The organism is Microbacterium sp. PI-1, assembly GCF_004337555.1.
Lineage (GTDB): Bacteria > Actinomycetota > Actinomycetes > Actinomycetales > Microbacteriaceae > Microbacterium > Microbacterium aurugineum.
This window is the reverse complement of record NZ_SJYZ01000024.1, coordinates 1-49,550: the sequence shown is the minus strand read 5'-3', so window position 1 is coordinate 49,550 and position 49,550 is coordinate 1. Positions and strand designations below refer to the sequence as shown.

45 protein-coding genes are annotated in these 49,550 nt (G+C 68.5%); 17 read left to right on the top strand and 28 right to left on the bottom strand.

Annotated features, from left to right (window positions below; genetic code table 11):
* Positions 1-166 precede the first annotated feature (166 nt).
* The 7 genes from E0W80_RS16045 to E0W80_RS16015 form a co-directional block, all read right to left on the bottom strand.
* On the bottom strand, positions 167-1,174 hold the full coding sequence (locus E0W80_RS16045) for an NAD(P)-dependent alcohol dehydrogenase (RefSeq protein ID WP_131493996.1): 1,008 nt from the start codon (positions 1,172-1,174) through the stop codon (positions 167-169).
* On the bottom strand, positions 1,171-1,401 hold the full coding sequence (locus E0W80_RS16040; RefSeq protein ID WP_047520335.1) for a helix-turn-helix transcriptional regulator: 231 nt from the start codon (positions 1,399-1,401) through the stop codon (positions 1,171-1,173). The genes E0W80_RS16045 and E0W80_RS16040 overlap by 4 nt, the downstream gene beginning before the upstream one ends.
* Positions 1,401-1,835: a hypothetical protein gene (locus tag E0W80_RS16035; protein ID WP_047520337.1), complete on the bottom strand. Its 435-nt coding sequence runs from the start codon at positions 1,833-1,835 to the stop codon at positions 1,401-1,403. The genes E0W80_RS16040 and E0W80_RS16035 overlap by 1 nt, the downstream gene beginning before the upstream one ends.
* Before the next feature lie 218 nt (positions 1,836-2,053).
* The gene (locus E0W80_RS16030) at positions 2,054-5,704 is read right to left on the bottom strand and encodes a proline dehydrogenase family protein (RefSeq protein ID WP_131493994.1); all 3,651 of its coding nucleotides are present in this window, start codon (positions 5,702-5,704) and stop codon (positions 2,054-2,056) included.
* A gap of 104 nt (positions 5,705-5,808) precedes the next feature.
* Positions 5,809-7,206, bottom strand: coding sequence for a Re/Si-specific NAD(P)(+) transhydrogenase subunit beta (pntB, locus tag E0W80_RS16025; protein WP_131493992.1), 1,398 nt, complete (start codon positions 7,204-7,206; stop codon positions 5,809-5,811).
* Positions 7,203-8,756, bottom strand: coding sequence for a Re/Si-specific NAD(P)(+) transhydrogenase subunit alpha (locus E0W80_RS16020; protein WP_131493990.1), 1,554 nt, complete (start codon positions 8,754-8,756; stop codon positions 7,203-7,205). Before E0W80_RS16020 ends, pntB begins: the two co-directional genes overlap by 4 nt.
* Before the next feature lie 172 nt (positions 8,757-8,928).
* Complete coding sequence (locus E0W80_RS16015; protein WP_047523568.1) at positions 8,929-9,489, bottom strand: acyl-CoA thioesterase; 561 nt, start codon at positions 9,487-9,489, stop codon at positions 8,929-8,931.
* A gap of 131 nt (positions 9,490-9,620) precedes the next feature.
* Between E0W80_RS16015 and E0W80_RS16010 the strand changes: the two genes are divergently transcribed.
* Positions 9,621-10,130, top strand: coding sequence for a GNAT family N-acetyltransferase (locus E0W80_RS16010; protein ID WP_165875492.1), 510 nt, complete (start codon positions 9,621-9,623; stop codon positions 10,128-10,130).
* Positions 10,131-10,208: 78 nt separating this feature from the next.
* Here the strand turns inward: E0W80_RS16010 and E0W80_RS16005 are convergent, their stop codons facing one another.
* The 4 genes from E0W80_RS16005 to E0W80_RS15990 are packed head-to-tail and all read right to left on the bottom strand — an operon-like array spanning position 10,209 to position 14,867.
* The gene (locus tag E0W80_RS16005) at positions 10,209-11,360 is read right to left on the bottom strand and encodes an acetyl-CoA C-acetyltransferase (protein WP_131493986.1); all 1,152 of its coding nucleotides are present in this window, start codon (positions 11,358-11,360) and stop codon (positions 10,209-10,211) included.
* A gap of 48 nt (positions 11,361-11,408) precedes the next feature.
* Positions 11,409-13,115: a cytochrome b/b6 domain-containing protein gene (locus E0W80_RS16000; protein WP_205802382.1), complete on the bottom strand. Its 1,707-nt coding sequence runs from the start codon at positions 13,113-13,115 to the stop codon at positions 11,409-11,411.
* A gap of 2 nt (positions 13,116-13,117) precedes the next feature.
* Positions 13,118-14,089: an electron transfer flavoprotein subunit alpha/FixB family protein gene (locus E0W80_RS15995; protein WP_131493985.1), complete on the bottom strand. Its 972-nt coding sequence runs from the start codon at positions 14,087-14,089 to the stop codon at positions 13,118-13,120.
* Position 14,090: 1 nt separating this feature from the next.
* The gene (locus E0W80_RS15990; protein WP_131493983.1) at positions 14,091-14,867 is read right to left on the bottom strand and encodes an electron transfer flavoprotein subunit beta/FixA family protein; all 777 of its coding nucleotides are present in this window, start codon (positions 14,865-14,867) and stop codon (positions 14,091-14,093) included.
* A gap of 176 nt (positions 14,868-15,043) precedes the next feature.
* On the opposite strand from E0W80_RS15990, the gene E0W80_RS15985 reads away from it, so the two are divergent.
* From E0W80_RS15985 to E0W80_RS15975, 3 genes are read left to right on the top strand one after another with little or no spacing between them, the layout of a single operon-like run.
* Entirely contained in the window at positions 15,044-15,580 is a 537-nt protein-coding gene (locus E0W80_RS15985) for a MarR family transcriptional regulator (RefSeq protein WP_047522251.1), read from the top strand.
* A gap of 1 nt (position 15,581) precedes the next feature.
* The gene (locus tag E0W80_RS15980) at positions 15,582-16,052 is read left to right on the top strand and encodes an SRPBCC family protein (RefSeq protein WP_131493981.1); all 471 of its coding nucleotides are present in this window, start codon (positions 15,582-15,584) and stop codon (positions 16,050-16,052) included.
* Complete coding sequence (locus tag E0W80_RS15975; protein ID WP_131493979.1) at positions 16,049-16,492, top strand: YdeI/OmpD-associated family protein; 444 nt, start codon at positions 16,049-16,051, stop codon at positions 16,490-16,492. Before E0W80_RS15980 ends, E0W80_RS15975 begins: the two co-directional genes overlap by 4 nt.
* Positions 16,493-16,642: 150 nt before the next feature.
* Here the strand turns inward: E0W80_RS15975 and E0W80_RS15970 are convergent, their stop codons facing one another.
* The 5 genes from E0W80_RS15970 to E0W80_RS15950 form a co-directional block, all read right to left on the bottom strand.
* Entirely contained in the window at positions 16,643-16,879 is a 237-nt protein-coding gene (locus E0W80_RS15970; RefSeq protein WP_131493977.1) for a hypothetical protein, read from the bottom strand.
* Positions 16,880-17,110: 231 nt separating this feature from the next.
* Positions 17,111-17,887 carry an enoyl-CoA hydratase-related protein gene (locus E0W80_RS15965; protein ID WP_131493975.1) on the bottom strand — a complete coding sequence of 259 codons (777 nt, stop codon included), beginning with the start codon at positions 17,885-17,887 and terminating at the stop codon, positions 17,111-17,113.
* Between the two features lie 108 nt (positions 17,888-17,995).
* Entirely contained in the window at positions 17,996-18,883 is an 888-nt protein-coding gene (gene mmsB, locus E0W80_RS15960; protein WP_131493973.1) for a 3-hydroxyisobutyrate dehydrogenase, read from the bottom strand.
* On the bottom strand, positions 18,880-20,085 hold the full coding sequence (locus E0W80_RS15955) for an acyl-CoA dehydrogenase family protein (protein ID WP_131493971.1): 1,206 nt from the start codon (positions 20,083-20,085) through the stop codon (positions 18,880-18,882). Before E0W80_RS15955 ends, mmsB begins: the two co-directional genes overlap by 4 nt.
* A 39-nt stretch (positions 20,086-20,124) precedes the next feature.
* Entirely contained in the window at positions 20,125-21,627 is a 1,503-nt protein-coding gene (locus E0W80_RS15950) for a CoA-acylating methylmalonate-semialdehyde dehydrogenase (RefSeq protein ID WP_131493969.1), read from the bottom strand.
* Between the two features lie 406 nt (positions 21,628-22,033).
* On the opposite strand from E0W80_RS15950, the gene E0W80_RS15945 reads away from it, so the two are divergent.
* A complete protein-coding gene (locus tag E0W80_RS15945; protein ID WP_131493967.1) occupies positions 22,034-22,618 on the top strand; it encodes an antibiotic biosynthesis monooxygenase in 585 nt (194 codons plus the stop codon).
* Positions 22,619-22,676: 58 nt separating this feature from the next.
* Here the strand turns inward: E0W80_RS15945 and E0W80_RS15940 are convergent, their stop codons facing one another.
* Entirely contained in the window at positions 22,677-24,188 is a 1,512-nt protein-coding gene (locus E0W80_RS15940) for an alpha-N-arabinofuranosidase (protein WP_131493965.1), read from the bottom strand.
* 328 nt (positions 24,189-24,516) lie between these two features.
* Between E0W80_RS15940 and E0W80_RS15935 the strand changes: the two genes are divergently transcribed.
* From E0W80_RS15935 to E0W80_RS15920, 4 genes are all read left to right on the top strand, one after another.
* Positions 24,517-25,416 (top strand): sugar ABC transporter permease, encoded by a 900-nt coding sequence (locus E0W80_RS15935; RefSeq protein WP_131493963.1) that lies wholly within the window; start codon positions 24,517-24,519, stop codon positions 25,414-25,416.
* Entirely contained in the window at positions 25,413-26,294 is an 882-nt protein-coding gene (locus E0W80_RS15930) for a carbohydrate ABC transporter permease (RefSeq protein WP_131493961.1), read from the top strand. The genes E0W80_RS15935 and E0W80_RS15930 overlap by 4 nt, the downstream gene beginning before the upstream one ends.
* A 44-nt stretch (positions 26,295-26,338) precedes the next feature.
* Complete coding sequence (locus E0W80_RS15925; RefSeq protein ID WP_240740571.1) at positions 26,339-27,679, top strand: extracellular solute-binding protein; 1,341 nt, start codon at positions 26,339-26,341, stop codon at positions 27,677-27,679.
* Between the two features lie 126 nt (positions 27,680-27,805).
* On the top strand, positions 27,806-28,846 hold the full coding sequence (locus E0W80_RS15920) for a LacI family DNA-binding transcriptional regulator (RefSeq protein ID WP_240740570.1): 1,041 nt from the start codon (positions 27,806-27,808) through the stop codon (positions 28,844-28,846).
* Positions 28,847-28,859: 13 nt separating this feature from the next.
* Here E0W80_RS15920 and E0W80_RS15915 read toward each other — a convergent pair whose 3' ends face one another.
* The 5 genes from E0W80_RS15915 to E0W80_RS15895 all read right to left on the bottom strand — a co-directional run bounded on the left by E0W80_RS15915 (position 28,860) and on the right by E0W80_RS15895 (position 34,154).
* Entirely contained in the window at positions 28,860-29,993 is a 1,134-nt protein-coding gene (locus E0W80_RS15915) for a bifunctional 2-methylcitrate synthase/citrate synthase (protein WP_047521627.1), read from the bottom strand.
* Between the two features lie 2 nt (positions 29,994-29,995).
* Positions 29,996-30,898 carry a methylisocitrate lyase gene (prpB, locus tag E0W80_RS15910; protein ID WP_131493957.1) on the bottom strand — a complete coding sequence of 301 codons (903 nt, stop codon included), beginning with the start codon at positions 30,896-30,898 and terminating at the stop codon, positions 29,996-29,998.
* Positions 30,898-32,424, bottom strand: coding sequence for an MmgE/PrpD family protein (locus E0W80_RS15905; protein WP_131493955.1), 1,527 nt, complete (start codon positions 32,422-32,424; stop codon positions 30,898-30,900). The genes prpB and E0W80_RS15905 overlap by 1 nt, the downstream gene beginning before the upstream one ends.
* Entirely contained in the window at positions 32,421-33,107 is a 687-nt protein-coding gene (locus tag E0W80_RS15900; protein WP_047521621.1) for a GntR family transcriptional regulator, read from the bottom strand. Before E0W80_RS15900 ends, E0W80_RS15905 begins: the two co-directional genes overlap by 4 nt.
* Before the next feature lie 81 nt (positions 33,108-33,188).
* On the bottom strand, positions 33,189-34,154 hold the full coding sequence (locus tag E0W80_RS15895; RefSeq protein WP_131493954.1) for a DMT family transporter: 966 nt from the start codon (positions 34,152-34,154) through the stop codon (positions 33,189-33,191).
* Positions 34,155-34,340: 186 nt separating this feature from the next.
* On the opposite strand from E0W80_RS15895, the gene E0W80_RS15890 reads away from it, so the two are divergent.
* The 5 genes from E0W80_RS15890 to E0W80_RS15870 are packed head-to-tail and all read left to right on the top strand — an operon-like array spanning position 34,341 to position 39,320.
* Positions 34,341-34,916, top strand: a complete 576-nt coding sequence (locus E0W80_RS15890; protein ID WP_131493952.1) for a glucose-6-phosphate isomerase family protein — start codon at positions 34,341-34,343, stop codon at positions 34,914-34,916.
* Between the two features lie 9 nt (positions 34,917-34,925).
* Positions 34,926-36,416, top strand: a complete 1,491-nt coding sequence (gene xylB / locus E0W80_RS15885; RefSeq protein ID WP_131493950.1) for a xylulokinase — start codon at positions 34,926-34,928, stop codon at positions 36,414-36,416.
* The gene (locus E0W80_RS15880) at positions 36,392-37,387 is read left to right on the top strand and encodes a phosphoglycerate dehydrogenase (protein WP_131493948.1); all 996 of its coding nucleotides are present in this window, start codon (positions 36,392-36,394) and stop codon (positions 37,385-37,387) included. Before xylB ends, E0W80_RS15880 begins: the two co-directional genes overlap by 25 nt.
* A complete protein-coding gene (locus E0W80_RS15875; protein WP_131493946.1) occupies positions 37,384-38,349 on the top strand; it encodes a shikimate dehydrogenase in 966 nt (321 codons plus the stop codon). Before E0W80_RS15880 ends, E0W80_RS15875 begins: the two co-directional genes overlap by 4 nt.
* Positions 38,349-39,320 carry an aryldialkylphosphatase gene (locus tag E0W80_RS15870; protein ID WP_131493945.1) on the top strand — a complete coding sequence of 324 codons (972 nt, stop codon included), beginning with the start codon at positions 38,349-38,351 and terminating at the stop codon, positions 39,318-39,320. The genes E0W80_RS15875 and E0W80_RS15870 overlap by 1 nt, the downstream gene beginning before the upstream one ends.
* Before the next feature lie 171 nt (positions 39,321-39,491).
* On the opposite strand, the gene E0W80_RS15865 is transcribed toward E0W80_RS15870, so the two are convergent.
* From E0W80_RS15865 to E0W80_RS15850, 4 genes are all read right to left on the bottom strand, one after another.
* Complete coding sequence (locus E0W80_RS15865; RefSeq protein WP_047521608.1) at positions 39,492-40,493, bottom strand: ABC transporter substrate-binding protein; 1,002 nt, start codon at positions 40,491-40,493, stop codon at positions 39,492-39,494.
* Between the two features lie 46 nt (positions 40,494-40,539).
* On the bottom strand, positions 40,540-41,574 hold the full coding sequence (locus tag E0W80_RS15860; RefSeq protein ID WP_194239293.1) for an ABC transporter permease: 1,035 nt from the start codon (positions 41,572-41,574) through the stop codon (positions 40,540-40,542).
* Positions 41,574-43,076 carry a sugar ABC transporter ATP-binding protein gene (locus E0W80_RS15855; protein ID WP_131493943.1) on the bottom strand — a complete coding sequence of 501 codons (1,503 nt, stop codon included), beginning with the start codon at positions 43,074-43,076 and terminating at the stop codon, positions 41,574-41,576. The genes E0W80_RS15860 and E0W80_RS15855 overlap by 1 nt, the downstream gene beginning before the upstream one ends.
* Positions 43,077-43,265: 189 nt before the next feature.
* Positions 43,266-44,135 carry a sugar phosphate isomerase/epimerase family protein gene (locus E0W80_RS15850; protein ID WP_131493941.1) on the bottom strand — a complete coding sequence of 290 codons (870 nt, stop codon included), beginning with the start codon at positions 44,133-44,135 and terminating at the stop codon, positions 43,266-43,268.
* 195 nt (positions 44,136-44,330) lie between these two features.
* Here E0W80_RS15850 and E0W80_RS15845 point away from each other — a divergent pair, with 195 nt between their 5' ends.
* Positions 44,331-45,332, top strand: coding sequence for a LacI family DNA-binding transcriptional regulator (locus tag E0W80_RS15845; protein WP_131493939.1), 1,002 nt, complete (start codon positions 44,331-44,333; stop codon positions 45,330-45,332).
* 118 nt (positions 45,333-45,450) lie between these two features.
* Here the strand turns inward: E0W80_RS15845 and E0W80_RS15840 are convergent, their stop codons facing one another.
* Positions 45,451-46,437 carry an aldo/keto reductase gene (locus E0W80_RS15840; protein WP_131493937.1) on the bottom strand — a complete coding sequence of 329 codons (987 nt, stop codon included), beginning with the start codon at positions 46,435-46,437 and terminating at the stop codon, positions 45,451-45,453.
* Positions 46,424-47,719, bottom strand: coding sequence for an L-fuconate dehydratase (locus E0W80_RS15835; protein WP_131493935.1), 1,296 nt, complete (start codon positions 47,717-47,719; stop codon positions 46,424-46,426). The genes E0W80_RS15840 and E0W80_RS15835 overlap by 14 nt, the downstream gene beginning before the upstream one ends.
* Before the next feature lie 124 nt (positions 47,720-47,843).
* Here E0W80_RS15835 and E0W80_RS15830 point away from each other — a divergent pair, with 124 nt between their 5' ends.
* Positions 47,844-48,704 (top strand): fumarylacetoacetate hydrolase family protein, encoded by an 861-nt coding sequence (locus E0W80_RS15830; RefSeq protein ID WP_131493933.1) that lies wholly within the window; start codon positions 47,844-47,846, stop codon positions 48,702-48,704.
* A complete protein-coding gene (locus E0W80_RS15825; RefSeq protein WP_131493931.1) occupies positions 48,701-49,450 on the top strand; it encodes an SDR family oxidoreductase in 750 nt (249 codons plus the stop codon). The genes E0W80_RS15830 and E0W80_RS15825 overlap by 4 nt, the downstream gene beginning before the upstream one ends.
* The last annotated feature ends 100 nt before the right edge of the window (positions 49,451-49,550 follow it).

Below are 49,550 nucleotides of genomic sequence, written 5' to 3'. Positions count from 1 at the left end.
GTGCTCTCCTCGGAGGACGGGCGCGGCGGACGCTGTCCAGGGGCCCGGCGGTCCTTCGACCCTTCGCTCGTTCAGAGCGGGCGTCGGGGAAGATGCGACTCGGGCACGCCGGGGTCCATTGTGTCACCCGCCGCCTGTATGCCGCCAGAGCACCGCGCGGGTCGGATCAGGAGCCGGAGCCGGAGCCGGTGACGACAAGCTTGCCGACCGCATGACCGGCCGCGATGCGAGACAGGGCGGTAGCGGCCTCCGAGAAGGGGTACTCCTGTTCGACCACGGGAACCACACGTCCGTCGGCCACGAGTTCGAGGAGCTTCGCGAGCACTTCCGGACGCGGAGTCGCGGCGAGGGGACGGATGCTCCGCGATCCGATCGACAGGAACACCGCGCGCAGCATCCGGGGGATCGGGCCCAGCACGTGTCCGCCGTCTCCCGTGACCAGCACCACGGTGCCGCCGGGAGCGACGAGGCGCTTCAGCTCCCGCAGCGGCATCCCCCCGGCGATGTCGACGATCGCGTCGAACCGTCCTGCGGGGAGGTCGGCCAGCGGAGACTCCCGGTGATCGAAGGTGCGAACGGCGCCCAGCCGCTCGACCAGCGGTGCGTTGCGGGCACGGCAGGTCGCCCAGACCTCGGCCCCACGGAGCGCCGCGAGCTGCACGGCGAAGGTACCGACACCACCCGAGGCGCCGATGATGAGGACGCGCGGCGTCCCGGCATGCGCGAGCCCCACCCCGGCGAGGTCGAGCGCCTGCCACGCAGTCCCCCCGGCCACCGGAAGGCACGCGGCGGACTCGGGCGCGATGTCGGGCGGGATCGGCACGAGCCGTGAGGCCGGGACGCTCACGTATTCGCCGAGGCCTCCGCCGCCGACGAGCTCTCCGACGACGTCCTCCCCCAGCTCCGCGCCCACGACGTCGGGCCCGAGTGCGACCACGGTGCCGGCGACCTCCATACCGCGCACCGGATGCTTCGGACGGGTCAGGCCGTACACCGGCCGGACGAGCAGCGGATCACCGAGGAGGAGACGCACATCGCCCGCGTTCAGGGCCGTGGCGCGCACCCGCAGCAGCACCTCCCCCCGACCGGGCGTCGGGACGGGGATGCTCTGCAGCGTCACGCCGTCGGCCGCCCCGTAGGTCTCCCGGGACCATGCCTGCATCGACCGGTTCATGCGGATGCTCCTGACGTGTCGGGATACTCGAAGATGTCGTCGAGGCCCACACCGAACGCGCGGGCGATCTGGAAGGCGAGCTCGAGCGTCGGCGAGTACTTCTGCTGCTCGATCGCGATGAGCGTCTGGCGCGTCACACCGACCGTGCGTGCGAGTTCGGCCTGGGTGAGTCCTGCCTGTTCGCGGTGCACACGGATGGTGTTCGAGACGCGGGTGGGCTTGACCATCAGACGAGTCCTCGCCGGTAGGCGATCACCCGCGCGATGCCGCCGACGAGCGCCGACACCGCGAAGCCCGCGAACATGGTGTTCGCGATCCAGAAGACGTCGGCTCCGACGGCGCACAGCGCGATGACTCCGAGTCCCGCGACCACGACGAAGGCCTGCTCGACCCGTCCGCCCATGCGGCTGATGTCGCGGTCGCGGATGTCCGAGCGACCCACCCCGTCCGGATCCGTCATCCCGGCGATGATCCCCCAGACGATGCTGAGGACGATGGTCGCGACGATGCCGCCACCGATCACCCACAGCATGAGCGGGAACCAGTCGACGTCGGTGAGCGGTCCTCCCCCGGCCTGCTGAAGCACCAGCACGACGTACACGACCATCACGATCGGGCTGACGATGAGCCCCGACCAGGCATTGCGTTCTTCGTAGACCATGACGCCTCCGATGTAAAAGATTCTTGACACACTCAGCGTACGTCCGCGGTATGCGTGTGTCAAGAATTCTTTACATCCGGAGTGTTCTCCCCCGTTCCGGTCGCGATATGGCGCCCTATTCGAGGGAAACGGGTGCCATATCGCGACCGGAACGGAGGGACGCCACGGGAACGGAGGGACGCCACGGGACCGGAGGGACGGATGGGGCGTGAGACGCGTCAGATCACGTCGCTGCTCCACGGGTCGAGGTTGCCGTAGCGGTGTGCCGTGATCGAGATCGACTGCTCGTGCACGAACGGCAGCAGCTCGATGCGGGCCGCGCCCGTCACCTCGCCGTCGTACACCGCGAGGTCGGGATCGCCGGCGGAGGCCGTGGCGAGCTTCGCGCGCAGCGCGGCCAGCCCTTCACGACCGCCGACCAGCCGCACGCGGTCGGCCACCGGAAGCGCGACGCCCTCGGGACCAGCGTCCTGCCGCTGCAGGCGCTGCAGCCACTCGTCGTCGCTCTCCAGGAACACGGGGGCGTCGAGATCGCCGAGCGCGCGACGCACATCGGCGGGCAGCCCGACCGGAGTCGAGAGGACGAACGCCGCTCCGGCGCGCACACCGGCGATGACGACGCGCAGCAGCTCCTGCAGTCCCGCATCCGCCGTCGCACGGACCTCGACCGGCACCGGACGGTAGCGGAACAGGTTCCGCTCGACATCGAGGTGCGACACGTCGCGCACCTGCCCGAACTCGCGGTCCCAGGCCAGCGCATCGGACAGCGCCGATCGACGCAGCCACTCGAACAACTCGTAGGCGAGCGAGGACTGCGCCGACTCGATCAGAGCCGTGATGCGGGAGTCGAGTCCGCGCAGGTGCAGCGTGCTGGACGCCGGGCCGCCCGCCTGCGAGCGCCACGACCCCAGTCCGATCAGGTAGTTCGGCCCGCCCGCTTTCGCGCCGGGACCGACCGAAGACCGTTTCCACCCACCGAACGGCTGCCGTTGCACGATCGCGCCCGTGATGCCGCGGTTCACGTACAGGTTCCCGGCCTCGACCCGATCGAGCCACAGGGCGAGATCGTCCGGGTCCTGCGTGTACAGCCCGGCGGTGAGGCCGTAGGCGACCGCGTTCTGCATCTCGATGGCCTTCGCGAGGGTGGGGGCATGCATGACCCCCAGCACCGGGCCGAAGAACTCCTCCGTGTGGAAGCGCGACCCCGGCTGTACTCCGACGCGGATACCGGGCCGCCACAGTCGTCCGCTGCCGTCATCGCCCTCGGCGAGCGCAGGCTCGATCAGCCACTGCTCCTCCCCCTCGAGCTCGCTCAGCGCCCAGGCGAGCTTGCCGTGGGGTCGCTCGATCACCGGCCCGACCTCGGCCAGCGGATCGGTCGGCGGACCGATGTGCAACGAGCGCACGGCATCCGCGAGCTGGCGCGCGAACCGCGGGGACCGGCCGACCGGGCCCACCAGGATCGCCAGCGAGGCAGCGGAGCACTTCTGGCCGGCGTGGCCGAAGGCACTCTTGACGAGATCGGCGACCGCGAGATCGAGGTCGGCGGACGGGGTGATGATCATCGCGTTCTTGCCGCTGGTCTCCGCGAGCAGCGGGAGGTCCGGACGCCAGGAACGGAACAGCGCCGCCGTGTCCCACGCCCCCGTGAGGATCACGCGATCGACCGCCTCGTGCGTGATGAGGTCGCGACCGAGATCGCCCTCTTCGATGTCGACCAGCGCGAGCAGATCACGAGGGATGCCGGCCTGCCACAGCGTCTCCGCGATGACGGCGGCGCAACGACGTGCCTGCGGGGCGGGCTTGAAGACCACGCCGGAACCGGCGGCGAGCGCGGCGAGCACCCCGCCCGCCGGGATCGCGAGGGGGAAGTTCCACGGCGGGGTGACCACGGTCACGGATGACGGCACGAAGACGGCCCCGGCGATCGCGTCGAGTTCGCGTGCCTTCGCGGCATAGTAGCGGGCGAAGTCGACCGCCTCGCTCACCTCCACGTCGGCCTCCGCGAAGACCTTTCCGGTCTCCGAGGCAGCGACCTCGATGAGATCCGCCCGCCGCCCTTCGAGCGCTGCCGCCGCGCGGAGCAGCACCTCGGCCCGCTCCGCAGCGGGTCGTCCGCCCCAGGCGGGAGCGGCGCGGCGGACGCCCTGCACGATCCGGTCCAACGCCGCGGCATCGTCGACCCGCCCGGCAGCGACCGTCGCGGTGCCGAGATCGGACCCGGGGATGCGCTCGCGCACCTCGCGCGCCCAGTCGCGGTTCGCGGGGAGGGCGGGGTCGGTGTCGGCCGTGTTGACGAACCCCGGAGCGCCGCCCGCGTCGTGCTCCAGCTCGCGGGCGGAGTACACGGCCGTCTCGACGAAGGCCTCCCGTCCGCCGTCGTCGGATCCGCGGGAGATGCCGAGCACCGCCTTGGTGAGGTCGGTCTCCGGGGCGGGAGCCGACGGGACGGGCCGCACGGACTCGTGCACGGGGTCGTGCCGGTCCTGGGTGCGACGCGGTCCGGTGCGGAGAGTCGGATCGGCGGCGCGATCGAGTGCATCGAGGAACCGGTCCTGCTCGCGCACGAACAGCGACTCGTCCTCGCCGAGCCGGAGCGCCGCGGAGAGGAAGTTCTCCGCAGAGGCGTTCTCCTCCAGCCTCCGCACCAGGTAGCTGATCGCGACGTCGAACTCGGCGGGCTCCACCACGGGCACGTAGAGCAGCACCGGACCGACTTCGCGGGAAACGGCCTGCACCTGCCCCTGCGCCATCCCGAGGAGCATCTCGAACTCGACGGCCTCCCGGACACCGCGCTCACCGGCGAGGAGCCAGGCGTAGGCGATGCCGAAGAGGTTGTGTCCGGCGACACCGATCTTCACCGCCGCCGTGTGCTCGGGTCGCAGTGCCCAGTCCAGACAGCGCAGGTGGTTCGCATCGGTGTCGAGCTTCGTGTCGTAGGTCGCGGGTTCCCATCCGTGCATCCGCGCCTCGACCCGCTCCATCGCGAGATTCGCACCCTTGACCAGCCGCACCTTGATGCGGGCCCCGCCGTGCGCGACGCGATCCTGCGCCCAGGCGGTGAGCTCCTGCAGGGCGGGCAGCGCATCGGGGAGGTAGGCCTGCAACACGATCCCGGCTTCGAGTCCGGCCAGACGCGGATCTTCCAGGAGGCGCGTGAACACCGCGATGGTCAGATCGAGGTCGCGGTACTCCTCCATGTCGAGTTTGATGAACGTGCCGTCCCCCGCGGCCGTGAGGTACAGCGGCAGAAGCCGTTCGACGACCTCGTCGACGACCTCGTCGAACGCCCACATCGACAGGTGACTGACGATGGCGGACACCTTGACCGAGACATAGTCGACGTCCGGTCGCTGGATGAGCTCGTGGATGCCGTCGAGGCGACGCCGCGCCTCCGCTTCGCCCAGAACCGCCTCGCCGAGCAGGTTGAGGTTGAGCCGGGAACCGTCCGCGGCGATCCGCTCGATGGCGGCGCCGAGCTTCGCGGGGCGGGCGTCGACGACGAGGTGCCCGACCATGTCGCGCAGCACCCTGCGGGCGATCGGCACGACGGGTGCGGGGAGGAGGGGGGCCACTCCTCCGCCGAGGCGCACCACGGAACGCAGGTACCACGGGAGGAACTCGGGCACGATCGGAGCGATCCGGCGCAACTGCGAGGCGGCAGCGGTCAGGCTTTCGGGGCGCATCACGCCGTCGACGAAGCCGAGCGTGAACGGGAGGCCGTTCGCGTCCTGCAGCACCCCCGCGAGCCGGGCGGCCGCGGGGTCGGGTTCGACGGCCGCGGCCTCGATCGCCCACCGCCGAGCGAGCTCGACGGCGCGGTCTGCGAGGGGTGCGGATGCCACGGCATCCGGCGGGGTGTCGGCCATGGATTTCAGCCTAGGTCGGGAGCAGGATTCCTCGGCCGTTCGAATCGCGCAATCGGTCGCTTTTCCCTCTCGGATGGCGTCGATCGCGCGATTCGGAACCGAGGTCACAGCGCCGCGATGATGTCCTCCACCCGCTGCTTGGCATCACCGAACAGCATCGAGGCGTTGTCGCGGAAGAACAGTGGATTCTGCACCCCCGCGTAGCCGGCGGCCATCGAGCGCTTGAACACGATGACGTTCTCGGCCTCCCACACCTTGAGCACCGGCATCCCGGCGATGGGGCTGCCCGGGTCCTCGGCCGCAGCCGGGTTCACGGTGTCGTTCGCCCCGATCACCAGCACCACCGAGGTCGATGCGAGGTCGTCGTTGATCTCGTCCATGCTGAGAACGATGTCGTACGGGACCTTGGCCTCGGCCAGCAGCACGTTCATGTGACCGGGAAGGCGCCCGGCCACCGGGTGGATGCCGAACCGCACGTCCACCCCGCGTTCGCGGAGCCTGTGGACCAGATCAGCCACCGGGTACTGCGCCTGAGCGACGGCCATGCCGTAGCCGGGTGTGATCACGACGCTGCCCGCGGCGACGAGCATCTCGGCCGCCCCCTCGGCGGTGATCTCGCGGTGCTCGCCGTACTCGGTGTCGTCCGCGGACGGTGCGGCGATCCCGAAACCGCCCGCGATGACGGAGAGGAACGAGCGGTTCATGGCCTTGCACATCACGTACGACAGGTAGGCACCCGACGAGCCGACCAGCGCACCCGTGACGATCAGCAGGTCGTTGTTGAGGAGGAAACCCGCCGCGGCGGCCGCCCAGCCCGAGTAGCTGTTGAGCATCGAGACGACGACCGGCATGTCGCCACCGCCGATCGAAGCGACCAGATGCCAGCCGAGGGCGAACGCGAGCACGGTGACCGCGATCAGGAGCCAGAGCTGCTGGTCGTTCACGAACCACACGGTGAGCGCGACGAAGGCGACGAGCGCGCCGACGTTCAGGCCGTTCTTGCCGGGGAGCATGAGCGGCGCGGACGACATCCTGGCCGACAGCTTGAGGTAGGCGACGATCGATCCGGTAAAGGTGACGCCGCCGATGAAGATCCCGATGAAGACCTCGGCGTTGTGGATGCCGACGAGCTCGGGGGCGAGCTCCGGGTGCGCGAGGTAGCCGTTCCAGCCGACGAGCACGGCTGCCAGACCGACGAAGCTGTGCAAGAGCGCGATGAGCTCGGGCATCCCCGTCATCTCGACGACCCTGGCCCGCCAGAGCCCGATGGCTGCGCCGACCAGCACGGCGGCCACCAGCAGGCCGAGACCGAGGAACGCGCCGGTGCTCCAGGCGTCGGCGACGGTGAGGGCGACGGTCGCGACGAGCGCGATGGTCATGCCGGCGATGCCGTACACCACCCCCGCGCGTGCCGACTCGTGGCGGCTGAGGCTGGCGAGACTCAGGATGAACAGCAGGGCGGCGACGATGTACGCCGCTCCGACGAACGCGTCGATGGTCATTTCCGGCCACCCTTCGCGGAGTTCCCGAGGGTGAACATCGCGAGCATCCGGCGGGTGACCGCGAATCCTCCGAAGATGTTGATGGATGCCAGCAGCACGGCGATCGTCGCGAGCACCTGCACGACCGGGATCGGTGAGGTGACCTGCAGCATCGCGCCGACGACGATGACGCCGGAGATCGCGTTCGTCACCGACATGAGCGGGGTGTGCAGCGCGTGGTGCACCTTGCCGATCACGGAGAAGCCGATCACGACCGAGAGCACGAGCACGGTGAAGTGCTGCGGAAGCGGCGCGGGTGCGAACGCGTTCACGGCGAAGAGGGCGGCGATGCCCAGCACGATCAGGGTCACCCGGCGCGCCGTCGACATCTTCTTCGGCGGGGCGACCTCGACGGGATCCGCGGCCGCTCTCGCAGCGGGCGCGGCGGCGACCTGCACGGCGGGCGGGGGCCAGGTGACCTCCCCGTCGCGGACGACGGTGACCGAACGCTGCACCACGTCGTCGAAGTCGATCACGAGCCGTCCGTCCTTCGCGGGCGTCAGCAGGGCGACCAGGTTCGCAAGGTTCGTGCCGTAGAGCTGTGATGCCTGGGAGGCCAGGCGTGACGCCAGGTCGGTGTACCCCAGGATGATCACGCCGTTGTCGGTGACGATGCGTTCGCCCGCGACGGACCCTTCGACGTTGCCGCCCTGCCCCGCGGCCATGTCGACGATCACGCTGCCTGGCTTCATCCGGGCGACATCGGACGCCGTGATCAGGCGCGGTGCCGCACGCCCGGGGATGAGGGCGGTCGTGATGATGATGTCGACGTCGGCCGCCTGCTCGGTGTAGATCTCGGCGGCCCGTCGGTCGTAGTCCGCGCTCGTCGCCTTCGCATAGCCGTCGGTGGACGCGGCGACCTCGACGTCGACCGGGAGGTACGTCCCCCCGATCGAGGTCACCTGGTCGGCGACTTCGGGGCGCGGATCGGTGGCGCGGACGACGGCTCCGAGGCTCGACGCCGCACCGATGGCCGCGAGCCCCGCGACTCCGGCTCCCGCGACGAGCACCTTCGCCGGAGGCACCTTGCCGGCGGCGGTCACCTGGCCCGTGAAGAAGCGGCCGAACTCGTGGGCGGCTTCGACGACCGCCCGGTATCCGGCGATGTTCGCCATCGAGCTGAGCACGTCCATGGACTGCGCCCGCGAGATGCGGGGCACCGCGTCGAGGGCGACCGCGGTGATCCTGCGCTGGGCGAGAGACTCGACCAGGTCGGGACGCAGTGCCGGCGACAGCAGGGCGATGAGGGTCGCCCCGTCGGCGAGGAGGGCGATCTCCTCCGGTCCGGGCGCCGTGATCGCGAGCACGATCTCGCTCCCCCACGCCTCCGCCCTGTCCACGAGCACAGCACCGGCGGCTTCATAGTCCGCATCGGGGAACGACGCCGCCGCTCCTGCTCCTCGTTCGACCCTGACCGTGTGTCCCAGCCTGCCGAGCGACGCGATGGTCGCCGGGGTGGCCGAGACCCGTGCTTCGCCCGCAGGCTCCCGCACGATGCCGATGACTGCCACTGCTTCCTCCTCCACCCGTCTGCGTCGACGGGATCACCGGGGCGTCCGCGCCCCTGACTTCCCGCTCAGAGTACTGAGAGGGCGATCGGGAGCAGCCCTCTTTCGGCTCTGTGACGGGGAAAGAAGCGAGGTTCTTACGGAAAGCAGAGGAGGAGATCGCGGCGAGAGCGGCTCAGCCCCAGACGCTCGGAGCCTTCACGCGCACGGGCGGGAGGGCGGATGCCGCGGCCCAGTCGTGCACCCAGGCGTCGATCTCCGGCACGCCGTCGGGCTTGCCGACCGCAGCGAAGAGCTCTTCGTTGCTGACGGTGCCCCCGGTGCGACGCAGCATCCGGGCGCGCACGATCGCCCGGGCGTAGACCTCGCCGTCGACCACGGCCCGGTGCTCCAGGAAGAGGGCCTTGTCGTCGTGCCCGATGAAGCGCGACTGCACCTCGAACCGCTGCCAGAGCTGCAGCGACTTGCGGAACGTGACCGTCTCGCTGGAGACGACCGCGTACCAGCCGCGGTCCTTCATGGCGTCGAACAGCCCGGTGCGGATCAGCTGGTCCCAGCGCCCGAGGTCGAACAGCGACAGGTAGCGACCGTTGTTCATATGGCGCAGGATGTCGAGGTCGGTCGGCAACGTCGTCAGGGTGATGCTGCCCACCGCCGTCGGGTCGAGGGTCTTCCCCCGTCGCACGCGGCGACGAGCGCCGAGGATCACCAGAAGGGTCCGCCAGATCACGTTCACGAGGATCGATCGTAGCCAGACGCGCACGAATCACGAACATCGTTGTGCGAACCCTCCATCCTGTGACGCCCGGTCTCCGCGGGCCTCCGCTCGATTTCCTGTTCGCGGACGCCGCGCGTAGAGTCACGAACATGAGCGCCGAAGCCCAGCCTGAAGTCATCGTCCGTCCGGTCCGTGATGTGGATGCGGAAGCCCTCGGTCGCGTGCACGCCCAGTGCTGGCACGAGACCTACGACCACCTGATCAGCAAGGCAGCGCTCGAGAAGGTCTCGCCGCGGCGGATGGCCGAGCTCTGGACGCACTGGGCCTCGCAAGGCCCCGACTTCAAGATGAACGCCGCGCTCGTCGACGGCGAGATCGTCGGCTTCGTCGGTTCGGGACCGGCCCGCGACAAGGATGCTCCGGCGTTCCGCGAGCTCTACTTCATCTACCTGCTCGACGCGTGGCACTCGACCGGCATCGGCCAGAAGCTGTTCGACGCCGCCGTCGAGAAGGACGAGCCGCTGTACCTGTGGGTCGCGGAGGACAACCCCCGTGCGCACCGCTTCTACACGCGCAACGGCTTCCACCTCGACGGCGCATCGCACACCGAGCCGTTCCTCGGTGAGACGCTGACCGAGGTCCGCTTCGTCCGACCCTGACGCGGCGCGCCCGTGCGGGATCGATTTCGCACCTCGCACGCCCCTCGCAGGCACGTTCTTGATCCCGCATGCAACACGTCAGAGGCGCTCGATGATGGTCACGTTGGCGACGCCACCGCCCTCGCACATCGCCTGCACGCCGTACCGCCCACCGGTGCGCTCGAGCTCGTTCAGAAGTGTCGTCAACAGCCTCGTGCCGGTCGCCCCGATCGGATGACCGAGCGCGATGGCTCCCCCGTTGACGTTGACCCTCTCATGCGGAGCCTCCAGCTCACGCATCCAGGCGAGCACCACGGGGGCGAATGCCTCGTTCACCTCGAACAGGTCGATATCGGCGACGCCGAGGCCCGCACGCTCCAGAGCTCTCCGGGTCGCCGGGATGGGCGCGGTGAGCATGAGCACGGGGCTCGCGCCCCGCACCGTCATCTGATGGATGCGCGCGCGAGGTGTGAGCCCGTGTTCGCGGACCGCACGCTCGCTCGCGATGAGTACGGCGCTGGAAGCATCGCTGATCTGTGATGAGACAGCAGCGGTGATCCGCCCGCCCTCCCGCAACGGAGCGAGTCCGGCCATCCGCTCCAGACTCGTGTCCCGGCGCACGCCCTCGTCGTGGTCGAGCCCGTTCAACGGCGTGATCTCATTCGCGAAGCGACCCTCGTCCTGCGCGACGGCTGCGCGACGGTGGCTCTCGAGGGCGAACTGTTCCATCTCCTCGCGGGAGATGTCCCATTGCTCGGCGATCAGCTCCGCACCGGCGAACTGCGAGATCTCCTGATCGCCGTAGCGCGCCCGCCACCCGGGGGACTCCGCGTACGGCGTCGTGAAGCCGTACGCCTCACCCACGGTCGCCGCGGCGGTCAGAGGCACCTGCGACATGTTCTGCAAGCCGCCGGCGACCACGAGGTCGCTCATCCCGCTCATCACGGCCTGCGCCGCGAAGTGCACAGCCTGCTGGCTCGAGCCGCACTGGCGATCGATCGTGACCCCGGGCACGTGCTCAGGGAATCCGGCGACCAGGGCGGCCGTGCGCGCCACGTTCCCCGACTGCCCGCCGATCGCATCGATCGCACCGAGCACGACGTCATCGATCGCGCCGGGGTCGATGCCCGTGCGTTCGACCAGCGCGGTCAGACTGTGTGCGCCCAGATCCGCCGGGTGGATTCCGGCGAGCGATCCCCCGCGCCGACCGACAGGCGAGCGGACCGCGTCGACGATGAATGCCTCTGCCATGGATCTCCTTCCGTCGTGCGGCGACGCCGCTGCGTCAACGTCGTCGTGTCAGCGACCCGAGACCTTTCCGAAGACCTTCGCGATCGGAGCGAGCACCAGCGGACGGGCGGCCGCCCAGCCGATGGCGATCACGACGATCGAGACGACGAAGACCCAGAATCCCGTCCAGGTGACGGCATCCTGCGCGGCGAACATGTGGTTCAGGTTGCGCAGGAATCCGGTCAGCATCACCAGCGCCACGTGCGCGATGATGAACGCCACGAAGTACAGCATGATCGGGAAGTGCAGGGCACGAGCCCATTCGACCGGATATGCCTTCGACAGCTTCTCGGCCTTCTTCGGCCACAGCCCCGACATCCGGAAACCGGTGATCGCCGCGAGGGGAGCCGCGATGAACACGGTCGCGAAGTACGCGAGCTGTTGCAGGCTGTTGTAGTTGTTCCAGCCGTTCTCATGCGGCCAGTCGAAGGAGACATACTGCAGGGCCGCCGACAGTGCGTTCGGGAAGACCTCCCAGCTCGTCGGCACGATGCGCACCCAGTGCCCGGTGACGAACAGCAGCACCACGAAGATGACGCCGTTCACGAGCCACAGGATGTCGAGCGCCTGGTGGAACCACAGGTTCAGGCTGATCTTGCCCTTCGCATTGCCGCGGGGCGTCCAGAAGACCGTCGGACGCTTCTCCGTGCGCACCTGCAGTCCGGAGCGGATGATGAGCACCATCAGGAACATGTTGAAGAAGTGCGCCCAGTTCACCCACGGTGCGAATCCGGGCGCGACCTCGATAGCCGGCTCGTACTCACCGGGGAAGGCCGCGAGGAAGTCCTGCATGAACGGGAAGCTCAGGAGCGTGCGCACCAGCGCGATCGCGGCTCCGGCGAGCACTCCGAGCGCAGCGGCCCCGAACAGGACGGCGATCGCCTGGGTCCAGGTCGGACGACGACGTGCGGGCTCCGGGGCCGCAGCCACGTGCCGCGGTGCACGGCCGTCCCACACCGTGCGCTTCCACGCCAGCGGCGTATCGACGGTGGCGACAGCAGTGGCTGGGACCGGCACGGCCGCGGAGGCAGGGGGCTCGGCAGCGACAGGAAGCGCGGAAGCGGTGGCAGCAGCGTCGACGGGGGCCGCGGCTGCGGGGACGATCGGAGTGATGCCGGCGGGCGGCCAGGGCTCACCACCGACGACACGAGGCAGCCCACGTCGAACGCCGGTCGCAGAGGAGGCGTGCGTCTCCGGCCTCGCGGCGGGCGCGGGCGTCGACACCGAAGCAGCAGCGCCCACGGTGTCCGACACGACCGGGGCGGATGCCGCAGCCGAGGATGCCGCAGCCGAGGCGGATGGCGCAGCCGAGGCGGATGCCGCAGCCGAGGATGCCGCAGCCGAGGATGCCGGCGCGGGCACCGCCTCCGCGGCTGGTTCGTCCGCGATGGGAGCCTGCGCACCACTGGCCGGCGGCCACGGCTCACCCCCGGGCACGCGCGGGAGCCCTCGCCGGATGCCCGCGGTGGAGGAGGCGACCACACCCGTCGTCGCCGCGACGGCTCCGTTCACGGACCCCACACTCGGTGCGAGCGCGTCCGCCTCCGGCGCGACCTCGGACGCGACGGGTTCAGCGACCGGCACGGCCGCCTCCGGGAGCGACACGTCCGAAGGCTCGGGAGCGTCGGCCGCTTCCACGGCCACGGCATCCGCAGGGGGCCAGGGGTCCCCGCCCGGCACCCGCGGCAGACCGCGTCGCAGCATCCGCGTCGCCATGACTAGTTCTTCCGCGCCTCGAGCGCCGCGATCACCTGGGGCACCACGGTGAACACGTCGCCGACGATGCCGAAGTCCGCGACCTCGAAGATCGGCGCCTCGGGGTCCTTGTTGATCGCGACGATGTTCTTCGACGTCTGCATGCCCGCACGGTGCTGGATCGCTCCGGATATGCCGAGAGCGACATACAGCTGTGGAGAGACCGAGACGCCCGTCTGTCCGACCTGGTGCGACTGCGGGATGTATCCTGCATCGACGGCGGCCCGGGAGGCACCGACCGCCGCTCCGAGCGCGTCGGCGAGCTCTTCGACGAGCACGAACTTCTCCTTGGATGCGAGCCCGCGTCCGCCCGAGACGACACGGGTGGCGCCCCGCAGCTCAGGGCGGGAGGAGGCGACCTCGACCGCTTCGACCGGACCGGCCGTCGCGGCGACGACCCCGGACGGGGTGACATCGAGCACCTCGACCGAGTGCGACGGCACCGCCTCGGCACGCGCATCGACCGCGCCCTGACGCACCGTGATCACCGGGGTTCCGAATGTCGGAGCGGAGTCGACCAGATACGCGCCGCCGTAGACCGAGTGGTGCGCGACGACACCCTCCTCATCGCGGGAGACGCCGACCGCGTCGACCGACAGCGCGCTCTTCGTGCGCACCGCGAATCGTCCTGCCACGTCTCGACCGGAGATCGAGTTCGAGATGAGCACAGCATCGGGTCGCACCTGGGCTGCCGCGGCCTGCAACGCGTCCACGATCGGGACCGTCAGCGCGGTGGGGTCTCCGTCGGCCGTCAGCACCACGGATGCTCCGGCAGCGGCGGCCTGATCGACCGCCGCAGGACTCCCGCCGACGATCAGGGCCACAGGCGTACCGACCGTCGACGCGGCACCGATCAGCGCGGCCGTGCTGGTCGCGACGTACCCGGAGGGGTCGACGTCGACGAGGACGAGGATCGGGTTCTCGGAAGAAGTCATCTCACACCAACCTGTTCTGCACGAGGTAGTCGACGAGCTTGTCGGCGGCATCGCCCTCATCGGTGATCTTCACGCCGGCCGCGCGCGGAGGCTTCTCCGACACCGCGGTCATGATGGTTCGCGGCGCTGCGGACGGATCCGCCGAGACCTCGAGGTCGACGAGCGAGAGCACCTCCAGCGGCTTCTTCTTCGCCGCCATGATGCCCTTGAAGTTGGGGAAGCGTGCGTCGGGGAGCGCCTCGGTGATCGAGATCACTGCGGGCAGCGACGCCGTGATCGGCTGACTGCCGGCATCCGCACCGCGGACCCCGGAGACGCCGTCGTCGGTGATCTCGACCGACGTGAGAGCGGTGGCCTGCGCGAACCCGAGGTGCTCGGCGAGCATGGCCGGGATGACACCGCCCGAGCCGTCGGTCGACAGGTTCCCGGTGATCACCAGGTCGGGGCTCCCGCGGCGGATCGCGGCGGCCAGCACTTCGGCGGTGAGGCCGAGATCGGCACCCACGAGTTCCTCATCGGCGATGTGCACGGCCGACGAGGCGCCGATCGCCAGCGCCCGACGCACGGAGGCGGTCGAGCCGGCCGGAGCCATCGAGAGGGCGACGACCTCGGTCCCGTCGTTCTTGTCGGCGTAACGGAGGGCGACCTCGAGAGCACGCTCGGTGATCTCGTCCAGGACGACATCTCCGGCGGCGCGATCAGCGAGCCCGGTCTCGAGATTCAGTTTGCGATCGCCATAGGTGTCGGGCACCTCTTTGACCAAGACGAAGATCTTCATCGATTGCTCCTCACGACACGCTGAGTCTATCCGCATGGGTCTCTATGTAGCCAAAAGCGGAGGAAACCACGGTCGGGACCCCAGAATTGCCCCAACAATGTATACATACCCCACACTCCGGCTGCGGTATCCCCCACGCTCCGTCCGCCGCACGCCGCCGCCGGTACCGTAGAGAGGTGACCCGACCCCGCCCGCTCCCCGTTGACCCGCTCGCCGAGGCCAAGCGGCAGTGGATCGCGCACGGGTGGACGGATGCCGCCGACGGCATGGCTGTCGTCACCTCGGTCATGCGGGCCCAACAGCTCCTGCTCGCCCGCGTCGATGCGGCGCTCAAGCCGTTCGCACTCAGCTTCGCCCGGTTCGAGGTGCTGCGCCTGCTCGCGTTCAGCCGCGCCGGACGCCTCCCCCTGTCGAGTGTCGTCGCTCGCCTTCAGGTGCACCCGACCACGGTCACGAGCACGGCGGAGCGACTGGTCCGCGATGGGCTCGTGGTGCGGGAGCCGCACCCGCACGACGGTCGGGCCGCGCTCCTCGCCCTCACGGATGCCGGGCGGGAACTGGTCGAACGCGCCACCCGGTCCCTGAACTCCGAGGTCTTCGTCGATCCCGGCATGAGCGGAGACGACGCCGCGGAACTCGTCGCGATCGTCGCACGGCTCCGCAAAGCCGCAGGCGACTTCGCGGACCCTCGCCCGCATCCCGAGCCGCTCTGACATGCCCCGGTTCGTCCTCGAGACGCTCATCGCCGCACCACCCGCTGCCGTGTTCGCCGCGTCGCTGGACCCTGAGCTGCACGTCCGCTCGATGGCTCGACACGGCGAGTCGATGGTGGAGGCACCGGCGGGGGGATCGTTCACGGAGGGGTCGACCGTGACGTGGCGGGCACGTCATTTCGGCGTCCCGTTCCGGTTGCGTTCCGTCGTGTTCGACATCGATCCGCCCCACGGCTTCTCGGACCGGCAGATCGCCGGCCCGTTCGCGGCGTTCCTGCACGAGCACCGGTTCGTTGCGCATCCGTCCGGCACGCTCATGCGGGACACGGTGACGTTCCGGTCGCCCTTCGGTCCGCTCGGCCGGATCGTCGACGCCCTGTTCCTCGGCGCGTACATGCGCCGCCTGATCAGCGAACGCAACACGATTCTGGCCGCCGAGATCGAGGACCCGGGGCGTACCCTGTCGGCATGAGCGAACTGCGTCTGCACACCGTCCTCACCGGCCGCGGCCCCGCCGCGGCGATCCTGCTCACGGACGAGCAGGTCGCGTCGTTCGGTGCCGGGAAGGCCTTCCCGGTCGCCGTCACCATCGACGGACGCACCGCCCGCCTGCGACTGGCGCGGATGGGCGACGAGAACCTGATCGGGTTCAGCAAGGCCGTCCGCACCGAACTCGGGCTGGAGATCGGGCAGGAGATCGATGCCGTGATCCGGGTGGATTCAGCCGAGCGCACCGTCGACATCCCCGCCGAACTCGCTGCAGCCCTGGACGCCGACCCTGCCGCGCGGGCACGCTTCGACGCACTGTCGTACTCCGTACGCAAGGAGCACGCGCGGAGCGTGTCCGAGGCCAAACAGGACGCGACGCGCGAACGCCGGATCGCGAAGGTCCTCGACGCCCTCTCCGGCTGAGGGCGTTCACAACTCCTCAGGAATCGCCGACGAGCACCGCGCGAAGCGCCGTCTCCCGCGCGACGCACTCCTTTCTGAGGAGTTGCGATCCCCGCCGTCCCGGGGCGGGGCAACGCGAGTCGGTGACGGTCGGCCGACCGTGACCGAGCGCTACGGGCGGATGCTCCTGGAGCGATGGTTGAGCATGATGGCGCCGAGGACGCTGCCGATGCTTCCGATCACGATCAACACGGTCGCGAGGGTTGTCAGGGAGTTTGCGTCCCCCGGCCCGACGATGATGGTGGTGATCGCGAGCACCACTCCGAGGAAGGTGAGCGCCGAGGAAGCAAGTGTGCCGAGTGTGAGCCAACGGGTACGAGTATCGCGGATGTTCTCTTTCAATCCCATGTCATTACCCCCAGCATGCGACTCCGCCGACGACGAAGATACTGATGCAGATCGCGTCATTTCCACTTGCAGCCTTGCACACGCCCAACAGCCAAGGGTCGGATCGCGAAGGTCCTCGACGCCCTGTCCGGCTGAGGGCGTTCACAACTCCTCAGGAATCTCCGACGAGCACCGCCCGAAGCGCCGTCTCCCGCGCGACGCACTCCTTTCTGAGGAGTTGCGAACGAGCACCTAGCGGTTCTGGAAGTCCGGCGACCGCTTCTCCCGGAACGCCGACATCCCTTCCTTCTGGTCGGCGGTGTCGAACAGCGCCGCGAAGGCCTGCTTCTCGTGCGCGAGGCCGTCGGCGAGGGTCGTCTCCATCGCCGCATCCAGCGCGGCCTTCGCCGCATAGACGGACGGCAGCGACTTCGCGGCGATGGAGTCGGCGAGCGTCGCCGCCTCGGCGAGGAGCTCGGATGCCGGAACGACACGTGACACGAGACCTGCGCGCTCGGCTTCCTCCGCCCCCATGAAACGTCCGGAAAGCACCAGCTCGGCCGCCTTGTAGTAGCCGACCGCACGGATCAGGCGCTGCGTACCGCCCATCCCGGGGATGACGCCGAGGTTGATCTCCGGTTGGCCGAACTTCGCGTTGTCCGCGGCGAGGATGATGTCGCACATCATCGCGAGCTCGCAGCCACCGCCCAGGGCGAAGCCGGAGACCGCCGCGATCACGGGGGTGCGCACCGCGGCGAAGTCATGCCAGACGCCGAAGTGGTCGGTCTCGAGCATCTCCGCCGCGGACATGCTCTCCATCTCCTTGATGTCGGCGCCGGCCGCGAACGCCTTCTCGGACCCGGTCACCACGATGGCGCCGACAGCGTCGTCCGTGTCGAAGGCGACGGCGGCCGCGGTGACCTCCTCCGCGAGTCGGCTGTTCAACGCGTTCAGCGCGCCGGGTCGGTTCAGGGTGATCCACCCCACTCGTCCGCGCTGCTCGACCAGGATCGTCTCGTATTCGGTCATGTCGCCCTCTCCGTCGGATCTCTTTCAGCATTCACCTGGCCTTCGAATCACGCAAATGACTCCGTCCGCACCGCGAATGGAACCAGTTGCGCGATTCGAACGCAGTGCTCACACGCGATCGTCGCGAATATCCGTGATGATGCCCGAGAAGTCCCGGGTCGCACCGTCACCGGCGGCGAAGGCGGCATAGAGCTCCTGCGCCAGACGGCCCATCTTGGCGTCGGTCGATGTCTGTTCGATCGCCTGCAGCGCGAGGCCGAGGTCCTTCGCCATCAGCGCCCCGGCGAAGCCCGGCTGATAGTCCCGGTTGGCCGGACTTGTGGGAACCGGGCCGGGAACGGGGCAGTTCGTCGTGATCGACCAGCACTGGCCGGATGCCTGCGACACGACGTCGAACAGCGCTTGGTGCTCGAGGCCCAGTCGCTCCCCCAGCACGAACGCCTCGGCCACCGCGATCTGCGAGACCGCGAGCACCATGTTGTTGCAGACCTTCGCCGCCTGGCCCAGCCCGGGCCCGCCGCAGCGCACGATCCGCGCGCCCATGACCTCCAGCAGCGGCAGCGCTGCGGCGAAGTCCTCGTCCGAGCCACCGACCATGAAGGCGAGCGTGCCGTTCTCGGCACCCACCACACCTCCCGAGACCGGGGCATCGATGTTGCGGTGCCCCGCGGCGAGCGCGAGCGCGTGGGCCGCCCTCGCCTCGTCGACGGCGATCGTGGACGACTCGATGAAGAGAGTGCCCGGTCGCGCGGCGGCGAGCAGTTCGGTGCGATACGCCTCGATCACGTGCTTTCCGGCAGGGAACATCGTGATGACGACGTCCGCCTCGGCCACCGCATACGCTCCACTCGCCGCAACCGGGATCCCCGCCGCCTGCGCCGTCTCGACGGCGGCGGGCACCAGGTCGAAGCCGTGCACCTCATGACCGGCGGCGACGAGGTTCCTGGCCATGGGGAGGCCCATGTGCCCGAGACCGAGGAAGGCTACGCGAGTCATGACGCGCTCCGCATCTGGTCTCCGCCGCCGCGCTGGAGGGAGGCGGAACCCGCAGGTCGCAGCATCTCGCGACCGACGATGAGCCGCATGATCTCGTTGGTCCCTTCCAGGATCTGATGCACGCGCAGGTCACGGACCACCTTCTCGATGCCGTAGTCCTGCAGATACCCGTAGCCGCCGTGGAGCTGCAGTGCCCGGTTCGCGACGTCGAATCCGGCATCGGTCGCGAAGCGCTTGGCCATCGCACAGCGCATCGTCGCGTCGGGTGCATGCTCATCGACCGCCTGCGCGCCGTCGCGCACCATGAGGCGTGCGGCGTGCAGGTCGGTGCGCATGTCGGCGATCGCGAACAGGATCGACTGCTTCTCGGCGAGCGGCTCTCCGAAGGCCATCCGCTCGTGCACGTACTGCACGGCCTTGTCGAGCGCCCATTGCGCGCCGCCCAGCGAACAGGCCGCGATGTTGAGCCGACCTCCGTTGAGGGCCGACATCGCGATGGCGAACCCACGCCCTTCGTCGCCGAGCATGGCGGAGGCCGGAACCCGCACGCCGTCGAGGATCACCTGGCGGGTCGGCTGCGCATGCCAGCCCATCTTCTTCTCCGGCGCCCCGAAGCTCAACGCCTCGGCGTCGCCCGGCACCAGGAACGCGCTGATCCCCCGCGCGCCCGGCTCTCCGGTACGTGCCATGACGACGTAGACGGCGGCCTCGCCCGCGCCCGAGATGAACTGCTTGACGCCGGTGAGCACGAAGTCGTCGCCGTCACGGACCGCGCTCGTCGCGATGTTCGCGGCGTCCGATCCCGCGCCCGGCTCCGTCAGGCAGTACCCGCCGAACTCGGACATCGAGGTGAGCGCCGGCAGCCACTGCCCACGCTGCGCATCGTCGCCGTACGTGTCGATCATCCACACGACCATGTTGTGGATGGAGATGTAGGCCGCGACCGCAGGATCGCCCTTCGCGAGCTCCTCGAAGATCGCGACGGTGTCGAGGCGGCTGAGGCCGGTGCCGCCGAACTCCTCGTCCACGTAGATGCCGCCGAGGCCGAGCTCACCGGCACGGTTCAGCGATTCGCGGGGGAACAGGTGCTTCTCGTCGCGCTCCGCGGCGTGCGGGGCGAGCTCGGTCTCCGCGAACTCGCGGACGGCGCCGATGATCGCCTCGCGCTCTTCGGCTGTGGTGGTGACGGTGGTCATGGTCATCGTGGTTCCTTGTGGGAGTTTCGTGCCGGACGGTACGGATCAGTGCATGGTGGGGATGACGAAGCTGGCGCCGTCGCGGATGCCCGCCGCAGGCCAGCGGCTCGTCACCGTCTTGGTCTTCGTGTAGAACCGGAAGGCGTCGGTGCCGTGCTGGTTGAGGTCTCCGAACCCGCTGCGCTTCCAGCCGCCGAACGTGTAGTACGCGATCGGCACCGGGATCGGCACGTTCACGCCGACCATCCCGACCTCGACGCGGGCGGCGAAGTCGCGTGCGGCGTCACCGTCGCGCGTGAAGATCGCGACGCCGTTGCCGTACTCGTGCTCCGAGGCCATGCGCAGCGCCTCTTCGTAGTCGGCAGCACGGGCGATTACTAGTACCGGGCCGAAGATCTCTTCCCGATAGATCGCCATCTCGGTCGTGACGTGGTCGAACAGGGTCGGTCCGAGGTAGAACCCCTCTTCGTGACCGGGAACGGTGAAGCCGCGGCCGTCGGCGAGGAGGGTCGCTCCTTCGTCGACGCCCTGCTGGATGTACCCCTCGACCCGTTCCACCGCTGCGCGGGTGACCAGCGGCCCGTAGTCGACGTCCGCCGCGAGAGAGGGCCCGACCCGCAGCTGGGCGACCCGTTCGGTGAGTTTGGCGGCGAGGGCGTCGGCCGTCTCCTGTCCGACCGGAACGGCCACCGAGATCGCCATGCAGCGCTCTCCGGCCGAACCGTAGCCCGCACCGATGAGCGCATCCACCGCCTGGTCGAGGTCGGCGTCCGGCATCACGATCATGTGGTTCTTGGCTCCGCCGAAGCACTGCGCCCGCTTGCCGTGAGCCGTCGCGGTGCCGTAGATGTACTCGGCGATCGGTGTGGACCCGACGAACCCGACGGCGCGGATGCGGTCATCGGTGAGCAGCGCGTCGACCGCCTCCTTGTCACCGTGCACGACGTTGAGCACCCCGGCGGGAAGTCCCGCTTCGAGGAAGAGCTCGGCGAGGCGCACCGGCACCGAGGGATCGCGCTCGCTGGGCTTGAGCACGACGGCGTTCCCCGCCGCGAGCGCGGGCCCCGCTTTCCACAGGGGGATCATGGCGGGGAAGTTGAAAGGAGTGATCGCGGCGACCACGCCCAGGGGCTGCCGCATCGAGTAGACGTCGATTCCGGTCCCCGCGCCCGTGGAGTACTCGCCCTTGAGCAGGTGCGGAGCCCCGGCGGAGAACTCGATGACTTCGAGACCGCGCTGGATGTCGCCCTTGGCATCGTCGACCGTCTTGCCGTGTTCGCTCGCGAGGAGCTCGGCGAGCGGCGTCATCTCGCGCTGCACCAGGTCGAGGAAGCGCAGCAGCACCCGCGCACGCTTCTGCGGGTTGGTCGCGGCCCAGGCGACCTGGGCCTCCTCGGCGTTGGCGATCACCCGGCGGACCTCCTCGGCCGACGCCAGCGGCACCCGCGCCTGCACGGCACCGGTGCTCGGATCGAACACATCGGCGAAGCGACCGGAGTCGGGAGTGAGAAGCGATCCGCCTACGAAGTGGGCGATGGTACGAGTCATTGTGTGACATCCCTCCGTGCCGTCATTGGCACATTGAGAAGTTTACTCTGGCCTCCGGAGATTTACTAGGACGTCCTAGCATTTTCTCCCGCGTGGGTCTTCTCATCCGTCGGGGTTGTTCGCACCGCGTTCACCGGCCGGCCATCTCCCCCGGGTACAACTGCAGATGCGCGGACAGAGACTCAGACCGGATCGGGTGTCACGTCTACCGCGCGCACGGTGAGCACTCTCGCTCCCGTCGCGGCTCCCACGCCGCGAGACCCCCGCCGAATCGGGTCGGCGGGGGTCCTCTTCGTGGAGGCGGCATCCCTGGGGCGTTCGACCTAGAATCGACCGTGCGCTGCCACCCCTGGCGCATCCGCTTCGACGCCCCGACCCCGGGCGTCCGTTCTCCGAGGACCGCATCATGTCCGAGCCCGTCACCGTGTCCATCCGCCGCGAGGTCGACCCCGGCCGCATCACCGAGGCGACCGCCTGGGTGCAGACGGGGGTGAACCTCGCGACGAAGTATCCGGGCTTCCTCGGCTCCGGCTGGGTGCGCGCCGGCGAGGACTCGCAGGTGTGGCACATGCTCTACCGCTTCGCGAGCGAGGAGTCGCTGGTCGCGTGGGAGCAGTCGGCCGAACGCACCTGGTGGCTGTCGATGGGCGAGGGCTTCGTGCGGAGCGAGCGTTCGAAACGGCGCACCGGCATCGAGGGCTGGTTCGACGAGCCGACCACCGGGACCATCGCGCTCCCGTCCTCCGAGGGCGGCACCGCCACGGTCACCGTCGCGCCCGCGCCTCCGCGGTGGAAGCAGGCGACCTCGATCTGGCTGGGCTTCTTCCCGGTCAACCTGGCCTTCACCTACGCCCTGAGTCCCGTTCCCGGCTGGGCCGGTCTCCCGATCTGGCTGCGAGTGCTCGTCACGACTCTCGTCCTGACCCCGATCATGGCGTACTGGGTGCTGCCCTTCGTGACCCGGTCCCTGCGGAGCTGGCTCACACGCTGACGAGACCTCTGCGCACTCGGAACGCGATCACCCCGTCTCGGACGTCGGGCCGGCGAGCTCAGCCCAGAGCGATGGCGGACCAGGACACGGGCGGCAGAGTCACTGTGAGCAGTCCTCCTTCGAGGGCGACCGTGTCGTTGTCGCGGACGGTGACGCGCTCCGGGTCGGCGAGCGTGTTCACGGCGTACACGTCGTCATCACTCAGGGTGTGCGCCTCGCACACCCCGACGTCGCCGAGTCCAGCGATGTCCACGGTGACCGTGATCGCCTCCGTCGTGCTCCGATTCACCAGGAAGACGGCAGAGCGCCCGCTCTCGGACTCGTGCGTCGCCACCGCGTCGACGAGTGGCACTTCGCCGTACAGTGCGGTGCGGTAAGAGGGAGCGTCGAGCTTGAGCTCGAGCGCGTCCCCCTGGGCCAGGCGCGACGTGATCGAGAAGGGGTAGAACGTGGTCTGCCTCCACGCGGGCCCGCCCGGCTCGGTCATGATGGGCGCGATCACATTCACCAACTGCGCCAGCGATGCGCTCGTGACCCGATCGGCATGCTTGATCAGCGAGATGAGGAGGTTGCCGAAGACGACCGCGTCGACGACCGAGTACACGTTCTCCAGCAGACGCGGAGCGATCGGCCAGTTGTCGATGCCGGAGATCTTGTCCACGTCGCGGAACCGGTCGAGGTACCAGACGTTCCACTCGTCGAAGGAGAGGTCGATCTTCTTCGTGCTGCCCCGTACGGCCCCGACGTGATCAGCCGTCGCCACCACCGACTCGATGAAGCGATCCATATCGACGGCGGACGCGAGGAACGAGTCGAGGTCTCCGTCCTTCTCCTCGTAGTAGGCGTGGCAGGAGATGTAGTCGACGTCGTCGTAGGTGTGCCCGAGCACGACGCGCTCCCATTCACCGAACGTGGGCATGTGCCGGCTCGATGACCCGCAGACGACGAGCGTGACATCGGGGTCCATCTGTCGCATGGCCTTGGCCGCCTGCGAGGCGACCTTGCCGTAGTCGTCCGCAGAGCGATGGCCGAGCTGCCACGGACCGTCCATCTCGTTGCCCAGGCACCACATCTCGACACCGAACGGCTCGTCACGCCCGTTCTCTCGACGCCGCTCACTCAACGCCGTCCCTCCTCGGATGTTCGCGTACTCGAGAAGATCCAGTGCCTCCAGCGTCCCCCGGGTGCCGAGGTTGACCGCCATCATGAGGTCGCTGCCCACCTTGTCGAGCCACGAGGCGAACTCATGGAGCCCGACCTCGTTCGTCTCGGTCGAGTGCCAGGCGAGGTCGAGGCGCCGGGGCCGCTGTTCACGAGGGCCGACCGAGTCTTCCCATCGGAACCCCGAAACGAAGTTGCCGCCGGGATAGCGGATGGTCGAGACGCCGAGTTCTCGGACGAGGTCGATGACATCACGGCGGAACCCCTCCGCATCCGCGGCCTCATGCCCGGGTTCATAGATTCCGTCGTAGACGTGGCGGCCGAGATGTTCGACGAAGCCGCCGAACAGTCGACGCTGAATGCGCCCGGTCACGAAGTGCGGGTCGATGGTCAGATGGGCCGATGGCATGGGTGCTCTTCCGAGTGAGGACGTGTGCGTCACCAATATACAACGTTGTAAATCTGTCGGCAGGAGCATAACCTGTTCAGCGAAGACAGGTGGAGGCGGAGCAAACGACCCCGTTCATGGAGCGTCGACATCTCCGCGCCACCCGAAGCTCCGGCGAGAAACGCCACCCAGGCATGAGTTCGAGGAAGAAAGCTGCCATGACTGATCGAGAACCAGCGCGACGCCCCCACGGCCTCACGAGGACGCATCACCGACATGGTGACGCGGCGCACTGTCAGCCTGTTTACATCGTTGTGAATTCTGGAACGCTGAGAAGGGGTCGCGGCGCATGAAGAAACTGCTCTACAACCAGCGTCTCGCTCCCTACCTGTTCATCCTGCCCTTCGTGCTCACGGTGCTCGTGTTCTGGCTGGTTCCCGTCGGCCGATCGGTGTCGATGAGCTTCCAGGAGGTGCTCTACGGTCAGGCCACGTTCATCGGTACGGAGAACTACGAGCGGCTCTGGCGCGACCAGGTGTTCTGGAAGGCCATGTTCAACAGCATCCGCTACATGCTCCTCACCCTGGTCATCCTCGTCCCGATCCCGATGGTGCTGGCGGCGATCATCAACTCCCGACTGGGCAGCAGCCGCATCAAGGACTTCTTCAAGTCCTCGCTCTTCATCCCCGCGCTGACGTCCGTCGTGGTCGCCGGCATCATCTTCCGACTGATGTTCTCCGAGACCGACTCGGGTCTGATGAACCAGGTCGTCGAGTTCTTCGGCTTCGGGCCCGTCCGCTGGCTGCGCGAAGACCTCACCGGTCTCACGGCACTGCTCCTCCTGGCGCTGTGGAGATGGGCCGGCGTGAACACGATGTACTTCCTCGCCGGCATGCAGGCGATCCCGACCGAGTACTACGAGGCGGCGTCGATCGACGGTGCGAGCAAGGTCCAGCAGTTCTTCAACGTCACCCTGCCGGGGCTGAAGCCCACCATCGTCTACGTCACCACGATCAGCGTGTACGGCGGTCTGGCCATGTTCCTCGAGAGCTTCATGCTCTACGCCGGCAACAACTCACCGAACAACCAGGGCCTGACGATCGTCGGCTACCTCTATCGCAAGGGCATCCAGGACAATGACCTCGGCTTCGCCTCCGCCGTGGGCGTCGTGCTCCTCGTGCTGGTCCTCGCGATCAATCTCACTCAGCTCATCGCCACGGGCACGTTGAAGAAGGAGTCGGCTCGATGATGTACCAGACCTCCGCGACGCCGCCTGCCGCCCGCACACGACCACGGATGTCGCGTCGCACGGCGGGGCTGATACAGAGCGGCTTCCTGATCCTCATCGCTCTCGTCTCGCTCGTCCCGGTGCTCGCGATCGTCTTCGGAACCTTTCAGGACGGCAACGACGTCATCCGCAACGGGATCTCGTTCTCGACCGACTGGTCGACACTGAGCTTCGACAACTACGTGATGCTCTTCACCGATTCCGGCCTGTACTTCCAATGGTTCTGGAACAGTCTCGTGCTCACGGTCGTGCAATTGGTGGGCACTCTCCTCGTGAGCTCGTTCGTCGCCTACGGGTTCGCGATGTACGAGTTCCGCGGCAAGAGCCTCGGCTTCATCCTCGTGATCATCCTCATGACGATCCCGTTCGAGATGCTCATGCTGCCGCTGTACGTCCAGGTGAACGACATGCGCGCCACGGACCAGTACTGGATCGTCGTCCTCCCGTTCCTCGCCCAGGCGGTCACGATCTTCTTCTTCCGGCAGTACTTCCTGGGCATCCCGAAGGAGATCCTTGAGGCCGGTCGCATGGACGGAGTGTCGGAGTTCGGCATCTTCTTCCGTCTGGTGGCACCAATCGCCAAACCGGCGTTCGCGGCGATGGCGATCCTCAACAGCATGATCATCTGGAACAACTTCCTCTGGCCGCTGCTGGTTCTGCGCTCGCCGGACAAGTTCATCCTGCCCATCGGCCTGAACACGCTGCTCACGCCGTACGGCAACAACTACGAGCTGCTGATCATCGGCTCGTTCTTCTCCCTGATCCCCCTCCTCATCCTCTTCCTCGCGTTCCAACGGTTCTTCGTGCAGGGCATGACCGCCGGTGCGGTCAAGGGCTGACACCGAACCTTCCTCTCCCCCGTATCCCCCACACAGTCAGGAGTATGACCATGCGATTCCGAAGGATTCTGACCGCGGCGACCGTGGCAGCAGTGACGGTCGGCGTTCTGTCCGCCTGCGCGAGCGGCACCCCGCAGGACGACGGCGCGAACGCCGACGGCACCACCACACTGGACATGTGGGTCTTCGCCGAGCTCCACGGCCAGGTCTACGAGCAGATGGCCGAGAGCTGGAACAAGGAGAACCCCGACAAGGCCATCGACCTGAACATCACCGTCTACCCCTACCAGGACATGCACGACAAGCTCCTGCTCGCCGTGAACTCCGGGGAGGGCCTCCCCGACCTGGCCGACATCGAGGTGGGCAAGTTCGCGAACTTCGTCAAGGGCGACAACCCGCCGTTGGCGGATCTGACGGAGGTCGCCGCGCCCTACACCGACGACATCGTGCAGGCCCGGCTCGACCTCTACAGCAGGAACGGCAAGATCTACGGCTTCCCGACCCACGTCGGCGCCTTCGTGAGCTTCTACAACACCGAACTCCTCGAGAGCGCCGGAATCGACTACACGACGATCGAGACCTGGGACGACTTCGCCGCCGCCGGCGCCGAGTACTCCGCGGCGACCGGGAAGGCGTTCGGCGTCGCCAGCACGAGCATCTTCTTCACCGAGCCGCTCGCGATCGCACAGAACGGCGGTCAGCTCTTCACCGAGGACGGGCGGGGGGACGTCGACGTGAACAGCCCCGAGGTCGTCGACACGATGGAGATGTTCCAGGACATGAAGGAGTCGGGAGCGATCTCGACGATCCCCGGTGGCAGCCCGGACAGCGAGGAGGCCTTCGGCGCCATCAACGACGGCGACTACGCCGCCGTCGTCTACCCCGCGTGGTACACCTCGCGTTTCGTCGACTACATGCCGGATCTCGCGGGGAAGATCGCGATCGCTCCCGCTCCGCAGATCGAGGGCTCCGAGGCGCTGACCATCGGCGGCGGTGGCACCGGCACCGCCGTGATGGCCGGCAGCGGGAAGAAGGAGATCGCCAGCGAGTTCGCGGCCTACAGCAAGCTGTCGCTCGAAGCGAACGTGAAGGTGTGGGAGGAGCTGGGCTTCGATCCCGTGAACATGTCGGTCTGGGAAGACGAGAAGGTCACGAAGAACCCGGACAACAAGTTCAACCAGTACTTCCAGACGAACCTGTTCGACGTGCTGAACTCGGTGAAGGACGGGATCGGTCACTTCGAGTCGTTCTCCAACCCGTCCCTCCCCACGGTCGACAACCAGTTCCGCACGGTCACGCTCAACGAGATCTACGAGAACGGCACGCCCGCGGAGGAGGCTCTCGATCAGGCGCAGACCGACCTTCAGAACGAGCTCGGCCAGTAGCAGCAGGCTATTCGGGTGCGGGCGGGAGAGCATTCCTCTCCCGCCCGCACTCTGCGCACGACGTTAGAGTGAGGGGAGCGCGCTGGCGTGACACACGGCGATTGGTGAGGCCCGATGGATCCGACGATGCACGACGTCGCGCGCCTCGCCGGAGTCTCCATCAAGACCGTCTCGAACGTCATCAACGACTATCCGCATGTGAGCGCGCAGACCCGCGAACGTGTGCAGACGGCCATCGATGAACTCGGCTACCGGCCGAATCTGTCGGCCCGCGGCCTCCGCTCCGGCCGCACGGGTGTCATCGGCCTCGCCGTTCCCGCTCTGAGCGAGAACTACTTCGCCGAGCTGGCGGATGCGGTCATCCGTGCCGCCGACGACCGGGGGCTCGGTGTCGTCGTCGAGCAGACCAGCGGCGACAGGGCCCGCGAACTGCAGGTGATCACCGGAGGGCGTCTGCGTCTCACCGACGGACTGCTGTTCAGCCCCGTGGCACTGGGGCAGCCCGATGCCGATGCTCTGGACACGGGCTTCCCCCTCGTCCTCCTCGGTGAGCGCATCTTCGACGGCCCGACAGACCACGTCGCCATGCACAACACCTCCGCAGCCAGAGCTGCGGTGGAGCATCTTCTCGACATCGGGCGCCGGCGCATCGCCCTCGTCGGCGCAGAAGAGGACGAGACGCCTGGCACCAGCTCGACGAAGCTGCGACTCGCCGGCTATCGGGAGGCGTTCCTCGAGGCCGGCTTCGAGGTCGACCCACGGCTCATCCGCACGAGCGCGCACTGGAGTCGCAGCGGAGGTCTCCTGGCGATCCGCGAGCTGATCAGCGAAGGGGTGGCGTTCGACGGGGTCTTCGCCCTCAACGACGCCCTCGGTCTGGGGGCGCTCCGCGCGCTGGGCGAGGCGGGGTTGCGCGTCCCCGAGGACGTCGCGGTGATCGGGTTCGACGACATCGACGAGGCCAAGTTCTCGATCCCCTCCATGTCCAGTGTCGACGCCGGGCGCACACAGATCGCGGTGGCAGCCGTGGACCTGCTCATCGAGCGCATCGAGGAGAAGGGGGGTCGTCGCTCGCCGCGCACGGTGAAGCCGGGGTTCCGCATCGTCAGACGCGAGTCGACGGGCTTCTCCGGGCGCACCGCTCACCCCGATCCCGCCCCCCTCTGAGCTCGGGCGGGGGTCAGCCCTCGACGTGGCGCTCGTCCGGACCGTCGTAGTGCGACAGCGGACGGATCAGCGCGTTCGATCCCGCCTGCTCGATCACGTGCGCGGTCCAGCCCGTCACTCGCGCCGCGACGAACAGCGGCGTGAAGGTGAGCGTGTCGAAACCGATCAGGTTGTAGGCAGGGCCCGACGGGTAGTCGAGGTTCGGATAGATGCCCTTGCGCGCCACGAACTCCGACTCGAGGGTGTCGTACAGCTCGGCCACGTCGGCGCGATCGTAGTGCTCCACGAGGGTGTCGAGCGCCGCCTTCATGGTCGGCACCCGGGAATCGCCCTTCTTGTAGACGCGATGCCCGAAGCCCATGATCTTGCGCTTCTCGGCGAGCGCCTTGTCGAGCCACGGCACGACATTGTCTGCGGTGCCGATGTCGTCGAAGATGTGCAGGACCGCTTCGTTGGCGCCACCGTGCAGCGGGCCCTTGAGCGCGCCGATGGCCCCGACGACCGCGGAGTAGATGTCGCTCAGGGTCGAGGTGATCACGCGTGCGGTGAACGTCGAGGCGTTGAAGGAGTGCTCCGCGTACAGGATCATCGAGCGGTTGAACGCATCCACGACGACGTCGTCCGCTTCCTCGCCGAACGTCATCCAGAGGAAGTTCGCGGAGTAGTCGAGGTCGTCTCGGGGGGCGATGAGCTCCTGGCCACGACGACGACGCTGCCCGTAGGCGACGATCGCCGGGAGCGCGGCGAAGAGGCGGATGCTGCGCTCGAGGTTCTGCTCGGGGCTGCCCCCGGCGTCGAGCACCGAGCCGCCGGCGCCCGGGTCGGACGCACCGATCAGGCTCACCGCGGTGCGCACCTCGTCCATCGGGTGCGCGTCGAGCGGGACCAGGTCGATCGCGGCCTTGACGTTGTCGGCGAGCGCGCGGTGTCTGCGCTCCTCCACGCGGAACGCCGCCAGCTCCTCGGGCGTCGGCAGTTCGCCGTTCCAGAGCAGGTAGGCGACCGCTTCGAACGGCTGCGTGTCCGCGAGCTCCTGCACCGGATAGCCGCGGTACAGCAGACTGTTCGTCTCGGGATTGACCTTCGAGATCGCGGTCGTGTCGACGACGACCCCCGCGAGGCCCTTCTTGATGTCCGGCTCGGTCATGGTCACTCCTTCGTGATGGTGAAGTTGAAGACACCGGAGTCGAAATGGTTGTACGACTCGTAGTCGATCAGGTCGTAGAGGTCGGCGCGGTGCTGCATCTCGCCGAGCTTCGAGGTCAGGTGCCCCTCTTCGTTCAGCGTATCGAGCGCACGGCCCGCGGCCCCCATCGAGATGCGCAGCAGCGACACCGGCCAGATGACGAGGTTGACCCCGGCGTCGCGCAGCTGATCCACGGAGAACAGCTCGCTCTTGCCGAACTCGGTCATGTTCGCGAGGATCGGCACGTCGAGTGCCTCGGCCATCGCCTCGAACTCCGCGAGCGTGCGCATCGCCTCGGGGAACACCGCGTCGGCGCCCGCATCCACCAGTGCCTTGGCGCGGTCGATCGCCGCGTCCAGCCCTTCCACCGCCCGGATGTCGGTGCGCGCCATGAGCAGGAAGTTCTCGTCGCGACGGGCGTCGACGGCGGCACGGATGCGCTTGATCGCCGTGTCCTCGTCGACCACGGATTTGCCGTCGAGGTGACCGCAGCGCTTCGGGTTGATCTGGTCCTCGATGTGCGTGCCCGCGAGGCCCGCATCCTCGAGCTCCTGGATCGTGCGGGCGACGTTCATCGGTTCGCCGAAGCCGGTGTCGGCATCGACGATCGCGGGGAGGTCGGTCATTCGGGCGATCTGCTTCGCCCGACCCGCGACCTCGGTGAGTGTGGTGAGGCCGATGTCGGGGAGGCCCAGATCGGCCGAGAGCACGGCGCCGGAGATGTAGACGCCGTCGAAGCCCTTCTGCTCGATCAGGCGTGCGCTCAGCGGGTTGAACGCACCGGGGAAGCGAAGCAGCTCCCCGCTCGCGAGCCGCTCGCGGAACAGGCGCCGCTTCTCCGACGGGGTGACGGTCGAGTACAGCATCAGAAGAGTCCTGCCGGTGCCGGAGCGTTCTCGAGCACTCCCGGCTTCGCGACGATCGACAGCTCGCCGACCTCCGCTGCGGTCAGCTCGGGCAGACGCTGGACGAGGTCCAGGAACCGTTCGATCTCGGCGGGCTCGAGCACGGGCTCCGCCAGCAGACGGAACTTGGCGATGTAGTTCTCCCGGGCGAACGGACGCGCTCCGAGGGGGTGGGCATCCGCCACGGCGATCTCGTCCACCACGGTCGACCCGTCGGTGAGGCGGATCTCGACGCGACCGCCGAACGCCTTTTCATCGGGGTCCTCGGAGTGATAGCGGCGCGTCCACTCGGCGTCCTCGGCGGTGGTGATCTTGTGCCACAGCGCGACCGTGTCGGCGCGGCCCGCGCGCTCGGGAGCGTAGGAGTCGACGTGGTGCCATCCACCGTCCTGCAGCGCGACCGCGAAGATGTAGGGCACCGAGTGGTCGAGCGTCTCGCGCGAGGCGGTCGGGTCGTACTTCTGCGGGTCGTTGGCGCCGGAGCCGATCACGTTGTGGGTGTGATGGCTCGTGTGGATGACGATCTGATCGATGTTGGCGGGGTCACGCAGCGCCGGATTCTCGATCCCGAGCTTGCGGGCGAGGTCGATGAGCGCCTGCGCCTGGTACTCGGCCGAGTGCTCCTTCGTGTACGAGTCGAGGATCGCGCGCTTGGGCTCACCCGCAGCGGGCAGCGGCACGTCGTACGCGGCATCCTTGCCGTCGAGCATCCAGGCGATCACGCCGTCTTCACCTTCGTAGATCGGGGCGGGGCTGGTCTGCCCCCGCATCGCCCGGTCGACCGCTTCGACGGCCATCTTGCCCGCGAAGGCCGGGGCGTGCGCCTTCCAGGTCGAGATCTCGCCCTTGCGGCTCTGGCGGGTGGCGGTCGTGGTGTGCAGTCCCTGCCCGACGGCCTGATAGATGGTCTCGACGTCGAGGCCGAGCAGGGTTCCGATGCCGGCGGCGGCCGACGGGCCGAGGTGGGCGACGTGGTCGATCTTGTGCTTGTGCAGGCAGATCGCGCGCACCAGATCCATCTGGATCTCATACCCGGTGGCGATGCCGCGCACCAGGGCGCGGCCGTCCTTGCCGGTGTGCTGGGCGACCGCGAGGATCGGCGGGATGTTGTCGCCGGGGTGCGAGTACTCCGCCGCGAGGAACGTGTCGTGGTAGTCCAGCTCGCGCACGGCCACGCCGTTCGCCCAGGCGGCCCACTCGGGGCTGGTGCGGTGGTCGAGTGCGGCGCCGAAGAGGTTCGCACCGACGCCGCCCGTCGAGACGGGATGGCTGAACGCCTGCGCCCTGGCCGCGTTGATCGGAGCGCGGGTCAGGGAGGCCGCGGCGACGGAGGCGTTGTCGATGATGCGGTTGATGATCATGTCGACGACATCCTGCTCGACCTCGACCGGGTCGGCGGCGACCTCGGCGATCCTCCAGGCGAGCTGATCCTCACGGGCGAGGTTCTCGTCGCTGCGGTGCACACGGACGTGGTGGGTGACGGTCATGAGAGTCCTTCGGTCGTGGGAGGGGACGAGACGTCTTCGGGGAGGGAGTCGAGGATGCCGGTGAGCGCGTTGTGCAGGTGCACGTGCGTCGCGTGGGCCGCGAGGTCGCCGTCGCGGGCGGCGAGCGCCGCGGCGATGGTGCGGTGCTCCCCCGCGGAGGCGGCGAGCCGGGCGGGGTTGTCCCGCGCCATCCGACGAACCCGCACGAGGTGGGTGCGCACCGTGCGCAGCGCCGACGCGATGTAGTCGTTCGCCACAGCGGCGTCGAGGGCGGCGTCGAAGCGGGCTATCAGCGCATAGTAGGCGTCGCGGCCGGCGACGGCGTCGAGGTCGACGTGGGCGAACTCGTCGGCGAGCGCGGCGAACAGGGAGGCATCGCCCCGGGTGGCGGCGAGGCGTGCCGAGCTCTCCTCGAGCGCACGGCGGATCTCGAAGAGCGAGCGGATGTCGTCGGCGTCGAGATCGGCGACGACCGTGACCCGCGGTGACTGCTGGACGACGAGGCCGTCGGCGGCGAGCCTGCGCAGCGCTTCGCGCATGGGCGTGCGACTCACGCCCAGGCGCTCCGCCTGCTCGACCTCGCCGAGCACGAAACCTGCCGCGAGCGCGCCGGACTGGATGTCATCGAGCAGCGCCGCATACGCACGGTCACCGGCCGAGGTGCGCTCCACGGGAAGGGTCATGCCCTCAGTGTATACATAAAGCGGCTCTGGCGGGCCGATGATCTCGCTGGACTCGTTTCCGGTATACATTCCCCGCGAGGGCTACGGCACCGGTTCGACGAACTCCTGGGCGACCGGCTCCCCCAACTTGACCACGACGACGCCGGCGAGCACGAGCACCCCACCCAGCGCCTGCAGCAGATCGGGGAGCTGCCCGAGGAGCAGCCAGCCGAACAGAAGAGCCGCCACGACCTCGGCGAGCGCGACGAAGGACGCGAGCCGCGACCCCAGCATCCGCGTCGACGCGATCCCGAGCAGGTACGCGAGGGCGGTCGCGACGACACCCATCGCCAGCACCGGGACGAACCACGGCACACTGCCGAACCGGTACGCGATGTCGTCGGTGGTCCACCGAATCGGCAGCACGCCGATGGCCCCGGCGGCGGTGAGCCCGAGCGCACCGAGCAGCAGACCGCTGCCGGCGAGCGCGATCGGCGGCAGCCCCGTGTCCGCCTTGGCGGACAGCACGAAGTACGTCGCCGCCCCCACCATCGCCCCGAGCGCCCAGAGGATCCCGGCCACGTTCACGTCGGCACCGGTGAGGATGTCGAGCATCAGCACGAGCCCGACGAAGGCGATGGCCGCGCCGATGATGCTCCGACGCGTCGGACGCTCCCCCCTGCGCAGCCAGAGCCACAGCAGCACCGCGACCGGAGCGGTGTACTCGATGAGCAGGGCGATCCCGACATCCATGACGGCGACGGCCTGGAAGTAGAAGAGTTGCGTCGCCGCGACCGCGAGCAGACCGTAGGCGAGGATCATCCCCGCATTGCGCCGCAGCAGCCCCCACCGCCCACGCAGGGAGAGGATCGTGGGGAGGAGCAGCACGAGGGCTGCCACCCAGATGCGAGCGGTGACCGCGGCCCCGGGCGTCCACCCCGCATCGATGAGCCCGCGCGCCCATGCTCCCGACATACCGAACGCGAAGGCCGCGGCGATCGCGAGCGGCAGCCCGAGGCGCACGTCGCGCGCGGGTGCGACCGCCGTATCCGTCCTCACCGTGCCCATGGTCGTTGACGCTACTCGCGACAGCCCCGGGTTTCGAATCGCGTGAACGGTCGCTTCTCCGCCCCGAATCGGACCATTCACGCGATTCGAAAGATGAGCGACTCTGGACGCGACCTGTCATAACAGGTACAGTGAACCTGTCATTACAGGTTGCGCAACGACGCAGCGCCCGTACGAGGAGCACCGATGCCCGAGTTCCACACCCCGCCGATCTCTCCGATGGCGATCGCGTTCGACGCCGAGAAGCTGACTCTCTCGCCCGAAGGGCCGACCCTCACCCGGCGGATGTCCGACCTCGAGGGGCTTTTCCTCGACGCCGAGGCCTGGGCCGACGCATCCGCCGGCGAGAACCCCGTGGTCTACACGGTGGTGAGCTCCCCCGTTCCCGAGGTCGACCGCGAGCTGCCGCAGTCGATCACGACGATCATGCCCGGCGACACGTCCGGTGAGCTCTGGATGACCAAGGGTCACCAGCACCCGCACCATCAGGGCGAGATCTACCTGGCATTGAAGGGCCGCGGCGGACTGCTCATGTTCGACGGCGATCGCACCGAGTGGCTGGACATGCTCCCCGGGACGATCGGCTACATCCCGCCGGGCTGGGCGCATCGCTCGGTCAACACCGGCGACGAGCCCTACGCCTTCCTCGCGGTCTACCCGGGAGGAGCAGGGCACGACTACGGCTGGGTGCTGGAGCACGGCATGGGCGCACGCGCCTATCGCGCAGCCTCCGGCGTCGACCTGCGCCCCTACGCGGAATAGGCTCCGGCCATGATCATCGCGCACGATCTGGGCACCACCGGCAACAAGGCGTCCCTGCACCACGACGACGGCCGTCTCGTCGCCTCGGTCACCGTCCCCTACCCCGCGCACTTCGCCGCGGGCGGTATCGCCGAGCAGAACCCCTCCGACTGGTGGAACGCGGTCGTCGAGGCGACGCGCGACCTGATCGCCCGCACCGGAACGGCCGCGACCGACATCGCCGGACTCGTGGTGAGCGGCCAGATGATGGGGGCGGTGCTGCTCGACGCCGACGGCGAACCCGCACGCCCGGCGATCATCTGGGCCGACACCAGGTCGGGCGCCCAGCAGCGCGAGCTCGAGGCCGCGATCGGCGCCGAACACGCCTACGGCATCCTGGGCCATCGCCTCAACCCCACCTACTCGGTCGAGAAGATCATGTGGGTGCGCGACAACGAGCCCGACGTGTGGGCGCGCGTGCGCCGGGTGTGCGTCGCGAAGGACTTCATCGTCCTGCGCCTGACCGGGCGCCTGGCCACCGACCGCTCCGACGCCTCCGGCACCAACGCCTACGACCAGGCCGCCGGAACCTGGTCGGACGAGGTCGTGCGCGCCGCACGCCTCGACCCGGCCCTGTTCCCCGAGATCCTCGACTCGACCCGGATCGCCGGCACGCTGACGGATGCAGCCGCGGACGCCCTCGGGCTCCCCGCGAGCGTCCGTGTGGTGATGGGGGGCGGCGATGGTCCGATGGCCGCCGTCGGCTCCGGCGTCGTCGCGCCCGAGGACGGCGCGTACGTGTGCCTGGGCACCTCGTCGTGGATCTCGTTCGCGGCCGATGCCCCGCTGCACGATCCCGCGATGCGCACTTTCACGTTCGACAACGTGGTCCCCGGCTCGTTCGTCCCGACCGCCACCATGCAGGCCGGCGGGGCCTCGGTGCAATGGATCTCGGAGGCTCTCTCCCCCGACCCCGCGCATCCCGAAACCGCCCGGCTGACGGCCGAAGCGTCCGCCGACATCGACACCGACGACCTCTACTTCCTCCCCTACCTCCTCGGCGAGCGCTCCCCGATGTGGGACCCGGACGCCCGCGGCGCCTTCGTCGGCCTCGCCCGCCACCACGGCAGAGCCCACCTCGTGCGGGCGGTGCTGGAGGGCACGGCGTTCAACCTGCTCAGCTGCATCCAGGCCTTCCGTGAGTCCGGGGCCGTGATCGACCGCATCGACGCGGTCGGCGGCGGAGCCCAGAGCGACGTGTACCTCTCGGTGCTGGCGGATGTGTGGGGCGTGCCGGTGCGCCGCCGGACGATCGTGGAGGAGGCGAACAGTCTCGGAGCAGCGGTCACCGCCGCAGTCGGGCTCGGACTCACGGACTTCTCGGCCGCCCGCGCCCTGAGCGAGGTCACCGCCGAGTTCACCCCGGATGCCGGGCGCCATGCCGTCTACGCCGAGCGGCACGCCCGCTTCGCCGACGCCTACACGGCCCTGGCGCCGTGGTTCGCCGGACGGCCGCGCTGATGGGTGTGATCCTCGTCACCAGCCGCTCCTTCTCGGACGGCGACCTCGACCTGGTGGAACGCGCCGCCCAGGCGGGGCATCGCATCCTCCGTGGTCCGGCGCATCATGACCTCGAGGACTTGCGATCACTCCTGCACGGCGCTGATGCCTGGATCGCGGGCACCGGGGCGATCACGGACGCGCATTTCGCCGCGGCTCCGAAGCTCAAGGTGGTCGCCCGGTACGGCGTCGGCACCGAGTCGGTCGATCTGGGCGCGGCGCGCGATCGCGGCATCCCGGTGACCAACACCCCCGGCGCCAACGCCGACGCGGTCGCGGACCACGCGATCGGGCTCATGCTCGCCGCGCTGCGGTTCATCCCGGACGGCGATCGCCGCGTGCGCACGGGCGATTGGGGCGTGCGGCGCGGACGTGAGCTCGGCGCCGCCACGGTCGGCATCGTCGGCTTCGGGCGCATCGGCCAGGGTGTGGCCGCGCGGCTGAGCGGCTTCGGGCCGCGCGTGCTGGCCGCCGATCCGTTCCTTCCCGACGAGGTCGTGCGGGCCCGGGGTGCAGAACCCGTCTCGCTCGACGACCTGTTCCGCACCGCCGACGTCATCACGCTGCACGCTCCGGGCGGGCAACAGCTCGTCGACGCCGACCGTCTCACCGGCATGCGGCCGGGAACCGTGCTGATCAACACCGCCCGCGGTGACCTGATCGACGAGGCAGCCGTCGCGCAGGCGCTCCGCGACGGAACCCTCGCCGGCTACGCGGCCGACACCCTCGACGGTGACACGGCCGCGCACCACAGCCCTCTGCTCGCCCCGGACCTCGCCGACCGCGTGATCGTCACCCCGCACCTCGGTGCGCAGACCACCCAGGCCGTCGACAACATGGGCGCTCTCTCGCTGGCCGACGTGATCGCGATCCTCGACGGTGGCGATCCCGCCCATCCCGTCCCCGTCCCGCTCGCCGAGGAGAACCGATGACCACCACCGCCGACACCGTCCACGCCGACGGGGCCTCCACTGCTGCATCCGCCGACTACATGGGTTTCGTCGGGGTGACCACGGCGTCGTCGTCGATCATGAAGGTGTTCCCGCTGTGGGCCGACATCCTGGGTCTCCCGACGCGCACCCTGCTCGGCCACGATCTGCCGATGGACGCCGAGCCGGCACAGTACCGCGCGATGGTCGAGCAGATCCGCGATGACCCGCACCACCGTGGAGCCCTCGTGACCACGCACAAGATGAACGTGTACGCCGCGGCCTCCGACCTGTTCAACGAGTTGGATCCCTTCGCGGTGTCCTGCTCCGAGATCTCCAGCATCTCGAAGCGCGGCCGGGTCCTTTCCGGACGGGCCAAGGATCCGATCACGGTCGACCTCGCGCTGAACGACTTCCTCCCGGCCGATCACTTCACACGTACGGGTGCGGCGGTCGTGATCCTGGGCGCCGGCGGTTCGGGCACCGCACTGAGCTGGGCGCTGGCCGAGCGTGAGGACGCCCCCTCGAAGATCACGGTGACGGCCCGCACACAGGACAAGCTCGACCACCTGCGCGAGGTGCACCGCCAGCACGGCACGCGGGAGGGACTGATCGAGTACGTGGTGACTGCGTCCCCTGCAGAGGCCGATGCCCTGGTGACCGCCGCACCCCCGGGATCCGTCATCGCCAACGCCACCGGGCTCGGCAAGGACCGCCCGGGCTCGCCCCTGAGCGACACGGCGGTGTTCCCCGAAGGCGCGTACGCGTGGGAGTTCAACTACCGCGGCTCGCTCGAGTTCCTGCATCAGGCGCAGGCGCAGGCGGCCGCGCACGGGCTCCACGTCATCGACGGCTGGCGCTACTTCATCCACGGCTGGTCGCAGGTGGTGGCCGACGTGTTCGAGCTCGACCTGACCCCCGAGGTCGTCGAGCGACTCGCCGAGGCCGCGGAGTCGGTGCGCTGATGTCCGTCGTCGTCCGCACGGTGCTCGGTGACATCGCGCCGACGGCGCTCGGACGAGTGAACTACCACGAGCACCTGTTCCAGGTGTCGCCGCTGCTGCCGGGCGATGAGCTCGACGATGAGACCGCGTCGGGCAAAGAAGCGGCACTGCTGCGGGCGAGCGGGTTCGACACGATGGTGGATGCCACACCGTTCGGACTCGCCCGGGACCCGGAGGCTTTGGCACGGATCAGCGCGACGACCGGACTGCACATCGTGGCGACGACCGGCCGTCACCGTGAAGCCCATTACGGCGCGGACCATCCGATGCAGGTGTGGACCGCCGACCGCCTGGCCGCTCTCTTCCTCGCCGACCTCACACGCGGCATGCCCGTGGACGACAGCGAGATCTTCGAGACGCCCGACATCTCCGTCGCACGCACACCGGGCGGTGCTCCCGTGCGCGCAGGGCTGCTCAAAGGGGGCGCCGACTACTGGCGCATCAGTCCGTTCGAGCGCACGACGCTGATCGCCGTGGCCGCAGCGCACCGCGCGACAGGGGCTCCCGTCATGGTGCATCTGGAGTTCGGCACGGCGGCCCATGAGGTGCTCGACCTGCTCTCCGCCGAGGGGGTGCCTGCCCACCGGGTCGTGCTCGCGCACGCCGACCGCGACCCCGACCCCGGGCTGCACGTGTCCCTCGCCGAACGCGGAGCCCACCTCGGCTACGACGGCTTCGCGCGTCCGCGCACCCGCTCCGATGCCGAGCTCCTCGCCCTGACCGTCGCCGTGGTCGAGCGCGGCGCCGGCGACCGGATCGTGCTCGGCGGCGATGTCGCCCGGCGCACACGGTACATCGCGTACGGCGGCATGCCCGGACTCGCCTACCTCGGCGACCGTTACCTCCCCCGCCTCCGCGAGGCTGTGGGCGAGGACGCCGTGCACCGGATGCTCGTGACCACACCGGCGCAGCTCCTGGCCTTCTCCGTCTGACCCCCTGCTCACCTGTCGGGAGAATGCACGCATGTCGGAAGAATCGCCGGCATCCGCTCCTGCACCCGCGCAACCTCCCGACATCCGTCCCGACACATCTCCGCGGACACGCCGTCCCGACACGAAGAAGCCCCCCGCCCGAAGGCGAGGGGCTTCTTCATGGATGCGGCGTCACTCGTAGAGGACGGCCGCGATCTTCGGGTCGTCGATGTTCGTGCTGTCGTACCAGTACGAACCCGTGTCGTAGAACTTCTCGACCGACTCACCGTTGGCGGCGTCGTACGCGGCCTGCACGACCTGCGCGCCGATGCCGATCGGGTCCTGCGTGATCGCGCCGGCCATGGTGCCGTCCTTGATGGCGTTGATCTGGGCCGCACCGGAGTCGAAGCCGACGATGGTGATCTTGCCCTTCTCGAGGCCGAGCTCGTTCACGGCGTTCACCACACCGATGGCGGAGCCCTCGTTGGTACCGTAGATGCCCTTGAGGTCGGGGTGGGCCGCGATCAGGGTCTTGGCGATGTCGGCCGACTTGAGGTGGTCGCCGTCACCGTACTGGATGTCGACGATCTCGATGTCGGGGTAGTCCGCCTCGATCTTGTCGACGAAGCCGTCGCGACGCTCGACACCGGTCGAGTTGATCTGCGAGTGGCCGACGATCGCGACCTGTCCTTCGCCGCCGATCAGCTCGGCCATGTGCTCGGCTGCGAGCGCACCGGCGACCTTGCTGTCGGTGGCGGACAGGCTCAGGCCCACGTCGCCGTTGCAGGGGGCGTCGAAGTAGACGACCGGGATGTCCTTCGACTTGGCCTGCTCGAGCGGGGCGACGCACGCCTCGGGGTCGAGGGCGGCGTAGGCGATGGCGTCCGGGTTCTTGTCGATCGCGGCGGTCAACATCTCGAGCTGCTGCGCGATCTCGGTCTCGGCCGCGGGGCCCTCGAACGTGATCTTCACGCCGAGCTCGTCCGCCTTCTCCTCGGCGCCCTTCTTGACGGCCTGCCAGAACTGGTGCTGGAAGCCCTTCGAGACCATGGCGATGTACATCTCGCCGTCGCCGCTGCCGCCGTCTCCGCCGGAGCCCTCCTCGATCACGTCGCCTCCGCCGGCACAGCCGGCGAACACCAGGGCGGATGCGGCGACCAGCGCTGCGAATGCGGTCTTCTTCCCGAATTTCATGAAAACTCCATTGTTCGTGGGTGGGTGGGTGGTGCAGGGATTGAGGTCAGGTGCGCTGCCGGTTGCGGAGCGAGTCGAGGAAGACCGCAAGCAGCACGACCACACCGACGACGATGTTCTGCCACTCGGTCTGGATCGACATGATGCGCAGTCCGTTCACGAGCACGCTCATGATCAGGGCACCGATCACGGTGCCGAGGATGGATCCGCGTCCGCCCAGCAGCGAGGTGCCGCCGATGATGACCGCGGCGATCGCTTGCAGCTCGTACCCCATGCCGATCTGCGGCTGGGCCGAATCGAGGCGCGAGGCGATGACGATGCCGGCGACGCCGGTGAACGCGCCCGCGAACATGTAGATGAGGATGGTCCAGCGACGCGTGTTGACACCCGACAGCCGGGTGGCCTCCTCGTTCGAGCCGATCGCGAAGGTGTAGCGGCCGAGCAGGGTCTTCGACAGCACGAGCCAGGCGACGATCGCCAGCGCGGCGGTGATGAGCACCGCGTTCGGGATGCCGGGGATGATCACGCCGAGGGCGATCTTCTTGAAGTCCGGTGCCGAGGTCGAGAAGTAGATCGGTGCGACGTTCGAGATCACGAGGGCGAGACCACCCGCGATCATCATCATCGCGAGCGTGGCGATGAACGGGGGCAGTCGCAGGAACGTGATGTTCACGCCGTTGACGAGTCCCATCAGCACACCTGTCGCGACGCCGCCGATCACGCCGACCCAGACGGGAAGGCCCATGTTCGTGACGATGACCCCGGTCATCACGGCGCACAGCGCCATGCCGGTGCCGATCGACAGGTCGATGCCGCCGGTGATGATGACGAAGGTCGTACCGAGGGCGAGGATGCCGATCACCGCGGTCGACAGCAGCACCGTGGCGATGTTGCTGAAGGTGAAGAAGTTGGGGCTGGCGATCGAGAAGAAGATGACCAGCACGATCAACGTGCCGAAGGCCAGCGACTGCTGGAACTGCCGCTTGATGAACCCGACGACATCCCTCTTGTCGGTGTCCTCGTTCACGGCGGTCTGGATGATCGTCGTCGTCGACGATCCGGGCTGCTGCGGAGCGCTCATCAGTCTTCCTCCCCGTGGGCTGCGAGTTGCATGATCTTCTCCTGGCTTGCTTCCTCGTTGCGGAGCGTCCCGGTGATGCGGCCGTTGGCGAAGACCGCGATGCGGTTCGCCACACGGAGGATCTCCGGGAGCTCGGATGAGATGACGATGATGGACTTGCCTGAGTCAGCGAGCTGCTGCATGAGGCGGTAGATCTCCTCTTTCGCGCCGACGTCGATCCCTCGGGTCGGCTCGTCGAAGATGAGGATGTCGCAGTCGCGCATCAGCCAGCGGGCGATGACGACCTTCTGCTGGTTCCCTCCGGAGAGGAGCTTGACGACCTGGTTGACCGAGGGCGTCTTCACGCGCAGCTGCTGCACGTATTCCTTGGTGCGGTTCTTCGCCTTGCTGTCGCCCATCCAACCGATCGCGTTGGCGTAGGAGCCGAGCGAGGCGAGCACGGTGTTGAACGTCACATCCTGCTCGAGCATGAGGCCGAGGAGCTTCCGGTCCTCGGACAGGTACCCGAGGCCGTGATGCACCGCGTCCGCGGGCTGGGAGATCCGCGCCGGGCGACCGTCGATGGTGATCGTGCCGCTGTCGCGGTGGTCGGCGCCGATCACGGCTCGGGCGGTCTCGGTGCGCCCCGCCCCCATGAGGCCGGCGAAGCCGAGGATCTCGCCCCGGTGCAACCGGAACGAGACGTCTTTCAGAAGGCTCTTGGTCGACAGCCCCTGCACCTCGAGGACCACGGGGTCGTTCGCGTGCTCACGGGCCTGGGGACGGGTTCCCTCGTCGATCACGCGGCCGACCATCATCTCGATGATCGTCGGGATGGTGATCTCGGACTTATCGAGTGATCCGATGTATGTGCCGTCACGCAGGACGGTCACCCGATCAGCCAGGCGGCGCAGTTCGTCCATGCGGTGCGAGATGTAGACGATCCCGGTGCCGCGCGCCTTGAGCTGCTCGATCAGCACGAAGAGCGTCTCGACCTCGGTGTCGGTGAGGGCCGAGGTCGGCTCGTCCATGATGAGCACCTTGGCATTGAAGGACAGCGCCTTGGCGATCTCGACCATCTGCTGCTCGGCCACCGTGAGCTCGCCGACGAGCTGACGCGGGTTCAGGTGGATGTCGAGGCGCTGCAGCAGCTCGGCGGTCTGCGCGTTCAGCTTGCGCTCCGACAGGAACGGGCCCGTGGTGGGTTCCCGCCCCACGTAGATGTTCTGCGCCACGGTCAGATCGGGCATCAGGTTGAGCTCCTGATGGATGATCGTGATGCCGAGCTCCTGCGCCTGGAGGGGGCTCGTGAGCTCGACCTCCCGGCCCTCGAACGTGATCGTGCCCTCGTCCTTGGTGTAGATCCCGGAGAGGATCTTCATCAGGGTCGACTTGCCGGCACCGTTCTCACCCACGAGCACGAGCACCTCGCCGGCGTGCACCTCGAGGTGCACGTCTTTCAGCGCCTGCACGCCGGGGAATCCTTTGCTGATCCCCTCGACCCGGAGGATGGGTCCACTCATGCGCTCACCTGCTTCCTTGAAGGTTCTGCTTCGACGTCGACGGATCATTCCGTCGCAAACATCGGATCAATTCTGCGTCCTACGCTACGGGCAGCGCAAGTTGTATCTAAATGTATCTAATGACGGGCAGATGCGGAAGACCTGTAATGACATCTTGATCTTCCGATCGTCTCGCCGGTGGGTTCCGGCTCAGTGGAGGCGGATCGAGTCGACCGCCACGAGCTTGTCGCGGATGTACGCGTTGGCGTGGGTGCCGAGTTCGTCGTTGTCGCTCCAGAGGTTCCGCCAGATGCCGAGCATGCGACTGAGGTCGGGAGCGACGACCGCCGAGGAGAACGACTCGAAGACGATCGGACCGTCGTAGCCGATGCGGCCGAGCGCCTTGAAGAACGTGTCGAAGTCGACCGTGCCGGTGCCGAGGTACCCGCGGTGACTCTCTCCGATGTGCACGTAGCGCAGGGCGGGAGCCGCGTCGAGGACCGGCGCGAACATATCCGACTCCTCGATGTTCATGTGGTACGTGTCGAGGTGGATTCCGAGGTTCGGCCGATCGACCTCGGCGACGTACCCCAGAGCCTGTCGCGCCGTGTTCAGCACGTTGGTCTCGTAGCGGTTCACGACCTCGAGCGAGACCGAGACGCCGCGCTCGGCGGCGTGGTCGGCGACGCGGGCGATCGCGGCGCGGCTGCTCGCGAGCCCCGCAGCGGTCACCGGCTCCATGTACTTCTTCATGGCGCTGTAGATCACCCCGCAGAAGTGCTGGCCCCCGAGGTCCGCCAGCACATCCACGGCCTTGATCAGCAAGGCTTCGCCGGCCGCGACGATCGCAGGGTCGGAGCTCGTGACATCGGTGGCCTCGGAGAGCCCGAGGGAGGCGCTGACGGCGAGGTCGTACTCCTCCAGCGCATCCTTCGCGACGGCGACGTCGAACGAGAACGGATCCATCAACGGGAACTCGATGAGGTCGAAGCCCGCGCCCTTGGTCTTGCGCACCGCCAGACGGATGCCCTCGGCATCGAAGTTCCCCGTCCAGACGAGCCCGTGGCATCCGATGTTCATGAGACCTCTCACAGCGGGTGTGCGGCACCGTCGCCGTCCCGGAGTTGGCACGTGCCAATTCCGGTGTGCGTGCCACGCTACGTCGCACGCCAGACACTGTCAAGAACTTTCTTGGCACGTTGCAAGTCGTCCGCTATCCTGAGGCGACCGACGCGGTCGCCGTTCCCGATCGACGCGGTTCGACGAAGGAGTTCCATGCCCGCGAGCGTCAAGGACGTCGCCGCCCTCGCCGGAGTCTCCTCCTCCACCGTCTCGAACTACCTCAACCACCCGCATGTGCTCGGATCCGCGAGTCGGGAACGGGTGCGGGCGGCGATCGAACAGCTCGGCTACGTGCCCAACGAGTCCGCACGACAGCTGCGCGCCGGGTCGAGCAAGGCCCTCGCGCTGATCCTGCTCGACGCCTGGCTGCCCTATTTCCACGACCTCTCGCGCGGGGTCGAAGACGTGGCGCGCGAGGGGGGATGGTCGCTGTTCTTCAGCAACAGCGACCGCGACGATGCGCAGGAACGGCGCAACCTCGACATGTTCGAGGCGCACCGGGTGCAGGGCATCGTCATCTATCCGCTCGGCGACGTGGTGCCGCGCCTGGAGGGACTGGCCGACCGCGGTATCCGCTCGGTCGTGGTGGGTCCGATCCGGGAATCATCGAAGGTCGCATCCGTGCTGTTCGACGACCGCGGCGGTGGGCGCCTCGCGGGCGAACACCTTCTGGACCTCGGCCGACGACGCCTCCTCTTCCTCGGCAATCCGGCGGTGAGTCAGTCGAACGACCGCCTCGCCGGGCTGCGTGAGGCCGTCTCGGGGTCCGACGCGAACCTGTCGATCATCGACGTGTCGCACCTGGCGATCGAGGACGGACTGCGTGCGGGTGAGCAGATCATCGCGATGCCGGTCACCGAGCGCCCGGACGCGGTGTTCGCTGCGAACGACATGGTGGCACTCGGGGTGCTCACGCAGCTGCTGCGTCATGGCATCCGGGTCCCGGAGGAGATCGCCCTCATCGGCTTCGACGACGTCGCCCAGGCACACCAGGGCGTCGTGCCGCTCACGAGCGTGCGGCAGCCCGGCTACGAGATCGGCCGCGCCGCCGGAACTGCTCTCCTGCAGCAGCTCGCCGACCCCACGGCACCGCCGCCCGCGACCACCCCGTTCCCCGCTGAACTCATCGTGCGGGAGTCCACGGTCGGACGGTGAGCACGGCCCTGCGTCGTTCACAACTCCTCAGATATTGCCCGCACACCGGGCCGCGACGGCCGCAACCGCTCGATCTGGGCAATCGTTGAGGAGTTATGAACGCGGCACAGGCGTCAGGTCAGACCGTGGGGATGAGCCCCTCCTCCGCGAGGCTCGCCCACAGCGCCGTCGGGATGTCGAGTGCGGCGTACTCCGCGTTCTGTCGCAGCTGCGCCGGGCGACTGCCGCCCACCACGACCGAGCGCACGACATCGGACTGCAGCGGGAACTGGATCGCCGCGGCGGGCAGCGGCACCCCGTGGTCGGCGCACACGGCGGCGATGCGAACCAACCGATCCCACAGCTCGTCCGGAAGCTGCCCGTACTCGTAACGCCCGTCGCGGCGCGGCTCGTTCGACGCGAGCAGCCCGGAGTTGAACACGGAGGCCGCGACGATCCCGGTCGAGGTCTCCCGGCACGCGGGCAGCACGTCGACCGCGGCGGGCTGTTCGAGCAGCGTGTACCGGCCGGCCACCATGATCAGGTCGAGGTCGGCGGCACGGACGGCTGCGGCGAGAGCATCCGACACCATCGAGCCGATGCCGATCGCGGAGACCTCGCCGTCGGCCCGCAGCTGCTCCATCGCGGGGAGGGCTTCCGCGAGCGCGAGGTCGAGGTCGTGTCGCTCGGGGTCGTGCAGGTACAGCAGGTCGATGCGCTCGATGCCGAGACGCTCCCGGGACTCGTCGACGCTCGCACGGATCCCCGCCTCCGAGAAGTCCCACACCCGCTGCAGGTCGTCGGGCACGTGGAAGTCGTTGGCGGTGTCGAGGCCACCGGCGTGGTCGGGGTTCGGTCGCAGCAGACGCCCCGCCTTCGTCGAGAGCACGAACTCATCCCGCGGCTTGGTCTGCAGGAAGGCTCCGAGCCGGCGCTCTGAAAGCCCCAGACCGTAATGCGGCGCGGTGTCGTAGAAGCGGATGCCGCTCTCCCACGCCGCATCGAGCACGGCCCAGGCCTCGTCGTCGCTGAGCGGTCGGAACAGGTTGCCCACGTTCGCGGCCCCGTAGCCGAGGGCGGGAACGGGAAGGCGGTCAGGCCCCGCCAGAGGATCAGGCACCGACATGCGCACCCGTCCAAGAGTAGGTCGCGATGCTGTCGGCCTTCATCTCCATGCCCGTTCCCGGCGCGGTCGGCGCCATGTACGAGCCGCCGCGGATGTCGGTGGGCACGACGAAGTGCTCGTGCAGATGGTCGACGAACTCGATCATGCGGCCCTCGCGGGTCCCGGTGACCGCGACGAAGTCGAACATCGACAGGTGCTGGACGGCCTCGCACAGGCCGACTCCGCCGGCGTGCGGACAGACCGGCACGCCGAACTTCGCGGCGAGCAGGAGGTTCGCGATGTTCTCGTTCACCCCTGCCACGCGCACGGCGTCGATCTGCATGACCGAGATGGCCTCGGCCTGCAGGAGCTGCTTGAAGATCACGCGGTTCTGGGCGTGCTCGCCGGTGGCGACCCGGATGGGTGCGATGCCCCGGGCGATCTCGGCGTGACCGAGCACGTCGTCGGGGCTGGTGGGCTCCTCGATCCAGGCGGGGTGGAACTCGGCGAGCGCGTTCACCCATTCGATGGCTTCCGACACCTCCCAACGCTGGTTGGCGTCGATCGCGATGGGGAAGTCGGGCCCGCACACCTCGCGCGCCTTGCGGAAGCGGCGGATGTCGTCGTCGAGGTCGGCGCCGACCTTGAGCTTGATCTGGGTGAAGCCGTCAGCCATGGCCTCGCGGGCGAGGCGTTCGAGCTTCTCGTCGGAGTATCCGAGCCATCCGGGGCTCGTGGTGTAGCCCGGGTACCCGCTCGCGAGGAGCTGCTGCTCCCTCTCCGCGCGACCGGGTTCGGCGGCGCGCAGGATCTCGAGGGCTTCCTCGCGGGTGAGCGCGTTGGTGAGGTAGCGGAAGTCGACGAGGTCGACGAGTTCCTCCGGCGTCATGCGGGCGAGGAGCTGCCAGAGCGGAAGCCCGGCGCGCTTGGCCTTGATGTCCCACAGCGCGTTGATGACCGCGCCGATCGCCATGTGCATGACGCCCTTCTCGGGCCCGAGCCAGCGCAGCTGCGAGTCGCCGATGATCTCGCGGAAGGTGCCGCCCATGTCATCGAGCAGCGGCTCGATCTCGCGCCCGACGAGGTGCCCGGCGAGCGCATCGATCGCCGCGACCTGCACGTCGTTGCCACGGCCGATCGTGAAGACGAAGGCATGCCCGTCGATGTCATCATCGGCATCGGTGCGCACGATGACGTACGCCGCCGAGTAGTCCGGGTCGGGGTTCATCGCATCCGACCCGTCCAGGCTCAGGGACGTGGGGAAGCGGATGTCGGTGGTGTCGAGGGCGACGATACGGCTCACGGGATTCCTCTCCATGCACGGCTGATTTCTTCCGCGCGGATCTCTTGGAGTGTAAACATCCGATGTCTATACTGTCAACGAGACCAGCCGCGTTGTCGCGGCTTCCCGACGGATCAGGAGAAACATGAAGTTCGCGCGGCTCGGCACCCCTGGCACTGAGATCCCCGTCCTGGTGGAGGGTGACCGATACCTCGACCTCCGCCCCGTAACATCCGATGTGGATGGAGCGTTCCTCGAGAGCGACTTCACCTCCCGCGTCGCGGCCGCTCGCGATGCCGGTGAGCTCGCCGAACTCGCGGATGCCGCGTCGATGCGCATCGGTGCCCCGATCGCCCGTCCGAGCGCCGTGATCTGCATCGGCATGAACTACGCCGCCCACGCGGCGGAGTCGGGGTCGGAGCCGCCCACCATCCCCATCCTCTTCCTCAAGACCCCGAACACCGTCGTCGGCCCGAACGACACAGTGACGATCCCCCGCGGCAGCGTCAAGACCGACTGGGAGGTCGAGCTCGGCATCGTGATCGGCACCCGCGCCGCCTACCTCGACAGCCCCGAGGAGTCCATGACGCACGTCGCCGGCTTCGTCGCAGCGAATGACGTGTCCGAGCGCGACTTCCAGATGACCGTCTCCGGAGGACAGTGGTCCAAGGGTAAGATCGCGGCGGGCTTCAACCCCACGGGCCCCTGGTTGGTCACCCCCGACGAGGTCGACCATCAAGCGCTCGGTCTGCGCAGCTTCGTGAACGGCGAGCCGCGACAGGACTCGAACACGAGCGACATGATCTTCACGGTCGAGCACATCGTGCACCACCTGTCGCAGTACGTGACGCTCGAACCCGGCGACCTCATCCTCACCGGCACCCCGCAGGGCGTGGCCCTCTCGGGGAAGTACCCCTACCTCGCCGCGGGCGACGTGGTCGAGATCGAGATCGACGGCCTCGGCCGCCAAAGGCAGGAGTTCGTGGCATGGGAGGCCCGGAAATGAGTGCACTGAACGGACTGGTGGCGATCGTCACCGGTGGAGCATCCGGCATCGGCGCGGCGATCGCGCAGCGCCTGCACGCCGACGGCGCGACCATCGCGGTCCTCGACCGGGACACCGCGGCGGCTGACCCCGCCTTCGCCGCCTTCACGGCCGATGTCTCGGATCGCGCGAGTGTCGACGCGGCGGTGGCTGCCGTCGCCGAAGAGTTCGGACGCATCGACATCGTCGTCAACAACGCCGGGATCGGCGCGCAGGGCGACATCGCCGCGAACGACGACGACGAGTGGGCCCGCGTGCTCTCGGTCAACGTCACCGGCATCGCCCGTGTCACCGCGGCGGCACTCCCCTGGCTGCGGAAGTCCCCGTCGGCCTCGGTGTGCAACACGGCATCCATCGCCTCGACCACCGGACTGCCGCAGCGCGCCCTGTACAGCGCCTCGAAGGGTGCCGTCTCCGCCCTCACCCGCGCGATGGCCGCTGACCACCTGCGCGAGGGCATCCGTGTGAACGCGGTCAACCCGGGCACCGCCGACACCCCGTGGGTCGGACGCCTGCTCGACTCGGCGGTCGACCCCGCGGCCGAGCGCGCGGCACTGGAAGCCCGCCAACCTCACGGACGTCTGGTGAGTCCCGAAGAGGTCGCCGCCGCCGTCGCATACCTCGTGAGCCCTGCCGCGGGTTCGACCACCGGCACCTTCATCGAGGTCGACGGCGGCATGGCCCAGCTGCGCCTCCGCGCGGAGTAGCCCCCTCGGCCCCGGACGCGGGATCAAAAACGCACCTGAACACGCCAACGGAGGAGCGATTTCGATCCCGCACCCGCCCCGCGCGGGGCGGGTGCGGGAT

Bases quoted from the DNA above. Each gene is read 5' to 3' on its own strand.
- E0W80_RS15830 (WP_131493933.1), top strand. From the start codon at position 47,844: ATGAAGTTCGCGCGGCTCGGCACCCCTGGCACTGAGATCCCCGTCCTG.
- E0W80_RS15850 (WP_131493941.1), bottom strand. From the start codon at position 44,135: ATGAACATCGGATGCCACGGGCTCGTCTGGACGGGGAACTTCGATGCC.
- E0W80_RS15915 (WP_047521627.1), bottom strand. From the start codon at position 29,993: ATGACCGAGCCGGACATCAAGAAGGGCCTCGCGGGGGTCGTCGTCGAC.
- E0W80_RS16005 (WP_131493986.1), bottom strand. From the start codon at position 11,360: ATGGCAGAGGCATTCATCGTCGACGCGGTCCGCTCGCCTGTCGGTCGG.
- E0W80_RS15845 (WP_131493939.1), top strand. From the start codon at position 44,331: ATGCCCGCGAGCGTCAAGGACGTCGCCGCCCTCGCCGGAGTCTCCTCC.
- E0W80_RS16030 (WP_131493994.1), bottom strand. From the start codon at position 5,704: ATGGCCGACACCCCGCCGGATGCCGTGGCATCCGCACCCCTCGCAGAC.
- xylB (WP_131493950.1), top strand. From the start codon at position 34,926: ATGATCATCGCGCACGATCTGGGCACCACCGGCAACAAGGCGTCCCTG.
- E0W80_RS15930 (WP_131493961.1), top strand. From the start codon at position 25,413: ATGATGTACCAGACCTCCGCGACGCCGCCTGCCGCCCGCACACGACCA.
- prpB (WP_131493957.1), bottom strand. From the start codon at position 30,898: ATGCTGTACTCGACCGTCACCCCGTCGGAGAAGCGGCGCCTGTTCCGC.
- E0W80_RS16000 (WP_205802382.1), bottom strand. From the start codon at position 13,115: ATGGCGACGCGGATGCTGCGACGCGGTCTGCCGCGGGTGCCGGGCGGG.
- E0W80_RS15840 (WP_131493937.1), bottom strand. From the start codon at position 46,437: ATGTCGGTGCCTGATCCTCTGGCGGGGCCTGACCGCCTTCCCGTTCCC.
- E0W80_RS15895 (WP_131493954.1), bottom strand. From the start codon at position 34,154: ATGGGCACGGTGAGGACGGATACGGCGGTCGCACCCGCGCGCGACGTG.
- E0W80_RS15980 (WP_131493981.1), top strand. From the start codon at position 15,582: ATGCCCCGGTTCGTCCTCGAGACGCTCATCGCCGCACCACCCGCTGCC.
- E0W80_RS15865 (WP_047521608.1), bottom strand. From the start codon at position 40,493: ATGAAATTCGGGAAGAAGACCGCATTCGCAGCGCTGGTCGCCGCATCC.
- E0W80_RS15975 (WP_131493979.1), top strand. From the start codon at position 16,049: ATGAGCGAACTGCGTCTGCACACCGTCCTCACCGGCCGCGGCCCCGCC.
- E0W80_RS15935 (WP_131493963.1), top strand. From the start codon at position 24,517: ATGAAGAAACTGCTCTACAACCAGCGTCTCGCTCCCTACCTGTTCATC.
- E0W80_RS16040 (WP_047520335.1), bottom strand. From the start codon at position 1,401: ATGGTCAAGCCCACCCGCGTCTCGAACACCATCCGTGTGCACCGCGAA.
- E0W80_RS15890 (WP_131493952.1), top strand. From the start codon at position 34,341: ATGCCCGAGTTCCACACCCCGCCGATCTCTCCGATGGCGATCGCGTTC.
- E0W80_RS15995 (WP_131493985.1), bottom strand. From the start codon at position 14,089: ATGACTTCTTCCGAGAACCCGATCCTCGTCCTCGTCGACGTCGACCCC.
- pntB (WP_131493992.1), bottom strand. From the start codon at position 7,206: ATGACCATCGACGCGTTCGTCGGAGCGGCGTACATCGTCGCCGCCCTG.
- E0W80_RS15955 (WP_131493971.1), bottom strand. From the start codon at position 20,085: ATGACCATGACCACCGTCACCACCACAGCCGAAGAGCGCGAGGCGATC.
- E0W80_RS15970 (WP_131493977.1), bottom strand. From the start codon at position 16,879: ATGGGATTGAAAGAGAACATCCGCGATACTCGTACCCGTTGGCTCACA.
- E0W80_RS15940 (WP_131493965.1), bottom strand. From the start codon at position 24,188: ATGCCATCGGCCCATCTGACCATCGACCCGCACTTCGTGACCGGGCGC.
- E0W80_RS15900 (WP_047521621.1), bottom strand. From the start codon at position 33,107: ATGACCCTTCCCGTGGAGCGCACCTCGGCCGGTGACCGTGCGTATGCG.
- E0W80_RS15925 (WP_240740571.1), top strand. From the start codon at position 26,339: ATGACCATGCGATTCCGAAGGATTCTGACCGCGGCGACCGTGGCAGCA.
- E0W80_RS16035 (WP_047520337.1), bottom strand. From the start codon at position 1,835: ATGGTCTACGAAGAACGCAATGCCTGGTCGGGGCTCATCGTCAGCCCG.
- E0W80_RS15945 (WP_131493967.1), top strand. From the start codon at position 22,034: ATGTCCGAGCCCGTCACCGTGTCCATCCGCCGCGAGGTCGACCCCGGC.
- E0W80_RS15870 (WP_131493945.1), top strand. From the start codon at position 38,349: ATGTCCGTCGTCGTCCGCACGGTGCTCGGTGACATCGCGCCGACGGCG.
- E0W80_RS15990 (WP_131493983.1), bottom strand. From the start codon at position 14,867: ATGAAGATCTTCGTCTTGGTCAAAGAGGTGCCCGACACCTATGGCGAT.
- E0W80_RS16010 (WP_165875492.1), top strand. From the start codon at position 9,621: ATGAGCGCCGAAGCCCAGCCTGAAGTCATCGTCCGTCCGGTCCGTGAT.
- E0W80_RS15905 (WP_131493955.1), bottom strand. From the start codon at position 32,424: ATGACCGTCACCCACCACGTCCGTGTGCACCGCAGCGACGAGAACCTC.
- E0W80_RS15860 (WP_194239293.1), bottom strand. From the start codon at position 41,574: ATGAGCGCTCCGCAGCAGCCCGGATCGTCGACGACGACGATCATCCAG.
- E0W80_RS15825 (WP_131493931.1), top strand. From the start codon at position 48,701: ATGAGTGCACTGAACGGACTGGTGGCGATCGTCACCGGTGGAGCATCC.
- mmsB (WP_131493973.1), bottom strand. From the start codon at position 18,883: ATGACTCGCGTAGCCTTCCTCGGTCTCGGGCACATGGGCCTCCCCATG.
- E0W80_RS15875 (WP_131493946.1), top strand. From the start codon at position 37,384: ATGACCACCACCGCCGACACCGTCCACGCCGACGGGGCCTCCACTGCT.
- E0W80_RS15965 (WP_131493975.1), bottom strand. From the start codon at position 17,887: ATGACCGAATACGAGACGATCCTGGTCGAGCAGCGCGGACGAGTGGGG.
- E0W80_RS15920 (WP_240740570.1), top strand. From the start codon at position 27,806: ATGCACGACGTCGCGCGCCTCGCCGGAGTCTCCATCAAGACCGTCTCG.
- E0W80_RS15855 (WP_131493943.1), bottom strand. From the start codon at position 43,076: ATGAGTGGACCCATCCTCCGGGTCGAGGGGATCAGCAAAGGATTCCCC.
- E0W80_RS15950 (WP_131493969.1), bottom strand. From the start codon at position 21,627: ATGACTCGTACCATCGCCCACTTCGTAGGCGGATCGCTTCTCACTCCC.
- E0W80_RS16045 (WP_131493996.1), bottom strand. From the start codon at position 1,174: ATGAACCGGTCGATGCAGGCATGGTCCCGGGAGACCTACGGGGCGGCC.